We start from the raw sequence: 41,158 nt of genomic DNA on the forward strand, positions 1-41,158 counted from the left end.
GAGCCTTGCGCGGGTCGCTGCGATAGAGGCGGAACTCGATGAAGCTCGAACCGCGCTCGCTGTAGAGCGCCAGACAAGTACCGCACGGAGCGAGGAAGCATCGGCCCAGCTCAACGAATTGCGGCGCGTCACCCGGGAACTTGAGGAAGCGCGAATCACGCTCGAAGCAGAGCGTCGGACAAACGCAGAGCGCAGCGGGGAAGCGTCGAGTCAGCGCGACGAACTGCAAGGCATCACCCGAGAACTCGAGGCGGCGCGGCAGCAGGTCAGCGCCATGGCTCAGGCGAAAGCGTCCGCTAATGCTGAACTGACCCAGGTTTCGCAGGACGCATCTGCTGCGAGGGAGCGGGCAGAGATCGCAGAGCAGCGTGCGGCGATGCTGGCCCAGCGCCTCGCTGAAGTCGAGAAGGCTCGCGCGGAAGAAGCGCGACGCAGCCAGCAACTTGCCATTCAAGCGGGCGACTCTGCGAAGGCGGAAGAAGTCGCCGAGTTACAACGCCAGATCTCGGCGCAGGCCAAAGCGCATGAGAAGGCCTTTACCGAGCTTCGCGCGATTGCAGAACAATGGGTAGAGCATGCCAAGGACTTGAAGGAACGACTCGGTTCAGCTAACGAGAAGCTATTGTTTATCGACTCACGCAGCACGGGAGAAGTAGCGCTCATCCGGAAGCTCTCGTCTGAACTTGAGCGGCTGAAGCCAGATAGTGAGTTGGTATCCCGGGACACGCAGCAGAAGCTTATCAGCGCTTCGATGGCCGAGCGGCTTGCGCAGAAGGGCTATCGGTACGACCCGACGACGGCAGTTATGTCGAAAGTGGAGCGCTGATTTTCTGCAGGCTGTCGACACTGTCGGCCAGACCTCCGCAGAACGCCGGATGCTTCGATCCGGCGTTCTGCATCGTCGTGCTAGCCAGTCACACTGCTTACCACTTATGCCGAAGCCCGATCACCGCCGAAACTTGCGACTTGGTGGTAGACGGGGAAAGCGAATAGATCTGCGCGTACTGCGCGTCACCCGCCGCTTTCTGATAGATGCCGACGAGGAAGACATCGGTGCGCTTGCTGAGCAGGTAATCCACGCCGGTATTCACCTGATGCCATTTTGGACTGTTGTCCTGCGGGTGGTATTGCCCGGTAGTGAAGATATACGCGGCGCCCAGAATAAGCTGCGGCGTCACGTAGTCGGTCAGCGAAACCTCAAAATTCTGCAGCGTCAGGCGTGATGTGTCGACATAGTCGAATCGCGCATTGGTATAAAGCAGCGATAGGTTCGCAGGGCCGAACGCGTAGGCGCCGCCCGCTCCAAACATCCTCTGCTTGCTGACACCCGCATTGGTCGCCGGATTCGTGATGAACGGCGACGTGAAGCCATAGTCGTTCACCACCGCGCCGTTCGTGTTATTGGCGTCGTTCGGTGTATTGACCTGAAGGTACGCAAGACCGGCCGACAGCGGCCCGTTTCGATATTGCACGCCGGCGCTATAAGCGTTGTTGTCGGAGAAGCCGCCCGCCTTATTCGAAAAGCCGTAGAGCCCTTCAAACTGAAGACCTTTATAGTCGATGCTCTTGTACTGGACCGCGTTGTTGATCCGGAACGTGTCGAATACATTGTCACTGTCGCCAATGTGCGCGCCGTAGGCCGCGAACTGACAGGCCGACGAGAATGTACACAGGGTTACCGCCTCGTCGTATTGACGGCCTAGCGTCACCGTCCCGAAGGTATCCGACGACAAGCCGACAAACGCCTGCCGGCCAAACTCACGACCACCCTGCGACAGTGCGCCAGTCGCCACGCTGTAGCCGCCTTCCAGCGTGAAGATGGCCTTCAGGCCTCCACCCAGATCCTCTACGCCCTTCATCCCCCAGCGCGGCGTCTGCATCGGACCGCTCGCGAATTGCCACGTCGCGTGACCTTGCTTGTCGGCCCCTTTCTGGTTGTTCGCATAGACGATGCCGGTCGAGATCAGCCCGTACAGGGTCACGCTGCTTTGGGCGGATGCCGTCTGGCAGAACAAGGCCATTGAAGCGAGAACGAAGATGCGTCGATTCATGATTTCCTTTGAGTGCTTGTTTTGGGAAAGTGAAAGTAAATACTTGAATCCGAACTATTTTTAGGATGCCGAAGCAAAGCCATTGCGTCGCAGCGAAGGCTTTGTGTCTCCGATTACCGTCTCAGCTTTCCAGGGTGAGTGGACAGCTCAGCAAGGCGTTCCCGCGCCTCGGCGGTCTGTCGCTGCGACTGCCCTTCGGCAATCGCCCCGTACGGCGATGCGAATCTGATGCGATTGCTGGCGATTCTTGCGGAACAAAATTCGCGACAGCTAGAACTGAATTTGACTACCAGTGATCGAATTTTTAGCGCGCCAAGGGTTGGGAGGTGCGCGAATCGCGCACGCTCGCACTTAATTCGTCTGATATTTGGCGCAGATGGGGTGCTCTAATTTCGGCATCACTCATCTTCAAAATTGATGCTTGCGGGGACACTTTTGGCTCTTAATAATCGTTTGGACCGGCAGCACTGAGCGTTAAACGACCGGCCCCTTGTATCCAGGAAGGACCAACGGAGGAGATGATGTCAGTAATCGAAAATGCCGGACGTCGGCGTTTGCTGCGGATGACACTCGCGGCGGGCGGCATGGCTGCAACGGGCGCACTGCTTTCGGTGCGCGCCTTTGCGGGTGACAGGGCAACCGTCAACATGCAGCTGGGCTGGATTCCGGGCGGCAACCAGGTCGGCGAGGTGACGGCGAAACGGCTCGGCTATTACGATCAGGAAGGAATCGACTTTCACATCCAGCCGGGCGGCCCGAACATTGACGGCGTCGCGATTGTCGCCTCGGGCCGATCCGACGCCGGTGAGATTTCGTCGAGCCCGTCGATCATGCTTGCGGTCTCGGAAGGCTTGCCGATCAAGTGCATTGCGGTCGGATTGCAGCAGCATCCTTACAGTTTCTTTTCGCTCAAGAAGAATCCCGTGCGCACTGCGCACGACATGATTGGCAAGCGTATCGGTATTCAGTCGACGGGCATGGTGCTGCTCAAGGCGCTGCTCGCGAAGAACAAGATTCCGGAAAGCCATGTCAACATCGTGCCGATCGGCGCCGACATGATGCCGCTTCTGAGTGGCCAGGTCGATGCGGTGACGGGTTGGCAAACCAACACCACGGCGCTCAAGCCGCTCGGGGCCGATCGCGTCGACCTGCGCCTGTGGGACACCGGCGTGCGCCTTTACGCGCTGCCGTACTACGCGAACACCGCGACACTCAAGGACCATCCCGACACCGTTGCACGTTTCCTGCGCGCCACCGCGCGTGGCTGGCTCTATGCGAATGCGCATCGCGACCAGGCTGTCGATCTGCTCATCAAGGAATATCCGAACCTGAACCACGCCGATGAGCGTGTCGCGATTGATTCGCTGATGGGCTACGCGTTCGATCAAACCACGCAGACCCAGGGCTGGGGCACGATGGACGCGAAGGTCTGGGAAGAGCAGATCACGATGTACGGTCAGCTGGGCCAGTTCCAGAAAGCTCAGCCGAAGGTCGATGACGTGATGACGATGGACGTTCTCAACGCTACCCGTTCCTCTCGCCTCAAGGTGTAATCCATGCATGCTGCCACTATGAATCCGCCGCGCGCGGAAGGGTCCGGCTCGTCTGTCGGCGCGCTGCAAGACACCAATCTGTCTATCAGTTGCCGCAATATCAACGTGCGCTTTTTCACTGACCGGCGCAGCGTCACCGCGATCGAAGGTTTGAACCTTGACGTCGCGGCCGGCGAATTCCTCACGCTCCTCGGTCCCTCGGGTTGCGGGAAGTCGACGTTCCTGCGCGTCGTCGCGGACCTCATCAAACCGAGCCGCGGCGAGATCAGCGTGCTCGGCGCGGCGCCCCGTGTCGCGCGTGAGCATCGCGACATCGGCTTCGTGTTTCAGGACGCCGCGTTGCTGCCGTGGCGCACGGCGATCCAGAACGTGCAGTTGCCGCTTGAAGTTGCGGGCGGCAAGGCGCGTGCGGGCCGGGCGACACCGCGTGAACTGCTCGAACTCGTCGGCCTCAAGGGGCGCGAGGACGCTTTCCCGCACGAGATGTCCGGCGGCATGCGCCAGCGTGTCGCGATTGCACGAGCTCTGGTCAGCGACCCGAAAGTCCTGCTGATGGACGAGCCTTTTGGCGCACTCGATGAAATCACACGTGACCGGCTGAACGAAGAACTGCGTCGCGTCTGGAAAGAGATGGGCCTCACGACCCTTTTCGTCACCCACAGCATTTACGAAGCGGCGTTTCTCGGCCAGCGCGTGCTAATGCTGGCCGCCAACCCAGGGCGTGTGAAGGAGATCGTCCCGGTTGGACTGCCAGAAGACCGAACGCTCGATATCCGCGAGACCCGTGAATTCGTCGAACTCGCTGCGTATCTGCGGCGCGTACTGGAGACCTGCTGATGACCACGTCCGAAATGCAATTGAACCTGTCGTCTCAAGCGGCCGACCCTGAAGCGCAAGCGTGGCTTGCGCAACGCCGCCAGCGCCTGTGGCGCGCGCGCCTCTTGCCGGTACTCGGCGTCGCGGGCTTGTTGTTCGCCTGGTGGGCGGTGGTGGCGGGTTTTCATGTGAAGCCGTTTATCGCGCCGTCACCGCTGCTGGTTCTGGAGACGCTTTTCAGCAAGAGCGACGTGCTGCTGCAGAACATGGTGCCGACAGCGATCGAGGCAGTGGGAGGTTTTCTGCTCGGCAACCTGGCGGCGATCCTGATCGCCACCGTCTTCGTGCACAACAAGACGCTGCAGGACATCTTCTATCCGGTTGCGGTGATGATCAACTCGATTCCGGTGGTCGCGAAGGCGCCGATTCTTGTCCTCATTATGGGTAACGGTCTCGAGCCGAAGATCACCATCGCCGCGATTGTTTGCTTCTTCCCGACGCTGGTGAACATGGTTCGCGGGCTGCAAGCAGTGAACCCGCAGGCGATGGAACTGATGCAGATCCTGTCGGCCAGCAAGCGCGAAATCTTCTTCAAGCTGCGCCTCTACGCTTCGCTGCCCTATCTCTTCTCCGCCTTGCGCATTGCCGCGTCGATGTCGGTGATTGGCGCGGTGGTCGGCGAATGGATCGGCGCCACGCAAGGCATCGGCGCCATGATCATTCAGGCGACCTACAGCTTCGATTCGGCCTTGTTGTACACGGCAATCATCATGAGCGCTGTGCTGTCCGGCATGTTTTTCCTGGTGATCGCGATTGTCGAGCGCCTGGTGGTCAGATGGCAGCCCGAAAGCACGCATTGAACCGAACACGAAACACCCGAATTCTCAGAGGAGACAAGTGAACATGATCAGCGATTTGATTCAGGAAAGCGTGCGCGATGTGCGCGTTGCGGCCAAGGCAAACGTCGTGGTGGTGGGCGGCGGTCCCGCAGGACTGTCGGCAGCGATCGGGGCGGCGCGCAACGGCGCCGAGGTGATTCTGCTGGAGCGTTACAACCACCTGGGCGGCCTCGCATCCGGCGGCATGGTGCTGGTACTCGACGACATGTGGGACAACCACCTGCAGGAAATTTCGGTGCGCGGTGTCTGCATGACCTTCATCGAACGGATGGCGGCGCGCAAGCTGGCGATGTTCCCGCGCTCGGACGAGTGGGGCGAAGATCCCGCTGCGTATCGCAAGTGGGGGCGTTGGGGCACCTTCGATTTTCACAGCCAGAAGACGCCTCACCCGGTCTGTTTCGCCGCAGCGTTCGATCCGGATGCGATGAAGCGTGTCGCGCTGGAGATGGTGGAATCGCTCGGCATCAAGTTGCGTCTGCATTCATGGTTCTCGCGCACGCTGGTCGAAGACGGTCAGGTGAAGGGCGTGATCTGCGAGACGAAGAGCGGCCGTGAAGCGATCCTCGCCGACGTGGTGATCGACGCGACCGGGGACCTGGATGTTGCGGCGTCGGCGGGCGTGCCGCATGTCGGCGGCACCTATATCACGACGACGGTATTTCGACTCGGCGGCGTAGATACGGAAGCGGCCGAGCGTTTCGAAGCCGAAGAACCCGACGCGTTTGCGGCACTGGATCGTCAGATCAAGCGCATTCTCGGTGGCTCGTGGGGCTACTGGTGGTTGAAGACACCGCTGCCCGGTGTGGTGTGGTGCAACTGCCCGCACATGGCCGGTCTCGACGGCCTCAAGCCTGAAGACCTGACACGCGCGGAAGTGCAGGGCCGGCAGCACATTCACGCGGTGGTCGATTTCGTGCGCGAGAAGCTGCCCGGCTTCGAGCAGTGTTACGTGATCGACGTCGCGCCGCAAACCGGCGTGCGCCAGACGCGCCTGCTCGAAGGCGAGTATGTGATGACGAAGGATGACCTCGCGCAGCGTACCCGTTTCGACGACAGCATCGCGCGTGGCCGTGATTACTACATGCCGTATCGCGTGTTGCTGCCGAAGCAGATCGACAACCTGCTGGTTGCCGGCCGTCACTATTCGGCGACCTCGCAGGCGCAGAAGATGTCGCGTGAAATCCCGCCTTGCATGGCGATGGGCGAAGCCGCCGGTGTGGCTGCCGCGCTCTCCCTCAATGCAGGCGTGCGAGTGCGCGATGTCGACGTGCACGCACTGCAGACGACCTTGCGTGCGCAAGGCGCCGATCCGGGCGACCAGACCGGCCGCAATGCCGACGTCCCGTCGATTGCCGCACACATTCAGAAGCGGGAGGCCGCATGAGCGTCGCCGACAACGTTGCAAAGACCGCTGACCTGCCGCTTTCCGGCGTACGCGTCGTCGATCTCACGCAGGTCATGATGGGCCCGGTCTGCACGCAGATGCTCGCCGATTACGGCGCCGACGTGATCAAGGTCGAGCGAAAGGGCGCGGGCGACTTGAGCCGCTCGACGTTCGAGCCGGTGGCCGGCGCGGACAATCCGATCTTCTGCAGTCTGAATCGCAACAAGCGCAGCGTGGCACTCGACCTGCGCGACGCGCAGCAACTGGCTGATCTGAAGGCGCTGATCGCGGACGCGGATGTAGTTGTCAGCAATTTCCGCGCGGGCGTGATGGACCGCATGGGCGTCGGCTATGAAGACTGCCGCCGATTGAATCCGCGGGTCATCTACGCGGTGGGCACGGGATTCGGCGAAACCGGACCGTATGCGCACAAAGGTGGCCAGGACGTGCTCGCCCAGGCGATGAGCGGTGTGATGGCGCGTCGCGCGGATGAGTCGCTGCCGATTTCCGTGTACCCGACAGCGCTCGCCGACTATTCGGCTGGCATGCACATGGTGCAGGGCATCCTGCTCGCGCTGCTGCATCGTGAACGCACGGGCGAGGGGCAGAAGGTCAACGTGTCGCTGTACAACTCGATGCTTGCGATGCAGATGCAGGAAGCCGCCATGATCATGATGGCCGACTCGGAAGTGAACTGGGCCGCGATGCCGCTCTCGGGTGTCTTCGATACACAGGATGGTGCGCTGGTACTGGTGGGAGCGTTCAAGGCGAATCCGCTGCGCGACATCTGTACCGCGCTGCAGATCGAAGACCTTTCGGTTGATGCGCGCTTTTGCAATCTCAACCAGCAGTTCGCTCACAAGACGGAATTGCAACGCATCTTCCGGGAGCGCTTTGCGAGCAACACACGCGATTTCTGGCTCGCGCGACTCGAAGAGCAGGACCTGCTGTGCGCACCGGTGCGTGATCTGCGTGAAGCACTGGTCGATCCTCAGACGCTGCATAACCGACTGATTCTGGAAGGCGAGGGCGAAGGCCAGCCGGTGCGCTTCATCGGCAGTCCGATCGAGCTCTCGCTTGCGCCGGTCGGCTTGCGACGTGGGCCGCCGCGCCTCGGCCAGCATACCGAAGAGGTCCTGCAACAATTGCGCGGCAAGGTCGCCACGGAGGCTGTATGAGCGTACGTCTTGTCATCGACCAGCACGTTGCCACGGTGACGCTGGCGCGGCCGGAAGCACTCAACGCCGTGGACCTGACCACCGAAGCGGAACTGCAACGCGTGTGGACCGAGCTCGAGCATAGCCGCGACGTACGCGTCGTGGTCCTGACCGGCGAGGGCGAGCGCGCGTTCTGCGTCGGCGCGGACCTGAAGAATCCGTCGGTGAGCGGCCTGGAATACTGGGCGGCGCCACGCCCAGGCGGCTTTGGCGGCATTGCGCTGCGCGAGACGCTGAACGTGCCGGTGATTGCGCGGGTCAACGGTTATGCGCTGGGGGGCGGATTCGAAATGGTGTTGGGGTGCGATCTGGTGGTCGCTTGTGAAGAGGCGAGCTTCGGGCTGCCCGAAGCGCTCGTCGGGCGCATGCCGCTCGACGGCGGCATGACCCTGCTGCAACGCCAGATTCCGTACCGCCAGGCGATGGCGATGCTGATGACCGGCCGCCGCGTCTCGGCACGCGAAGCACTCGACATGGGCCTCGTCAACGAAGTCGTGCCGCGTGCCGAGCTGGACACCGCCGTCGACCGCTGGGTTCAGGCGCTGCTCGCGTGTGCCCCGCTATCGCTGCAGGCGATCAAGCAAGTGGTCAAGCGCACCTCCACACTCTCGCCGGCGGACGCTCAGGCACTGCGACTGCCCGCCTTGGTCGCCGCGCTGGAATCCGATGACGCGAATGAAGGCGTGCGCGCCTTCCAGGAAAAGCGCAAGCCGGTCTGGAGTGGACGCTGATGGCCTACGTCATCACGTCGCCCTGCATCGATGTCAAAGACGGTGCGTGTGTGCAATGCTGCCCCGTTGACTGCATCTACGAAGGCGGGCGCACGCTCTACATCCACCCCGGGGAATGCATCAACTGCGGGGTGTGTGTATCGGTGTGCCCGACCGAGGCGATCTTTCACGATGAAGAACTCCCGCAGTCGGAGGCCATGTTCGCCGCCGTGAACCGGGATTTCTTCGGGCCGGAAGCGAGTGCGCTCGGTTCCCCGGGTGGCGCATGCGACGTGGGCAAGGTAGCCTGCGATCATCCCGTGGTCGCAGCCTGGACGGTGCGGCCGATGAACTGAGAAAACACGATGCATGCGAATGTCCTGAAGTATTTTGTCGAAGTGGCTCGGTGCAGTTCGATCCGCAAGGCTGCGCAGAACCTCTATGTTGCGTCGAGCGCGGTCAACCGGCAGATCCTGAAGCTCGAAGCCGAGATGGGGACCGAACTGTTCGACCGGCTGCCGAACGGCATCCGCTTGAACGCGGCCGGTGAGCGCATGCTGCAACACATTCGCGCGACGCTGAACGACTTCCACTTGATGCGCAGCGAACTTGACGACCTGAAGGGCGAGCGCAAGGGACACGTGTCTGTGGTGGCGATGGATTCGCTTTTCGTCGATTTTCTGCCGGCGACCGTCGAGGAGTTTTCGGACGCCTATCCGGCTGTCACTTATTCGATCGCCGCGGTGCCGCCGCACGACGTACCGACGCGACTCGTGAGTGGCGAGTATGACGTCGGCATTACGTACATTACGAAGCTGCCCGCCGGGCTCGATGTGGTGACCGAGGTATCGTTGCCGCCGGGTGTGGTCATGGCATCGTCCCATCCGCTAGCGAAGGCGGAGCGCATCAGCTTCGACGAATGCCGCAATCACGCGTTTCTGCGGCTCGAAGGACGATCGCCGATCCAGGGCGTCGTCACGACCGACTTTCCCGAGTACTGGGAGTCGCTGCACCCGAGCGTCACGTGTAATTCGACGACGCTGCTCAAGCGGCTGATTGCGTCAGGGCGCGGCATTTCATTTTTCTCCAAACTGGCTTTCCTCGACGAACTGGCGCGCGGTGACGTGGTATGGAGGCCGCTCGACGACGTGAACGTCAATGCACTTACCGTCGGCATCATCACACCCAACCAGCGTGCGCTACCTCACGTGACGCTGGAGTTCGTCGAACGTATCGTGCGGCGCCTGAGGCACGTCGAATTGGCGTTGCGTGACGCCTGATCTTTAACTAACAGGAATACAACGTGGTCACATCAGGCTATACAGATACGCGCCTCTTGATTAACGGCGAATGGTGCGACGCTGCGAGCGGCAAAACCCTCGACGTCATCAATCCTGCCACCGGTAAAGCCATCGGCAAGGTGGCCCATGCTGGCATTGCCGATCTGGACCGGGCGCTGGCGGCCGCGCAGCGCGGCTTCGAAGCCTGGCGCAAGATTCCGGCCAACGAACGCGCGACGACCATGCGCAAGGCCGCAGCCTTGGTGCGCGAGCGCGCTTCGGACATCGCCCGCCTGATGGTGCAGGAACAGGGCAAGCCGTTCGCCGAGGCACGCGTCGAAGTGCTGTCCGCGGCGGACATCATCGAGTGGTTCGCCGACGAAGGCCGCCGCGTCTACGGCCGGATCGTGCCGCCGCGCAATCTGGCGGTTCAGCAAACCGTGCTCAAGGAACCGATCGGCCCGGTGGCCGCCTTCACGCCGTGGAATTTCCCGGTCAATCAGGTTGTGCGCAAGCTGAGCGCGGCGCTCGCGTGCGGCTGCTCGTTCCTCGTCAAGGCGCCGGAAGAAACCCCGGCGTCTCCGGCGGCGCTGTTACAGGCGTTCGTCGAAGCCGGCGTGCCGGCTGGGACGGTCGGCCTCGTGTTCGGCGATCCGGCGGAGATTTCCAGCTACCTGATTGCGCATCCGGTGATCCGCAAGGTCACGTTCACCGGTTCGACGCCGGTCGGCAAGCAACTGGCCGCACTGGCCGGCACGCACATGAAGCGCGCGACGATGGAGTTGGGCGGTCATGCGCCTGTCATCGTGGCTGAAGATGCCGACGTGGCGCTGGCCATCAAGGCCGCGGGCGCCGCAAAGTTCCGCAATGCGGGCCAGGTCTGCATCTCGCCGACACGCTTTCTGGTGCATAACAGCATCCGCGAAGAATTCGCCACCGCGCTCGTCAAGCACGCTGAAGGCCTCAAGCTCGGCGACGGCCTGACGGAAGGCACGACCCTGGGGCCGCTCGCCAACGCCCGCCGTCTCACCGCGATGAGCAAGGTGCTCGACGACGCGCGCAAGACCGGCGCGAAGGTCGAGACAGGCGGCGAACGCGTGGGCTCGGAAGGCAACTTCTTTGCACCGACCGTCCTGACCAACGTGTCGCTCGAGTCGGACGTATTCAACAACGAGCCGTTCGGCCCGATCGCCGCGATCCGCGGTTTCGACACGCTCGAAGAAGCGATCGCTGAGGCAAACCGCCTGCCGTTTGGTCTCGCCGGTTATGCGTTCACGAAGTCGTTCCGCAACGTGCATCTGCTGTCGCAACAGATGGAAGTCGGCATGCTGTGGATTAACCAGCCTGCTGCGCCCTGGCCGGAAATGCCGTTTGGCGGCGTGAAGGATTCGGGGTATGGGTCGGAAGGGGGGCCGGAAGCCATGGAAGGCTATCTGGTGACCAAGGCGGTTTCGGTGATGGCGGTGTAGCTTTTAGCAGTAGGCACTCGGTTTGACATGAGACGGGTCGAGGAAGGGGCTACTTGTCGGTAGTCCGCTGCCCGACTCGGGGTTGATCTTCGGTCGCATGAACGCATCGGGAGGCAGTACATGCTGACGCTCTACTCGTATCCGGATCTGTTCGGTGTAGCGGACAACAATCCATTCGGACTGAAAGTCTTCGCATTTCTTCGACTGTGCCGCCTGTCGTTCAAGCACCGGCACGTTCTCAATACCGCACAAGCGCCGCGCGGCCAGTTACCCTACATCGTCGATGGTGCCGACATGATTGGCGATAGTGATGCGATCATGGCGCACATCAAACGCAAGTACTCGCCGTCGATCGACAACGGACTCTCGCCCGGCCAATTTAACCTCGACCTGCTGGTTCGCCGCACGTTGGACGACTTGTACTGGCCGATGAGCTATTCCCGCTGGCGCGACGACCGCTTCTGGCCGACCTTCCGGGACGCGCTACTGACCACACATCCGCAGATCGCACCAGCCGAACTGGATGCCGCGAGGGCGTACAACAGCCAGCGGTACTACTATCAGGGCATCGGCCGCTACGAGTCCGAGCAGGTCTATGCGCGTGGCATCAGCGACCTTGGCGTAATCGCAGACCTGCTCGGCGACAGCGGCTTCGTGTTTGGCCCGCAGCCGGCGAGCCTCGATGCGGGCATCTACGGGTTTGTCGCGAATATCTACTTCTATGGGATCGACACGCCGCTGAAGCAGTACGTGCTGTCCCGGCCAAATCTGGTGCGCCATTGCCTCGCCGTGCATGACGCGGTGGAGGGTCGTGCGCAAAAGTCCGCTGTCTGAGTGAATGAAGCAGGCGAAGGGTTTTTGACGGCTGGCTATTGTCTGGTATCGATCGACCGCACGCGGACCCGAATCGGCCCCAAGCCGCCTGAATTTCAATGACCGTTACCAGGTGCCTAACTGCCCCCGGGCCGGGGACCGCTGGAATGGCGGTCTGTGGCGGGTCGACCGCATACGAGTGGGAAGAGGCCGCAGAAGACGGTCCCCGTTGCCCCTGCCACTGATCATGCCATCGCGGCGCGGCCTCTGAAAACACAATGCCCCGGCGTCGGCTTTATAGCTGGCCCGGGGGTGTTTTTAATTGGCTCCAGTTATTCTGCAATGCGTTTGAAGCTGGCGTAGTAATCGTCGGTGTAGTAGCAGTCGCCAGTTTGCCTGCGCGGTCCACCACATACGATGCGGCGCTGCCCTCGATCCGCCGAGCCAGGCGTGCGAACTGTGTATGCGTGGTAATAGCCGCGCGGATGCTGCGGGAGCAATGCCGCGCTGTTGCGGAACAGGACACCGTCCTCGCCAAAAGGGAACGGGCCGCCCGCTTTGATCAGGCGCAGTGTTTCGGCTGCTTCCCCCGGCAACTGAGCCTTGGTAACGGTGACCGGCGCGCTCTGCCCTTGCGCGCTCGATGCGGCGGGGGTGTTGCTCGCGGCCTGCCCAAGCTGACCCGGCGCTTGACTCGCGGATGCGCCCGGTTCCTGCGTCGCGTTTTGCGATCCGGTCTTGCCGCATCCGCCGAGGATCGCGCTCAAGGCGAGGATGCAGGAAAAAGCCCACGCTAGCTTCACGAAATGGTTGTCTCCGGGTTGACCAGCACTCGACGACCACGAACGATTTAAGGGTATCGCTAATGGCAGAGTGAATCAATGTCCGACCGGAAATAGAAATTTTTAACTCGATCACCAGGCCGATGCGCGGTTTTCGGCGTTCGAGAAGTATTCAAATCCCGTCACCAGGGCCCGTCAAGATGTCCCGAACGGAAAAGGGCGAATCAACAGCAGAAATCTCTGCCGAGATACGCAGTGACCGCCTTCGTCAACGCGATGCCCCCCAATTCCTCCGGCGATGCCAGATGCGCGGTGACAATCTCACGATTATCAAGCCGCGGCTCGGGCATGCAATCGAGGTGCAGTTCAAAGAAATGCACCCAGTCTCTTCGCCCGTCCCAAATGCCGCACGCGCTGCCCGCCGGGAGTAATGTGTAGGATGGCAAAGCAATATCCTTCTCCATTTCGCGCCGTGCCGCTGCATCAGGCGTCTCACCGGGCCGGATACTACCGCCGGGAAAATTCCACTCGGCTGAAGCAACAAGATAGGGCCGTCTGAGAGTTCGCCATTATTCACCCAGCTTATCGCCGGTCGAGGTAACGTTTGCGAACTTTCTGTTAGCGCCTCGTCACACTTGTACGCGCTGGATGGCGCCAGCGACCGCTCGCACGGCGAGCAGGTATCCATCAACACCAAGGCCGCATATCACGCCGCGTGCCGCCAATGAGATCAGCGAATGTCGATACTGTTCCTCCCGCTGATGGATGTTGGTGATGTGCACCTCGATCACCGGTTGGCGAATCAGCTTGACTGCATCAAGAACGGGTATCGACGCAAACGAAAACCCCGCTGGGTTGATGACGACGGCCGCATCCCTTTCGAAGGCTTCCTGCAACCAGTCGACCATCACGCCTTCGTGGTTCGTCTGGCGAAAATCGCATTCCAGGCCAAGCTCAGCCGCAAGGGCTTCAGTACGCTCTTTCACCTGGGCAAGGGTTGTCGTGCCATACAGGTGCGGTTCGCGCTTGCCAAGCATGTTCAGGTTCGAACCGTTCAGGACATAAACAAGTGGTTTCATCAGCATTGCCTGCGTTTCAGTGAGAATGGGATTGAGTGGGCGCGTGCCCTGATGAACCAATGACTTCTTCCGCGGAGTCGACCCGGTTCATGTCGATACCCAGCGTTTCAGGGGCGGTGAGGATCGCGATGAGCGAAATGACGTTGAACACGACGCACACTGCGATGACGCCCCACGGCGAGCCATTGCAAAGCGCGAAGAGCCAGACGGCAAGAACAGGCATCGGTCCTCCGGCGACCAGATTGGCGCCGGTATAGGCAAGCGCCGAGCCCGAGTAGCGCACGTTGGTTGGGAATGCCTCAGCGAATGCAACAGGTTGTATGCCGCTCTGGAATTGGGTGAATCCGAGAAAGAAGCCCATTGCAGCCAGCATGGGTACGAAACTCTTCGTATCGAGAATCTGAAAGTACACGAACAGCATGAGCAAAGTTGCGATCGACCCGATCGCGAGCGCTTTCTTGCGACCGATACGGTCGCTCAGCATGCCGCCGGCCAGCGCGCCGACGATGGCGCACACGTTCGCGCCCATCAACAGCAGGAAGCCCGTCTGTTTCGGCACGCCCAGCGTTTTCGTGACATAACTCAACGAGAACACAACGATCAGATAGAAGATCGCCGCAGGGCCGCAGAAGAACAACATCCATCGCAGCACCACTCGCCAGTGAAGGCGCAGTGCATCGCGCAACGGGCTGCCCACATGGGCTACTTCGGTTTTACGGAGCGCGACGAACGCGGGCGTCTCACTGACTCGAAGCCGGATGTAGATACCGACGATCACGAGAATGAAGCTCAGGACGAACGGAATGCGCCAGCCATACGCGTCGAACGCCTGCGCTGACATCGTCGATGAAAGTGCTAGCAATACGCCGTTGGCCATGATCTGACTGAGCGGCGAGCACAAGCCGAGCAGGCCGGAGTACTTGCCGCGACGATCGGGACTTGCGTGTTCGATCGCCATCAACTGCGCTCCCGTCGATTCCCCACCCAGCGCGAAACCCTGCAGGATGCGAAGCACAACCAGCAATAGCGGCGCCCATACGCCGATGCTCGCATAGGTCGGCAGCAAGCCCATCAGCATCGAGCAGAGACCCATCACGGTGACGGTGCCGAGCATCAGATTGCGCCGGCCCAGCTTGTCGCCAAGGTAGCCGCAAATGATGGCGCCAAGTGGCCGCGCCGCGAGTCCAACACCGAACGTGGCGAGCGATGCCAACAACGCGGAGGTCGAATCCATCGAGGGGAAAAACAGGTTGGGCAGCACGGTGGCGGCTAGCGCGCCATATAACGTGAAATCAAACCATTCGAGTGCGGTCCCGACCGCCGCCGCGGTCACTGCGCGCGTGCGCATCGCCTGCTGCGCGGGTAGGTGCGATTGCTGATCCATGTTGTCTCCTGTTCCAAACCTGTGTCGGTGTCACGTGCCGGCAAACCTTGTCATGTCGACCGCGAGTGGTCCGTCTTTTGATATGCGTCTCATGCGGTGTGCGCGATGAAGCGTTCGACGAGACGGCATGTTGCACAGATTAACAGCGGTAGTGGGACAGCGTTCCAGACTGGAATCTAGTTCCGCATTATGCAATCATGCATGTTCTACTGAATTGACGGGAGGTTCCATGCCGGGTGTCACCGAGAGAACACTGGCGGTGCTCGAATTTCTGGCGACACAGATGGAAGGAACGCCACTCGCGTTGATCTCGGATCAACTTGAGATCCCGCGTAGCGCCTGCCATCGTCTGCTCGCCGATCTTAAGCAGTGCGGCTATGTGCGTCAGTTACGCGAGCAGGGCGACTATGTGCTAACCACGAAGCTGGTCGGGCTGGGTCTCAGCTATCTCGCGACGTCCGGCATCATCGATATCGCGCAAACCATGCTCGACCGTCTTGCGGAAACATCCGGCGAACTCGTGCGGCTCGCGATCGTCGACGGAGACAGGCTGACGTGGGTTGCCAAGTCGCAGGGAGCGCTGAAGGGCTTGCGGTACGACCCGGACATGGGCATGGATACCATTCTGTCGTGCAGTGCGACCGGCCACGCGTGGATGATGACCATGACCGATGAGCGGGCGCTCGAATTGGTGACACGCCAGGGGTTTGGGCAGCCGAAGCAGTACGGCCCGAACGCACCGACCACCGTGAAGGCGCTGCTGGGGTTCGTCGATGCTGCTCGTTCCCGCGGCTACGCAACAATTTATGAGGTGTTTGCGCCGGGGATGACGGCGATGGCCGCTCCAGTCCAACGACGGGGTTACCCGGCGATAGGGGTCATCAGCATTGCAGGCCCGGCCGTCAGATTGACGGAAAAGCGCATGACGGCACTCGGACCTGCGCTTGTGACGGCTGCAAACGAACTCGCGGCCGCCAGCCTGGCATCTCCGCTCTTTGGTCGAGTGCGCTAGTGTCCGACGCGCGGTCGAAGCGCATACGATCGAATATTAGGTTTGCTTATGGATCATCAACGGACCTCCACGAATGCTCGTGATTGGCCGCAGGTGGCCCACTGCGGAAGTTGGATGGGCCGAGATAAAGTGTCCGGAGCCGGACATTCGAGCCGTCAGTGCGTTGAAGGCGCGCGCAACTTGCCAGCGGAAACGCTATCCACGGCCGTATGCATACGCTTAAAGCGATGCCTGTTCCAGAAACTTTCTAATCTCGAGAGAGTAGGCGCCAGGATGCGAGAACCTGAGCATGTGGCCGGTGCGCGGCATGATGACTTCCTGCGAACCCTTTATGCCTTTCAGGAGGATCCCCGCCGCTTCTTCGCCGATCAGCTTGTCTTCCTCGGGAGTCAGGATCAGCGTGGGTACCTCGATTTTCTTCAGCAGGGCCGTATAGTCCACCTTCTCGATCGAGCGCAGGCGGTTGACGTAGGCTTTGTGGGGCGTCTCCTTGACGAAGAGGGCGTGACTCTTTCCGGTTGACCAGGGGATCTCCCCCTTCTTATCAAACGACGAAGCCAACTGCGCTGCGTGGACTCGAAGGGTCGTCTGTCGGTAAAAGGGCCCAGGGAAGAACGGTGCAAGCGCTGCCAGCGTCTTGAGTAAGGGCGACGTGATCGGACTCCTGGCAAAGCCACCAGAGAGCACCAGACCCTTAAGGCCCTTCGGCTGCCGCGTCGCAACCGCGATCGAGGAGACCGCGCCGTACGAATCGCCAACTAATACATAGCTCTCGAGATCCTTCACCTGGTCAGCGATGAAGTCGGCCAACGTTTCCAGATTGCACACGTCGTCCGGCAAACGAAGGGTACGCATGGGGCGGCTCTGCAAGTAGGTCAACTGGTTAAGCTGCCACGGGGCCCCTGCGAAACAAGGGATCATGACCAAGGTGGGCTCTGTTTTCATGGGGTACGCCTGGCGGCTTGAATAAACGATCACCGAACTCTAGGAGGACCGAGGCATTCGATCCAATGGCATTTACACACCATGTCGATGCACGAGATTCATGACCCCGGGTCGCTCCGGCCGCGGCAAGCCCTGCCGATGTTTAGTCCGTGATCATCATGTTCGTAATCCACTCGACGGCGGGCTCGTTGGCGCGCCCTCGGGCTCGAATAACGAGCACCTCCCAGGTTGGTAGCGCCAAGGGCACCTCAAAAAGGCTCAGCTGCGCGGTCTCCTGCATCCGCAATGCGACCCGCTCGGCAACAACGGCAATCGATTCCGAAGCGCCGACCATGAACGGAACAGCCAGAAAGCTGGGGCAGGTGACGTTCACCTTGCGGGTACGACCGAGGTTCTCCAGCGCATCGTCGACAGGGCCCCGTGTATCGCCGCGCGGCGAGACCAGAATGTGGGGCAGGCGAGCGAAGTCATCCAATTCCATGTGCAGCTTTTTGCCTCGCTCGACCAGAGCTGGGTGGCCCTTGCGCGCGATGCCGACGAAACGCTCCTGATGGACAAGCTGGCAATCAAAGCGCTGCGGGATCTGGGCAAAGGAGCCCGACCCTAGCACGATGTCGAACTCGCCGGCGTCTAACATGCGCAGAGCGGATTCGGTATCGGCCGGCCTGAGCCTCAGCACGACGTCCGGCGCAGCGGCTTGGATCTTGGCCAGAACAGGGGCGATGACGGTCAATATGGCGTGATCGGTGGCCGCCACTGAGAGCATCGCTTGCAAACGACTTGGATCGAACGGGCCACGTGGACTGGCGACGAGCCTGATCGACTCGAGCACCGCCGCCACTCTCGGCATTAACTCGATGGCCAGCGGCGTCGGCGCGATCCCGCGGGGGTTACGAATGAAAAGCTGATCAGAAAAAGCCGTACGCAGCCTCGATAGGGCGTGGCTGGTTGCGGACTGGGACAAATGCAATCTTTCGGCCGCGCGGCCGACGTGCCTTTCGGCCCAAAGCGCCTCAAGTACAACCAGAAGGTTGAGATCGAAACGCGTCAGATCCAGGGGCTTCATGCTGTATTAGCCTTTTCGGTCATAACTCGAAGCACGGAACTTTCATACGGCCCTTTCGGGGCTGCTAGCTAACTTGCGCCGTTGCCACCCTGCCAGCTAACGTACGCGGCGGTACTCATCGCGTCGATGTTCGGCAGCTCGCCGATGCGAACGTGCTGAAAAAAACCCAAGCAATGGCCCCAAGGGCATTTTTCTGGTGTGGGTTCAATCCAGCACGAATATCCTAAGCGTTTCCAATCCAACGATCTGTCATCGTTGACGCGTCGAAGAAGCTCCTGTGCGATTACCTCGCACCAGCTTAAGGCGTCTTCCGCCGACTCCGCTTCGATCAATACGCCAGTTGACGATTCGTAGTCTTCGATCACTCCGCGCTCGAATAGCTCACGTGGCTCAGGCTCGTGATACTGGAAAATGACGAGATATTCGTGCGTCATGCCGTAAGGAAACGATTGAGGGTTTGTCCCGGACGCAGTTCGTGCCAACGTCGTCGAGACCTGCCATCGATTGTCGATGATCTGCGCACCGATGTCGAATGTCTGAAAGTGTTCAGGTTTATACGATGCCTGCCCGCATGTGCCTGTGGCGCGCGCCCATGCCCGTGGTTGAGGGCAGGCAGTCTATGGGAAAGATAACCCTTCGCCCGAGATCACAGCGTACCCTTCCGACACGAGGATCGGTGCGACATACCGCGAAATCTGCGTCCTCGAATGATTCCCGATCAGCCACTCGCCCAACGAGCCGGGTGGTGGCTTGTCGTGAGAGGAGCCGACAGGGACAGGAGCGCTCCGATGGCGAAAATGTGTTAGCAGCCTGGACAGCGTTTCCGCGTCAATGCGATGCCGCGTTCTTTTATCACCGAAGAACAACGTCAATCCCACCTCTACCGAACCCTCATACTCGAATTGTTTGCCCTTTCCCAGTGTATAAGCCGTTGGCATAGGCCCCTCCATAGCGTCGAATTGAATCGGCAGTCTAGTCGTGCATCAGGACACGACATGTCCTGATTCTCGCTACACTTGAAAGCCGAGAAACCATCACGCCCAGCGTCGGGCTTCCAACCATTTTTTTCGCGCTACCGAATGCCTTCCAATCCCAGACTCGTCGAAGCTCTGTTCCGCCTGTTGCCGTACGTCGAGGACGAAAATGACGAAGCTAAGGCCGCAAGCGCCGGAATTTCAATGTCCGATCTGCTGGCCCGTCTCGCGGCCGAGTTCGACCCGAAGCCCAATGAGCGAACGGTACGCCGCGCGCTAGGCGACATGAGCGAACTGGTCAGCCATGTCGGCCACACCCGCGGAGCGCGTTGGTTCAAGACCAGCGCAAACCCGTTGCTTCGGGATGAACGAACCATGAGCGCAAATCTGGCCATTGCGCTATGCGCACTCAATCGGGTTGCAGCCCGGCAGCTTCCGGCTGTGGTTTTAGCCGACTTGCAGCCTTATTTCGAGCGGGCAACAGCGACGCTCGCCCTTGAACGTAACAATGAACGAGCGAAGCGCGGGCGATCCTGGGCGAGCAAAACGCTCAGAATCGACAGCACTCAGCCTGTGCTTCCGCCGCCCGTCGACGCTGGCGTTTATCAGGCGGTGACTCAAGGTCTGCTTTACGACCTGAAGCTGTCGTTTCGCAACCGGCCGGCAGGTCAAACTGAACCGGGCGAACGGGTCTATCGGATGAGTCCACTCGCACTCGTCGATCGGGCCGGCGTGCTCTACCTGATTGCTTGGGGACCGGATTCCCCAGGCAATCAATTCATGTTCCGGATGGATCGACTGTCTGACGTACGCGTATTGAGCGAGCCCGCCGATCAGGACCCCGCATTCGACCTGACGAAGTACGTTGAGACAGAGAGCAAGTTCCACTTCATGCCGGAGCCTGAGGTCGAGTTGAGGCTGCGCGTATACGAAAGTGCGAACGGCGAGCAAGGCAGGCGCTCCTCCCACATGCTTCGGGAGTTCCGGCTGTCGAGCGATCAGGGACCCGTGGAAGAGGGCGAAAACCACTCGTTTGTCCTGACGGCGCGGGTGAAGCCATCCGTAATGCTTCGTCAGTTTCTGCATAGTCATAGCGACTCGATCGAGATCCTCGCGCCGCAGAGCTTGCGCGATGAGTTCGCCCAGCGAGCACGCAATCTCCTGAAACGCTACGACGACGCCAGCGTAGTTCGATAAGCCGAGCCGGTCTCTCCTCGCTCGCCGCGACGACATTCGGACACCGTGTGGCCCATTCGTTCCTTAAGGTAACGGTTCGGCCGCCAATGCTCGTGCGGCCGCCGAGCAAACGAAAGTCCGAAGGAGAAAAATTGCGACGCGAACACCTGAAAACTACGCATGGATTTCCCATGGGTTCCATCAGTTCTGACGACGAAGGTCGGCAGACAGCAAGCGATAACGCCGGGCGGATCCTCGGCCGATACGAACCCGCAACTGATGTCACGCATACGCCGTCGGGTCGTCCGATAGGGAGGGGCAACTTTCTTGCCGCACTGATCAGTCGGGCATGGAACGAGCGCAACTGAACTAGCGGGCGGCGCCGCAAACGCGGCTGGAATCACGGGGTAATCGACAATGTCAACGAACAGTGAAGTTCTACGCGCCGCGGAGTGGCTCAGAGTGGACATCCGCAGTTGCCGGCTGCTTTCGCCGCTGCCTCGATGTCCGTCGTGCGGCGGCGTGGCGCGGCCGAACATACTGATGTTCAACGATTCCGAATGGATCGAAGATCGCAGCCTTCGGCAGGAGCGCCAATTCTCCGCGTGGCTGGCGCGTGGTCCGCACCCGCCGACGGTGCTGGAGCTAGGCGCGGGGCGCGCCATTCGCACGGTCCGCCGTGTGGGCGAATATCACGCGGGTCGGCTGATCCGGATAAACCCGCGAGAATTTCAACTCGAACCTGCAATGGGCATCGGTATAGCCGGTGCCGCGCTGGAGGTGCTCGAGTTGTTGGACGAGCAATTGCGCAACTCAGCGGCCGGCGATCAGCCGACGTGAGCGTAACGCCTTGGGAAACCGCAATCGAAATGGAGATGCCTTCATGCCTCTTATGATCGAACACATCGACGCGATCGCCCGCAAAAAAGGACGTGACGTGCTGTACCTGGAGTTTTTCCCGTTGCCCGACGCCGCGTCGTCGCATTATGAGTCGTCGCTGAGCCGTAGGGAGATCATTCGCTGGCTGGACCAGAATTCGTTTTCGTGGGAGCCGTGTGGCGATTGCGCGTCGGAAACGACATTCCGCGCCTATGCCGGTCAGCTTTATATTGACGTTCTGTTCGACGAGGGCGATCCGCGGTACCGGCGACTCCAAACCTTCCTCGAATATCCGGACGGCACTATGCGATTCGGTGGCACCAGGTTCTTCGTGGTGTCGCTAGAGTACGCAATGCGCAACCGGCACCACGACGAACCCGGTTTCTGGGACAGCGTCGCGGACAGGCTCTAGTTGTGCTCCGCGCCAGGCGCCCAAGTGTGCACCTGGCGCCAGTGCTGGTGCGTTAAAGGTACCAGGTGGACAGTTTCAGTAGCCATCCATAAACAACACCATTTCTACCTGCCGAAGCGTCCATGGTTCAGGTTGGGCGCGCGGGGCCGCTGTTATTTCTTCGCGCGCATTCAGTTCATCGCGGATGGCGCGAACGAGGGCACTGCCGGCAAATACGCTAGCCCAACTTTTGTACCCGATTCCCCAGCCTTTTACGTGGTATTGGGGCGGCGGCGTCCGGCTACCCCCGCGGCCAGGCACCCGGCCAATCGCCTTGAGGTAGCCCGGGACAGTCTGAACGCTCTGCGCAACGAGAAGTCGATCGATGCGCCTGATCAACGAATGAGCGACGCGGCTGTCCCAGATCACTAGTGTGCCTTCCGGCTCCAGGTGCGCGGTGGCGAAGGCGGCGACCTTGGTCCAACCACTGTTCATCAATGCGCCTGGCAGCGCTTTGTGCTGGGTCGCCGACATGATCACCGCTTCGACCGTTTTATCGTCGAACTTGCGCTGCGGCACGCCGCCCCATGAGAAGACCTGGTCCGCGAAGCTGATCGCCTGTGCGCGCTGCGCGCTCGTCCAACTGCCAACCGTGGTCGCCAGCTCTTTTGCCAACGTTAATAGTAGCGCGAGGTCTCGCACGGTGGCGTGATAGCCGACCTCCGGCCGCGGCCAGAAGTAGTGGTCGAGACGTGTACGCCAGCCGCTTATCGGGGCGCCGAGCGGCCCTTTGCGAAAGACCGGTTGGAACGGATCTGTTTCGATGTCGGCAACCAACGCTTTGATTAGATCCGCCGGGATATCGCACGGCGGCACAGATAGCGCTGCTGGCTCCGTGGAGCAACCTTTTATAGGCTGAGCTTTGGCCTTGTCCTCGGGAATGTCGAAGTCGGATTGCTCGAAGATAGCGATTCGCGCTTCCAGATCGAGATCGCTGATGGCTCCGACGAGGCGCTCGCGGCCATACTCGGTCAGGCATACCCCATCGACCTGCCAGAGGGTGCGGGGATTAATCGTCGTGGTGGTTTGCAGAAGACGCGCGTTCGTTTGGAGCATAGGCCTTGTGGCCTGAGCGGTATTCCAACACGTGGTCTTTGTGAGCGCACGGCACAAAACCTCCAGCGAGAACTGCGCCCCCTTGTCCCACAACACTGCAAGCGGCTCTCTGGAACTTAGCCGCGGTATCGCGTCGATGGCTGGATCGCGCCCCTCTCCAAATCGCTTGAACCAGAAGTCCCATGCTGCGAGGAAACGTTGCTCTGGAATCTCGCAGTTTCCCGCGTGCGGAAGCAAAATCAAATCTTCTTCTCCTTATGAAATCTCGCCCCAAAACGTATTTGGCTAGCGCGAGTCATATACGTCCTTATGGACGATATCGGCAAATATCGGGGGCGACTTGAATCGGCGGCGAGCAACGCATCGCCTCTTACGGCGAAAGTGGCCTTAGAAAACGAGCCTTCAGCATGTAATTGCGTGTACCGGATGCGCGGGACCCGATCACCATAATCCGGAGGCCAAAACGGACACGAATTGGCCTGATTGATCTTTACGCTAACTCCCTGTTGAACGCTTAACAAGGAGGGTGTGAGATGAATACGACTCGGTCCGTGCAAGAAGCATCCCGGCTGCTCCGGGATGCAGATGCCCTGATCATCGCCGCGGGAGCTGGAATGAGTGTCGACTCGGGTTTGCCGGACTTTCGCGGCTCGCATGGCCTCTGGACCAGCATGCTTCCGGAGGGAATGAACGAGCGCGATATCGGCTCATTGACCCAAGGTGATATCTTCAGACGCGACCCGCTCGCCGCATGGCGTTTTTACAGTCGCGCGTTGCAGGTGTGCACCCAAACCGTTCCGCACCCGGGGTATCAGACGCTGCTTCGCTGGGCTCAAGACATTCGCCACGGCGCGTTTGTCTATACGAGCAATGTCGACGGTCATTTCCAGCGCGCAGGATTCGCCGAAGAGCGTGTGGTCGAGTGTCACGGATCGATCAACTTCATGCAGTGCAGTCGACCATGCTCGCCTGCGATCTGGTCGTCGAGCGATCTTGCGGCCTCACTGGGCGACGCCGACCGCCTGACCAGCGCCGGATTGCCGCGTTGCGGCTGCTGCGGCAGTTTCTCGCGGCCTAATTTCCTGATGTTCTCCGATAGTGCGTGGCTGGGCGCGCGCACCTTCGCACAGCAATTGCGGCAGGAAGTGTGGCGCGGTCAGATTCGAAACCCCGTCGTTGTGGAGATAGGCGCTGGCCTCGCGGTACCGAGTGTACGGATGTTCGCGGAGAGCCTCAGAATGCCGTTGATTCGGATCAACCCTCGTGACGCCGAGATCGGAGAAGGTGCGGGTGTTGCGATTCGCGGCTCAGCGCTGGAGATACTGAGCCGCATTGACGAGGCGCTGGTAGCTCAGCGGAAGTCATGATGATTTCGGGGCTTATCACTGGCCCTGAATGTCCGCTCTCGCACCAGCGACCCGCAACGGACCGTCGAATAAACCTTGCGAAGGTCCGCTAATGTTAAGGGTTATTCGATGCCTCCTCTCGACCGGACCGCGATCCCGCCCTGGGTGACTGGACCAGAGGTGGAGTCCTCGATGACCTGAGACGGCGCCACATTGCCCCTTGCCCCCGGCGCGAACGCGAGAATGCGCAGGTTCGGCTCGGCAACAAGGACCCGCCCGTCCGAGGAGATGGCGATCTTGTTTCCCGGCAGGCCAGAACCAGTGATTCCCGTGGCTGGACCGCTGATTGTCCGTACCGGCGGCACGTCGCCGTTCGCCTTGGCGGCGAAAACGCTCACCTGGATCTGCGTCAGGTCCGTGGTCTGGTTGTAGACGAATAACTCGTCCGTACGCGGGTCGACAGCGATCGTCATGTTGTTCCTTGCAAAAAGTCCGGCCCCCGGCAGCAGGCCGGTTTTGCTACCCGTGAGGCTGCGCAGAAGCGGGGGCGAGGTCATGCTCCGACGCGTGCCAAGCGTGTCGATGATCGCCGCTCCCCGTATGTCATAACCCGCAATCAGCAGATTGTCGTCGCTGTCGATCGCAATGCTCACGTACTGGACGATATTCGGATCGGTAATGTGAATCGGATTGGTTACAGGCCCAGAGCTGTTGGCGGGAGCGACCAGCACCCCCGCCTCCGCGGGGCGAACGGTCAAGACGAAGTCGTTGAGGTGGGAATCCACCGCGATACTGAGCAGGTCATTTGTTATCGTCAACATGAACGACCGACTGGGTGCCTCATTGCCCTCGGCCTTCCGCGGAAAGATGTCGACGGTGCTGTTGGTAAGAAACTGCGCGACGTGAAAGGAGTCCTTCTTGTCGATCACCGTCGCTCCAGCGGTCATGAGGGTGGTGAGCGGCCCTTGCAGCACCTGGCAGGGCTCGGTCGCTCCGTTGGCGCGCAAGGAGTAACCGCGAATCTGATCACTGAGAACGAGGAAGACGGCGTCGTTGGGGCAGGCGGCGTGCGCCAGTGGGACCCCGAACAGCATACTGACGACGGCGACACATAGCGCGGGTTTCATGACATGCCTCCTTGGTCATTTTGTGCGAATGCGCCAATCAAGCATAGACCCCGGGCGGAGGCCGAACGGAGTTCCGCGAGTTGGAACCTGTGTTTTGGCGGGCGATGCGAGGGAATACCCATCGATATCGAACGGTAGTCCGGTGTGCTAACGCGTTATGGCCCCATGTCGCAGTTGGATGGCCGGGTTTTTAACGCATGATTGGCTCGTTCAGGCCAGAAACGAACGGTCGGAACGCCTGTCTGAGCGGTTCAAATTGGCCGGCTGGTGCCTGGGCGCTCGGCGGGAGCCGACCCACAAGGGCCCTTCGATTCGCTTCGGCAAAGTGGTAACCGAGAGTTACACATGACGAAACTTTCGCTGGCATCCGCTGATTACTCGGTCAGGAACCACAGTATCGTGCGCACTCTTGCTCTGCACCACTGTTCCCACCACAATTGCGCTCGCGTTATTGCAATACCTGTCCGTAGTGGGTCTACCGAGATGATTCTTAATGCAGGCCTTCCGGAAGGACTATGCTTTGCGCTATGAACAAGAAATCGATTCGCGACAGTGTGTTTGGCACACTCGTATTCTTCGCCCTCGTATTTACGCCGGCGTGGACGTTCAATTATTGGCAGGGCTGGGCGTACCTCGCCACTTCTATTGCGGCATCTCTTCTCTATACGATCTATCTCATCAGATACGATCCGGCACTCCTGGCTCGGCGCCAGAAAGTGGGTCCGTCGCATGAAAGCGAACCGGCCCAGAAAATCATAGTACTGTTTATCATTATGGCGTTTGTCGCACTTGTCGTATTGCCACCGCTCGATTGGCGACATGCATGGTCGCTCGTGCCGTGGTATGTATCTATCATCGGCGATGCGCTCGTAGTGTTCTCATATTATGTGTTTTATCTTGTCTCCAGAGTCAATAGCTATGCAGCTGCCAATGTGCGCGTGGAAGAAGGACAGAAGGTTGTGGACACGGGCGTGTACGCATGGGTGCGTCATCCGATGTATTTTGGCACGCTATTTTTGATCGTCGGTACGCCGCTTGCGCTTGGCTCATGGTACACGCTCGCGCTGACACCCGTTCTTCTGGCTGTTCTCTATTTCCGCATAAAGAGCGAAGAAAAAGTGCTCGTTCGTGATCTCGTCGGTTATGTCGAATATCAGACCAAAGTGAAATATCGCTTGATTCCGTTCGTTTGGTAACAATGACCATGACAACACTTAAAAGCATTCGATAAGCGGGGCTCCCGCGACACGACAAGTATTGAATCTATTCGCGGTGACCGCTTTGGAGTAAATGGAGGGGTGTGTCGTATCGCTGCGTTTGGCCGGGTGGCGCCACATGCGATTCGCATATCAACTTCGGCATCGCATGACAGCGACCGGCAGCACGCGACCCGGTGCAGACAGTCATCAGCCTGCGAACTGTGCGGCGCGTCTCGGCGTGCAGCGGACATTCGAGGGATGAGATCGTTGGCGGGTCCTCGGCCGAAGCTCGATTGGGTCACCGAAGGACAGCGGGCGGTATTTCCGCTGCGGCTATCGACGCGGTGTTCGTCGGCATATGCCGCCCGAGGAAACTCGCGCAGTAAGCCGTTAGTGAAAGTTGGCGATGAAATTGCGCAGTAAAAGTTGTCAGTGAAAGTAAGCACCAAAAATGTGGCGCATCCAGTGGGCTATGCTAACTTCGATGCGACTAGCTCAAGTTTCTTACAAAGTGATGAATAGCTTCGATTCGTCTATCGAAACCTGTCTGTCCAACATACACTTCGGTCATTTCGCGACCCAATCCATAGCAGCCATCGCCGACCTTTACACCTTCAAAGGCCTCGTACTCATTCCCGTGCTGTGGTGGATGTGGTTCCAGCAGGACGAGCGCCGCGAATGGCGGCGAGAAATGGTTCTCGCGACGCTTCTCAGTGGCCTCGTGGCGCTCTTCGTCGGAAGACTGCTAACCCACTGGTTGCCGTTCAGAGTGCGCCCCGTCTATAGCGCTGAACTGCATCTGCACTTTGCAGGTAGCGATATCAAGGACCCACTGCTGACAAGTTGGAGTTCCTTCCCAAGCGATCACGCGATGCTGTGGATGGCGGTCGCCACCGGGATCTTCCTCGTATGGCGTGGCATCGGTGTGCTGGCGATTCTCTACACCGTGCTGTTCATTTGCGTTCCGCGCGCCTATCTCGGCTTTCACTACCCAACCGATTTGCTGGTGGGCGCCGCTGTGGGAATCGGAATTACCTATCTCATGACGCGAGATGCGATCCGCGTGCGCTACGCGACTCCGGCGCTGCGATGTATCGAACGCAGTCCGGGGCCTTCAGCGATGCTGGCCTTTATTCTGTGCCTCGAACTCGTTACGCAGTTCGACGAATTGCGCAAGCTGGCGAGCGGTGTGCTCAAACATCTATGAACCACGCGTTGCGTTGCGGCGCTGGGAGCGTGTCGGTGGTGGTGCCGCCCGAGCGCGTGATTTTATCGAAGCCAGGTTCATCAACGCGACACGCGTCATTGTGACCGAAACGGCCGATCGCAATGGGGAGAAGCTCGTTTTGCAATTCGACCCGACACCGGCGCAACAGATGCTGGTCGCCTGCCTGTGGTCACGCACGCCAATACCAGGCGAACCCGATCTATGGTCATTTTCTGCAATCACTGACGAGCCGCCGCCAGAAGTCGCAGCCGCCGGTCATGATCGCTGCATTGTTCCGATCAAACCGGAAAACGTCGATACACGGCTCAATCCGAATCTGTCCGATCTGGCTGCGCAATACGCCATCCTCGATGACCGCGAGCGGCCGTACTACGAACATTGGATGGCGGCCTGATGCGCGTGCAATGCCGCGCAGCGGGCGGCATCGCATCTGAAATGCAAAAGCCTGCTTGTACGGGCTTTCCTTGCATATCGATGATTTCACGCCTTAAGTTTTCGCTCAGTGCCCCTCTGTGCAATTTTCGAGCGCCGGTAAATACCGCGGTGTGTATACAGGCAGTCGCCGGCAGAAGTCGACCCGGAGCTGCCTTTCGACCCGGAGTGACCTTTACGGCAGCTCTCCAAGGTGAAACAGCCATTCGTCCCCTAGTGTCTGCCGGCAAGTCATCGGCCATTCAGGCCGGTTGCCGATTGCAGCCGCGTGCCGCCTTACATGATGCGCTGTCTGCCCGCTTTCGAGAACCACGAACGGATCCCGCGGACACGAAAAAGGGGGCGCGGGCCTTGCGGATGCGGGTGACGTTCGATCGGTTTCGGGCGAGACGTGCGCGGTCGAGTTGGTGGCGCTAGCCGGCAATCTCCAGCGCGAGTTCAGCGACATGTTTTGTCCCGGAAGCGCGCGATATCCAGCTCATTTTGTGAAGTCCCGATCTTCTTGCTCGGCCGCGCCTCCCCGATTGCACATACGTTGCTCAATGTGGCTCGCCGAGGCAAGCATCAGCGACATCGACGATCGGCTCGCTGTCGCCATAAGCTTCGTAGAAGCGGTCGACGCACCTTATCTGACCGAAGGTCCACCATGTCCCGGGTGGATCATGACCCAGCCACATCACCGTCGCCGCCGCCTTTGTCCGAAGTCCCCATTGTTGCCAGTCAGAGCCTGTTGGCAAAAAACGACCGTGCTTGTCCGTGTACAAGTTCAGGTCCAGCCCGTATAGCTTCAGGTATGGCGGGTTAAGGAGATCCTCTATAGCAGGCTTTTCGCCACGGGAAATTCGGGCGTTTTCGACTGCCTCGTCCAGCCGAAAATCGCTCATGGCACGGCTGATCACTGACAACTCGAACAGCAGCGGCGCGCCAATTGCCAGGCACGTAACACCTATGCAGAGTACGAGCACCGCAAGAACGCGCCTTCCGGTTAGCGATGTCCGCGACACTCGCGCCTCCCATCGTCTGCTTTTCCTGTATGCCTGCGCGCGCTCGGGCAGCGTGAAACCACGCACAGTCTCCTTGGGACGATGCACAGCCTTGACGCGTGTGCGAAGCCCGCGCCGAACTTGCCGACAGCGCCTGATGCATTAGGGTGTTTCACCTTCCTGCGGCTGTTCGTCAAGATTGCTCTTGAACTCGTACTTCTTGTGCGAACCGTCGCAGAATGGCTTGTTCTGCGAGTGGCCACATCGACACAGCCAGACCTCGTCCTTATCCACCTCAATATTTTTCCCGCCTTGAGTGGTAATCTTGAAGTCGCCCTTGATGTGGTACGGGCCGTCATTCCGGGGGGTAATAATTGCAGTCGCCATTTGCGCCTCCGCTGATTCTGAATCACGCGTTCCGCACACGTTTGGGACACTCGATGCGGCAACCTGAATACAGGTCAATTTCAGTCTATATCTGATACCGCGCGAAGGTCCGGCGAGCGTTGTGGCATCGCACAAAAGCTTGTGGAGAGGTTCGCCGCGAATGGTATGAGGACATCATGATCTGGCTCGCCGATGCGGTGCTCGTGATGCACGCGCTGATCGCGCTTTTTATCGTGTGCGAACTCGCGGCGATCTGGGTTGGCTCCGGCCTCGGTTGGGAAGGTTTTGTCGCGTCAAGGCGGAAGTGATGTTGCTATGCGTGCGGTGGTACGTCGCTTCGAGGGAAAACAGACGCGCAGGGCGAACAACAACCCGCTCTATCTGGTAAAGCGCGCTATGGTATCTAAAGAGACTTTTGGGCCTATTCGCTGTGTCAATGATGATGTTGCAGTCCACCATCGCAAAAGCCGCCGACCCGACTCTCGATCAAATTCAGGCGCAACTGCAAGGACACACCGTCACCATCCGGGGCACCACTTTTGGTGGCGGTAACTATCGGCCACAGTTTCGGGCGCTCGAACTCGACGCCCCGTAAGCGGACGGTCACCTGTGCGATTGCAGGGCGCGACGTGGCAGGGCCACGCTGACACCAGTCAAGACCGCCGCGTAGGCGCATTGGGCTCTGGGATGCCTTGGGGTTACTGATCGAGGCCGCCCGCATCGCTCCGGATCGATAAGGCCACATTACTCCCTCCCCCGCCGTTGATCCGGCTTCCACTTCGCCATACCCGCTTGCTCCGCTCGGAGAGTTCGCCGCAACAGCGGGATCTCATTCCGGCTTATCGAAGACGCCAGCTTCGAGATCCTGTCCGAAATGCTGCACCCAACCGGTTTCGAAGCCGATGGGGTATTCCCTCGCAATTTGTGTTGATAGTCTGGTTACGGTGACATATCCCTGCAGGCCGACGTTCTCGTCGCCCTTGGGGTCAGTCGTATCCGTTTCCAGCAGTTCGAATTCACCTTCTGCCAGTCCCTTGCGCTGCAAGGTCGCCAGGAAAGCCTGGCGTTCATCCGGTTCGATCAGTCGCATCTTCCGCCCTCCCGTCTGTCCGACACCGATATTTTTGGTCCCCTTCACGACGTTGTCATAACCCCAGAACGTTACGCAGTGCCCGAGTGCGTCATAGCTGCGGCTGAGGTTGTGAAAGCCGAATGCCATCCGCTCATCTGGGTCCGATCCTGTCGCAGTCGGGAATCACCAGCGTACAGCTTTTGTGCACGCGCTTGACGGAAAACTGTCCGGACAGTTTTGTCATAGTTCCTGCCATCCTTCATGACCCGTCGCAATTTGCATCGGTGCGCAAAGCGCCCGGGCTCGTATCTGTGCCGATTGCAACGTCCGCTCGCTGGATGAGCCGATGCGAATGGACGGATCAATCCATGCGCAGACCGATAGCAGAGGCTCGTTGGCCACAACAGGGCTACACTCAAAATGGGATAAATTCCGGAGCAATACCATGACCGACGCTACTCCCCAAAGCACATTTCGAGGTCTTCCCCTGACGCCGGAGCAGGACGCAGAAGTCAGGCACTACATAAAGAAAAGAGAGCAGCATGGCGCGCCGTGGGACACGCCGGAGTTGGAGGCCATGCTTCGAGACATGCTGCAGCCCCCGAGCGACGACGACGGAGGACTCGGTTCCACCGTCGACGAAACGAAGGCGGCCACAGAACGCGCGACAGCTTCCATCGACGAGACCATGGAACCCATTGAAGCCTGCGAAGAGCGGAATGCTGCGATGGAAACCGAGGGTATGAGGGGACCGAAGCGTTGAATCCCAGGCAGCGCTCGCGACTGGTGTTGAAATTCACCCTATGCGTTCGGATCGTGGCATGAGCCTGTTTGGGAACCCGGAATCACATCGATCGCGCGGACGTCGTACCCGCGGCGCCCTTTCGATGTCGGCGGTCCCGAATACCTTCGAAGACACCTGAAGGGTGACCTAAGCGCTGGAAACATCCCCCGGCTTTCGTGAAGACAACCCGATTGCCGGGGCATCGCACAGGAGGCGCCGAGCGCAATAGCGGCTTACCGAAGCGCGTTCGATTCCACGACTTGATGACGACCGCGCCCCAACGTCCGGCCAGCCGGTTTTGTACAGCCGCATGTGCGGATATTCCTGGTCTGAGGGGAACATGGACCGGTTAGAGCATGCGATGCTCGAATATCACGAGCGTAGCAAGCATCGCGTCAGTGGCTACGCCCCGGGCCCCGGGAATCTCGACTGGGCAACCCAACCGGATCCGTTCCGGGTGTTTCACGGCGCACCGCGCATTGGTCTGCCGTTAGCCGCGGATAGCCTGACTACACGCTACAACGAACTGCGCTGCGGCGCTTTGCCGCCCGCGCGCAGATTCGATCTTTCCAGTCTGGCAATCCTGTTCGAACTTTCGCTCGGCCTGTCGGCGTGGAAATCCTACGGCACCCAGCGGTGGGCACTGCGCTGCAACCCTTCGAGTGGAAATCTGCATCCAACCGAAGGCTATCTTCTGTGTCCGACTCTGCCCAGCTTGTCCGGTGGGGTCTACCATTACCTGAGCCGGGACCATTCCCTTGAATGTCGCGCTGCAGTGGATGACGAACGATGGAGCGAGGCGTTCCCGCCAAGTGGCGTCCTGGTCGGCATAAGCTCGATCCCCTGGCGCGAGGCGTGGAAATACGGCATGCGTGCCTGGCGCTACTGCCAGCACGATTGCGGCCATGTCATCGCCGCGGTGAGTTACGCAGCGGCAGCGCTTGGCTGGCAGACGCGGCTGGTGGAGGCGGCTGCGGACGACGCAGTCGCCGACCTGCTTGGATTGAACCGCGGAGAAGATTTCGGGAAGGCGGAAGCAGAGGCGCCGGATGCCTTGCTCTGGATCGGCAACCCTGAATTGCAGCCTGATCTTGAGCGCATGCTGATCGCCCTGGATAGCGCACAGTGGCACGGACGCGCGAATCAGCTGAGTCCGGGACACGTGAAGTGGCCGGATATCGATTCGATCCATCGCGCCACGCATAAGGCCCGTACTCGCGAACCAACCTTGCCGGATCCGGAAGAGCGCCCGTCGCCCGCGGCGCCCGCCCTTGATCTCAGCTTTGCCCGGATCGCGCGGCAGCGTCGCAGCGCGGTGAATTTCGACGGTACGACGTGCATCACCAAGGCGGTGTTTTTCAGCATGTTGGCGTGCCTCTCGCCACGTCATGACACGCCGCCGTGGAATGCGCTGGCGTCTCCTGCAGCAGTGCATGCAGCGCTAATGGTGCACCGCGTGGGCGACCTGGAGCCGGGCCTGTATATGTTGGTGAGAAATCCGGGCGCGCTGCCGGATCTCAAGCGGTCTCTACGTCCAGAATGGCTTTGGCAAAAGACCGGCCCCGATCATCTGCCGCTCTATCTTCTGCTGCCTTACGATTTGCGCGCCACGGCAAAGTTGATCTGCTGCCACCAGGATATCGGCGCCGATTCCTGCTTTGCGCTGGGGATGATCGCGGGATTCGGAATCGCGTTGAAGCAGCCATGGCGTTATCGCCATCTGTTCTGGGAGTGCGGCATTCTTGGCCAGGCGCTCTATCTCGAAGCCGAAGCCGCCGGCGTGCGCGCGACAGGGATTGGCTGCTTTTTCGATGATGAAATGCACGCACTGCTCGGCGTGAAGGATCACAGTTGGCAAAGCCTGTATCACTTCACCGTCGGCCGTGCGGTGGACGATCAGCGCCTGTCCACATGTCCACCGTATGAGGTTCAGCCTTGAAGCGAGAACCTCCTGTCCCGATCGTGGTAAGACGGTATTTTCTACGAGCGCCCGGCGATTGAACGTCACACATAGTCCTCGTTTTCCTTATCAATGCGCGGCGAACCAAACGTATTGGCGTGAGAATAAAACGGAAAGCGACTCGCCCCAATACGAAGAATAGAACCGTCGCCAGAAAGCTTGCTTTAAGGTCTGCTCTCCAAGGCAGCGATGGTTGAAAGCATCTATTCGAATTGCATCGAAGCGGACATTTTCGAGTGGTCGCAACTGGAAAGGCATAAGCGGCCGCTTCGACCGAACGTTGCCACGCTAATCTCTGCGAATGTCTCCTTTATGAAGGATTCCGGACAATCTGAAGTGTGCATTCCGTGATCGACAACCATTAAGGGTTATTCGATGCCTGCCATGGGCCACAGGAATGTGACGGTGCCTCTGCGCGTGTTGGCGGGGGGCGAATAACCCTTAACGTCTACCGCCTCAAATCATCAACCCCTGATATTCGTCGTCTGTCGCCGATCTGCCTCGCATCTTCACGCGCAACCTTACCTGCTCACCGCCCGCACAGATCTATACTTGTCGCCATCCACGAGCACGCGAGCGGCGTGGACTCGACCGGCAAGCCCGCGGTTGCCGCGATTGCGAATCTGTCGAGCGCGTCGTCGGTTTCTGACGCACTCAAATCTTCTGCGGCGCGCCGTGTCTAACCCTCATGCATCGCATCGCGCACGAGGTTCGGCATGACACCGCGCAAATCGAAGATCGGCTGTCCACTTGAACATTGCTTGGACGTGTGGCGCTTCACGCGTACTTATGCGTTGACACTTGCCTTGTGCGCCTGCGTTCAACCATGGGATCGCTTCAAGGCGGGCGAGCCGGAATCCGCCGTGACTGCCGCGCTAGGCCAGCCTAAAGAAACCTATGACCTTCCGAATGGCGGCAAGCGTCTGATGTGGCCGACGCAACCGATGGGCGAAACCACCGTCGCCGCGGATATCGACGCGGACGGCAAAGTCGTCGACGTCCGCCAGGTGCTGCAGCCGTTGGAGTTCTATCGCGCGGAGCCGGGAAAATGGACCCGCAGGGACGTGCTCGTCAATTTCGGTCGTCCCGAAGAAACGATGTATCTGCCGCTCGTCAAGCGCGAAGTCTGGAGCTACCGGTACCTGGAAGACAATACGTGGTACCAGCTCTTTCACTTCTATTTCGACGACGCAGGCGTGTTGCGCTCGACGCAAAAGAGCCCGGACCCGCTTCACGATCACGCCGACGATCATCCGTCGAATTGAGTTGCATGGGCGCCAGGCGCGTTGCCATGCGATCGCGAAGCGGTGGCGGGCGAAAAGCGTTCAATCGCTAATGGTTATCCGGCGGATGATTGTGGTCTTCATTGCCGCCGTGCGCCTCGCCGCCGTGCCCACCGGACGGACCGCCCGGATGCACGGCAGCCTGTCCCTGAGGACCGCCCTTCATTTGCCCAGGCGGCTGCGCCGGCCCGTGCCCGTTTCCCGGCTGCGGCTGCACCGGCCCATGAGCGTACCCCGGCTGGGGTTGCGGCTGCGGGCCGCCGTGCATGACCGGCCTCGGGTTCATAGCCGGTCCGCCCGCCGCCGGCGGACCACCATGCGGCGGGGGACCGCCCCGCATCGGCGGCGGATGATTCGCCCACCGGTCCCGGTCGTGATACCAAGGCTGGCCGCGGTAGTAGTGATCCCAGTAAGTTCCGAACGAGAAAGCTACGATCGGCAGCCCGATCTGCACGCCGTAAGTCATGATCGGCACCTCGGTACCCTGGTACGGATAGTCGAGATATTCGCCGTAGACCCAGCCGCGCAGTCCGGGCGCTTCGACGTCGCACCAGCTGTAATCGGAAACGCAACCGTACACCGTAAGCTGCGCGCTCGGCGGCACTTGCGCAACCACCGGATAATCCCCGGACGGACCCGCATAAACGTCCACAGGCTGATTCGTATACGCCAGCGATTGAGCGAACGCCGCGCCGGACAGCGCTATCAGGCAAACGCCCCCCGCGATGGCTCGAATGACGATTTTCTTTTGCACGATTCCTCCCTCGGAAAGAGCGGCCCATGCATGAGGTGCGCTATTGGTTTCGTCCCGGCCATAACCGCGCCTCGATAGCAGGGCCACATTGCTTGGACAATCCTGGTGGCGTTTGAATTGCACCCGACTGTCTGCGCAATTACGGTTTGTCAGCGTTCTTACCGTTCAGCAACTTTCATGCTTTGCCGGTCATGCGTCGAGCTGAGCAAAGAGCCAGTCCGGGAAGCTGCGCAGCTTGGGAAAATCCGCGCGGGATTTGGAGTGCTCTTTTGCCCGACGGTTAGCGGCGAACGCGTGCTATCGACCCTGAGCGGCCTTACGCGCTAGTGAGACGACGACGGCCGTTTCCAAGGTACAACGGTCGTACAACGCCGCATGGCAGCAGGCAGGTGATCGGCCACTGCGGTCGGTTGCGGGTTGCGACCAAGGGCCTTGGCAGTCATCCCGCTTAATGTGATCGTGGCCGCTCGCCGTCGCAGGCTGTTGGTAGCCGCCGCGCATTATCCGCCCAGCGCAATGATCGCCATGGTCAGCGCGACGCCAAGGGCCACCATCGCGAATCCTGCTTTCCATCCGCCGAATCCAGCATGGCGGCCCAGCGCGACGCCAGCACAGAACAACATTGCCAGCGTAAGCACACGCGAAACAATCAAGGCAGTTGAGGTGTCCTTGAACAGGACGAACGGCAACGCGACCGGGAAGGTAGACAAGACGACGATGACGAAAACCCCTGCGGCGCCGATATAGTCTTCGAGCAACAGCCGCGGGCGGTGAGGCAGAGTCGCCGTCGCAGCAATACGCGCCCGGATACGCTCTAGCTCGGTATCGGCAATCAGACTCTTCATCGACTTTGGCAATGCATTGCGGAGCAGGCGGACCGCGGTCGCAGCGTCCGCTTCGTTTGTCACGGCAAGCGCAAGCGTGAGCCGCCTGCCGCGATTTGCCAGGGTGCGTACCAGAAACATCACCGCATCGGCCAGTCCCCATGCGAGGTTGCAGCCAAGTGCCGTGTACAGCATTTTCCGGCCGGCATCTTCTCCGGCCGTGACAGCCGATACGGCGCCGACGAAGGTAAGCGCCATGAACAAGCCAAAGCACCCTTCCGAAACCCGATCTACGGTATCGAGGATCGGTTCGCGCGTTTCAACCTCTTCCTGATGCGTCAGACCGGTAGCGCGCATGAATTCCCCTTTCGCGCATAGCGCCTGGTCACGTTCGTTGCCGGCCAAACTGACAAGCGCGGCGCGTAACATCTCTGGCTAGAGAGCAGTTTCATCAGCGTACAGCGGTCGATTCGGTCACGCTATCAGACCAAGATCGTATTGCAGCTTTTCGTGCTGACGCCTACCCTTCATCTTGAAAGGATTTCCAGAACACCGTAAGTCAGCGTGCACATGGAGACATGGAATGGCGAAGACCCAGGCAAAGAACGACCGGTCCCTGGAAAACAAGCCCTTGTCGTATAAGGAGTACAGGAAAGAGTTGTTCCGGCTGCACGTTGAACTGGTCAAGCTCCAGGAGTGGGTCGTTCAAACGGGGAGCAAAGTCTGCATTGTCTTCGAAGGACGCGACGGCGCAGGCAAGGGTGGCACCATCAAGGCGATTACCGAGCGCGTGAGCCCACGCATATTCCGTGTGGTTGCGCTGCCTGCGCCGACCGAGCGCGAGAAGAGCCAGATGTACCTGCAACGCTATCTGCCGCACTTGCCGGCTGCAGGGGAAGTAGTGATCTTCGACCGCAGTTGGTACAACCGCGCGGGAGTCGAGCGGGTGTTGGGTTTCTGCTCTGACGAGGACGCAGTGAAGTTCTTGACGGCTGTGCAGCTAGTCGAGCAGGCGATCGTCGAATCCGGAATCATCCTGCTCAAATACTGGCTGGAGGTCAGTCAGGAAGAACAGACTCGCCGCCTCGAGGCGCGCATCCACGACGGGCGCAAGGTGTGGAAACTGTCCGACATGGATCTGAAGTCCTATGGCCGATGGTATGACTATTCGCGCGCGCGTGATGCGATGTTCAGCGCGTCCGATACTCAGATTGCTCCATGGTTCGTGGCTAATTCGAATGACAAAAGGCGTGCGCGACTTAATATCATCAGTGATCTACTTCACAAGATTCCCTATGAAGCGATGCCGCGCAAAAGCGTGACTTTGCCCAAGCGGCAAAAGCCGGACGACTATAAAGAGCCGGACCATCCGTTTAATTACATAGCGGAGAAATTCTGACTCTGATGGATCACTGCGGACCAGGGCCATTATGACCGTGCTGTCGCGGCACGCAGTCCGCAGAGGGACGGCAGCCGTGCGAGGCGGCCGCCCGAGACGATTCTGCTAGTCATCGCAAGGTTCGGAGGGCCGGAAATACCGGTCAGACTCGTTCGCACGACAGCGCTGCGCCGCGGGAGGCTTTCCAATGTAGTTCGAATGACGACCACCACCGGTCCTTTGACATCGCCTTCGGACGGCGCGATTCACAACTGCTGTGGTCACCGCTAATGTTCCGCTCACGTTCAGTAGCCAGATCACGCGAACCTGCGTCTGGCAACGCGCGCGAAAATAGTTGCCTTCACGCTCGGCCATGATCGATGAAGCCTGAACGTTCCATCCGCCAACGAAAACTCCACGGCCAGCCTGGTCGCCGGACATTGCGGCTTTCAGCGGGCGGCGTCCGCATACCTTTCCCGGATTGGCTTCGCGATTTCAAGAAGGAGTGGGCACGGCCCGATATCGTCGCCGGGCTGACCGTGTCCGCCGTCGTTATTCCGAAGGCGCTCGCATATGCGACTATCGCCGGCCTGCCGGTTCAGGTCGGGCTTTACACGGCGTTCATACCCATGCTGATCTACGCTTTGCTGGGAACTTCGTGTGTCCTCAGCGTGAGTACAACGACAACGATCGCAATCCTGGTCGCGACGGCGCTCAACGGCGTGGCGTCTGCGAACGATGCGGCCAGTCTGATGACGGCTTCGGCGACGCTGACATGCCTGGTGGGCGCGATCCTGGTCGTCGCAAGACTGCTGCGCCTGGGCTTTGTCGCGAATTTCATTTCCGAACCGGTGCTGATTGGCTTCAAGGCAGGCGTCGGGATCGTCATCGTCGTTGACCAGGTACCGAAACTGCTTGGCATCCATTTTCACAAAGGCTCGTTTTTCCACAACCTGCTCGCCATCGCGCAGGGGGTTCCGCAAGCGTCATTGGTCACTGCGGCAGTCGGCGTGGTCATGATCGGCCTTCTGGTCTCCATAGAACGCCTACTCCCGCGAGCGCCCGCGCCCTTGATCGCGGTGGCGGCGGGGATTGCCGCCGTGAGCCTGTTTGGCTTGCCGGCGCATGGGGTAGCGACGGTAGGCAACGTGCCGACCGGGCTGCCTGCGTTCACGCCACCGGATCCGCGGATGATGATGGCGCTTTGGCCACCAGCCCTCGGCGTCGCACTGATGAGCTTTACCGAAACAATCGCTGCTGGACGGGCGTTTGCGAGAAGTGGCGAGCCGACCCCACAGCCAAACCAGGAGTTGCTAGCGACGGGGCTGGCGAATCTTGGTGGCGCGTTTTTCGGCGCCATGGCCGCTGGAGGAGGGACGACGCAGACCGCCGTGAACCGCCTGTCGGGCGCGCGATCCCAACTGTCCGGACTGGTCACCTCATTTGCCGCGCTCGGCACGATGTTGTTGCTGGCGCCTCTCATTGGGCTGATGCCGGAAGCCACGCTGGCCGCAGTGGTTATCGTGTACTCGGTCGGGCTGATTAAGCCGGCGGAGTTCCGGGAAATCCTGAGCGTCCGGCGCACCGAGTTCATCTGGGCTCTTGTCGCGCTGATCGGCGTGGTGCTGGCCGGCACCCTTGAGGGGATTGTCGTCGCCATCATTGTGTCGCTGGTGGCGCTCGCGCACCAAGTGTCAGATCCGCCGGTTTATGTCCTGGGCAGGAAGCCCGGTACGAATGTGTTCCGGGCGCAGTCGAGCGAGCACCCTGAGGATGAAACCTTTCCCGGCATGCTGATGCTGAGGCCGGAGGGGCGGATCTTCTTCGCCAATGCGCAGCGCATTGGCCAGAAGATGAGGCTGCAAATTACCGCAGTGAAGCCGAAAGTAGTGGCGATCGATCTCGCGGGAATATTCGATTTCGAGTTTACCGCATTGAAAATGCTGACAGAAGCTGAGAAGAAGTTGCGCGAGGAAGAGCGGGTCACGGTCTGGCTCGTCGGATTGAATCCCGGCGTACTTGCGATGGTCCGGCGCTCTCCCTTGGGAGAGACACTTGGGCACGACAGGATGTTCTTCAACATGGACCATGCGGTTGCCAGGTATCACTCCAGCGAGACAGGTGGCTGACGCGACAAATGCATATTCAACGGAGCGATGTGCGCAGGTAGGGGCCAAATTTGGAGAAACGGCGCGCGTTCGTAAATGACAGGAGCGCAAAATGGTATGTCTGATGTTGGGAAACATTGAACCTGGTACCTCCGACGACGAGATCCAGGAATTTTTGGTGAAGTATGGATTCCCGCCGTACGATGAGATCGTTCACGTCCATGGAGAAGGATCACGACCCGCGGTCAAGCTGACCTTCAATTCGCTGGATCCGGAGGCCTTGCGCAAATTACAGCCGCGCATCCATGACCTCTTCTGGAAGAACCGGACAGTCACCGCGAGGGTTTTGAGGGACCACTACAAGTGAGTCGAACCCGTGGGTGACCGCCCGGAATGACAGAAAAACTTCGCGAATCGAATGGCCGTTTGCTGGGTATATCCGACACCTGAGCGTCCGCCAGATAGGGCCGACGAGTGACGCGTCCTGGCCGAACCCGGCCGACCTGTTTGCGCTCTAGAATTGCGGTGGTAGGAATCTATGCGATCAGCAGAAACCGTCGAACTACTTCGGCCGCTCGGCCCGAGATTGCGGCAAAGGCCGCTTTCAAGCTGCAAGGGCCGGTGGGGCTGGCCTTCGAGCGCAGCCTTGACTTCACGGTCTTCCCATCGCATCGGCTTGCAGCGGACACTCATTGGTGACGAATGGCTGAGGTCCGTCGCTACCTGTTCGGAGCCGGCTGGACGCTTTGTTCTGATGGCGGTTCGAGACTGTTTTCCGGGGCCGGCTGGACTTCCTCTTCCGGAAGCGGCTCGATGCTCTGCGCCGCGGGTGGCTGAATGCTCTTGACCACGACGGGCGGCTCAACGCCTGGCACCGGCGCGCTGTGCAGGTCGGTGCTCAGGCCCGTGCCGACATTCGAGGTCGTGGTGCTTGCACTCTTGAGCACGCCGTGCGTATCGAACAGGAACACCGCCGCCGACGAGCGCGTGTCGGCACCGCCAACCAGCGCCCCGATGAACGGAAGAAAGCTCTCAGGATGCGGCCTCGACGTCACGAACATGTAGACGAGCAACGTCGAACCGTCGTCCAGCGCGGTCTGCACCGACGCCGGGCCGAGCGTGGCTGTCACGTCTTGCAGGGTCGTCACGCCACGCCTGAAGCTCGACATCTGTTCCGGCCTCACTTTGACCTTGCCCCTGTTTGACGAATCCCTTAGCCAAGCGAATTATGCGGCTTCACCTTGCTGAGCCGCGAACCAGTTCTTCTCGAATGTCATGGGGCTGACGTAGTCGAGTG

The 41,158-nt window shown here is 60.0% G+C and carries 41 protein-coding genes and 2 pseudogenes (1 of these 43 running past the window's edge); 27 read left to right on the forward strand and 16 right to left on the reverse strand.

Translation table 11 applies throughout. The features are described 5' to 3' along the window. Positions 1-826: the final stretch of a DNA-binding protein gene (locus KHO31_RS11765; RefSeq protein WP_201085575.1), read on the forward strand. It extends 1,964 nt beyond the left edge of the window; only the last 826 of its 2,790 coding nucleotides appear in the window; the start codon falls outside the window, past its left edge; its stop codon occupies positions 824-826. 97 nt (positions 827-923) lie between these two features. Here the strand turns inward: KHO31_RS11765 and KHO31_RS11770 are convergent, their stop codons facing one another. Then, positions 924-2,051, reverse strand: coding sequence for a porin (locus KHO31_RS11770; protein ID WP_201074777.1), 1,128 nt, complete (start codon positions 2,049-2,051; stop codon positions 924-926). A gap of 521 nt (positions 2,052-2,572) precedes the next feature. On the opposite strand from KHO31_RS11770, the gene KHO31_RS11775 reads away from it, so the two are divergent. From KHO31_RS11775 to KHO31_RS11820, 10 genes are all read left to right on the forward strand, one after another. Continuing rightward, positions 2,573-3,604, forward strand: coding sequence for an ABC transporter substrate-binding protein (locus KHO31_RS11775; protein ID WP_211623357.1), 1,032 nt, complete (start codon positions 2,573-2,575; stop codon positions 3,602-3,604). Between the two features lie 3 nt (positions 3,605-3,607). Continuing rightward, entirely contained in the window at positions 3,608-4,441 is an 834-nt protein-coding gene (locus KHO31_RS11780) for an ABC transporter ATP-binding protein (RefSeq protein WP_201074780.1), read from the forward strand. Then, the gene (locus KHO31_RS11785; protein ID WP_201074782.1) at positions 4,441-5,280 is read left to right on the forward strand and encodes an ABC transporter permease; all 840 of its coding nucleotides are present in this window, start codon (positions 4,441-4,443) and stop codon (positions 5,278-5,280) included. Before KHO31_RS11780 ends, KHO31_RS11785 begins: the two co-directional genes overlap by 1 nt. A gap of 37 nt (positions 5,281-5,317) precedes the next feature. Then, on the forward strand, positions 5,318-6,703 hold the full coding sequence (locus tag KHO31_RS11790) for an FAD-dependent oxidoreductase (RefSeq protein ID WP_211623359.1): 1,386 nt from the start codon (positions 5,318-5,320) through the stop codon (positions 6,701-6,703). Further along, positions 6,700-7,881 carry a CaiB/BaiF CoA transferase family protein gene (locus KHO31_RS11795; RefSeq protein ID WP_201123078.1) on the forward strand — a complete coding sequence of 394 codons (1,182 nt, stop codon included), beginning with the start codon at positions 6,700-6,702 and terminating at the stop codon, positions 7,879-7,881. The genes KHO31_RS11790 and KHO31_RS11795 overlap by 4 nt, the downstream gene beginning before the upstream one ends. Then, positions 7,878-8,651: an enoyl-CoA hydratase-related protein gene (locus KHO31_RS11800; RefSeq protein ID WP_201074788.1), complete on the forward strand. Its 774-nt coding sequence runs from the start codon at positions 7,878-7,880 to the stop codon at positions 8,649-8,651. Before KHO31_RS11795 ends, KHO31_RS11800 begins: the two co-directional genes overlap by 4 nt. Then, positions 8,651-8,986, forward strand: coding sequence for a ferredoxin (gene fdxA, locus KHO31_RS11805; RefSeq protein WP_201074790.1), 336 nt, complete (start codon positions 8,651-8,653; stop codon positions 8,984-8,986). The genes KHO31_RS11800 and fdxA overlap by 1 nt, the downstream gene beginning before the upstream one ends. A gap of 9 nt (positions 8,987-8,995) precedes the next feature. After that, the gene (locus tag KHO31_RS11810; protein WP_201074792.1) at positions 8,996-9,910 is read left to right on the forward strand and encodes a LysR family transcriptional regulator; all 915 of its coding nucleotides are present in this window, start codon (positions 8,996-8,998) and stop codon (positions 9,908-9,910) included. A gap of 23 nt (positions 9,911-9,933) precedes the next feature. Next, the gene (locus KHO31_RS11815) at positions 9,934-11,379 is read left to right on the forward strand and encodes an NAD-dependent succinate-semialdehyde dehydrogenase (RefSeq protein ID WP_211623361.1); all 1,446 of its coding nucleotides are present in this window, start codon (positions 9,934-9,936) and stop codon (positions 11,377-11,379) included. A gap of 120 nt (positions 11,380-11,499) precedes the next feature. Then, on the forward strand, positions 11,500-12,213 hold the full coding sequence (locus KHO31_RS11820) for a glutathione S-transferase family protein (RefSeq protein WP_211623362.1): 714 nt from the start codon (positions 11,500-11,502) through the stop codon (positions 12,211-12,213). A gap of 311 nt (positions 12,214-12,524) precedes the next feature. Here KHO31_RS11820 and KHO31_RS11825 read toward each other — a convergent pair whose 3' ends face one another. The 4 genes and pseudogenes from KHO31_RS11825 to KHO31_RS11840 form a co-directional block, all read right to left on the reverse strand. Then, on the reverse strand, positions 12,525-12,995 hold the full coding sequence (locus KHO31_RS11825; RefSeq protein ID WP_201087158.1) for a ribonuclease: 471 nt from the start codon (positions 12,993-12,995) through the stop codon (positions 12,525-12,527). Positions 12,996-13,198: 203 nt separating this feature from the next. Then, positions 13,199-13,507, reverse strand: a pseudogene (locus KHO31_RS11830) (NUDIX domain-containing protein); the annotation flags it as partial. Positions 13,508-13,603: 96 nt separating this feature from the next. After that, complete coding sequence (locus KHO31_RS11835) at positions 13,604-14,053, reverse strand: type II 3-dehydroquinate dehydratase (protein ID WP_201084033.1); 450 nt, start codon at positions 14,051-14,053, stop codon at positions 13,604-13,606. A 16-nt stretch (positions 14,054-14,069) separates the two neighbouring features. Continuing rightward, positions 14,070-15,437, reverse strand: coding sequence for an MFS transporter (locus KHO31_RS11840; protein WP_211623364.1), 1,368 nt, complete (start codon positions 15,435-15,437; stop codon positions 14,070-14,072). 229 nt (positions 15,438-15,666) lie between these two features. Between KHO31_RS11840 and KHO31_RS11845 the strand changes: the two genes are divergently transcribed. Continuing rightward, on the forward strand, positions 15,667-16,449 hold the full coding sequence (locus tag KHO31_RS11845) for an IclR family transcriptional regulator (RefSeq protein ID WP_201084032.1): 783 nt from the start codon (positions 15,667-15,669) through the stop codon (positions 16,447-16,449). Positions 16,450-16,668: 219 nt separating this feature from the next. Here the strand turns inward: KHO31_RS11845 and KHO31_RS11850 are convergent, their stop codons facing one another. The 3 genes from KHO31_RS11850 to KHO31_RS11860 all read right to left on the reverse strand — a co-directional run bounded on the left by KHO31_RS11850 (position 16,669) and on the right by KHO31_RS11860 (position 18,825). After that, the gene (locus KHO31_RS11850; RefSeq protein ID WP_201108458.1) at positions 16,669-17,394 is read right to left on the reverse strand and encodes an alpha/beta fold hydrolase; all 726 of its coding nucleotides are present in this window, start codon (positions 17,392-17,394) and stop codon (positions 16,669-16,671) included. A 142-nt stretch (positions 17,395-17,536) separates the two neighbouring features. Beyond that, complete coding sequence (locus tag KHO31_RS11855; RefSeq protein ID WP_211623366.1) at positions 17,537-18,460, reverse strand: LysR family transcriptional regulator; 924 nt, start codon at positions 18,458-18,460, stop codon at positions 17,537-17,539. A 68-nt stretch (positions 18,461-18,528) separates the two neighbouring features. After that, the gene (locus tag KHO31_RS11860) at positions 18,529-18,825 is read right to left on the reverse strand and encodes a hypothetical protein (RefSeq protein ID WP_236061683.1); all 297 of its coding nucleotides are present in this window, start codon (positions 18,823-18,825) and stop codon (positions 18,529-18,531) included. Positions 18,826-19,476: 651 nt separating this feature from the next. Between KHO31_RS11860 and KHO31_RS11865 the strand changes: the two genes are divergently transcribed. The 3 genes from KHO31_RS11865 (at position 19,477) to KHO31_RS11875 (ending at position 21,901) form a co-directional block, all read left to right on the forward strand. After that, entirely contained in the window at positions 19,477-20,631 is a 1,155-nt protein-coding gene (locus KHO31_RS11865; protein WP_236071198.1) for a helix-turn-helix transcriptional regulator, read from the forward strand. 522 nt (positions 20,632-21,153) lie between these two features. Beyond that, positions 21,154-21,450 (forward strand): SIR2 family NAD-dependent protein deacylase, encoded by a 297-nt coding sequence (locus tag KHO31_RS11870; protein WP_201084027.1) that lies wholly within the window; start codon positions 21,154-21,156, stop codon positions 21,448-21,450. A 43-nt stretch (positions 21,451-21,493) separates the two neighbouring features. After that, on the forward strand, positions 21,494-21,901 hold the full coding sequence (locus KHO31_RS11875) for a hypothetical protein (RefSeq protein ID WP_201084026.1): 408 nt from the start codon (positions 21,494-21,496) through the stop codon (positions 21,899-21,901). Between the two features lie 75 nt (positions 21,902-21,976). Here KHO31_RS11875 and KHO31_RS11880 read toward each other — a convergent pair whose 3' ends face one another. Then, the gene (locus KHO31_RS11880; protein WP_201084025.1) at positions 21,977-23,239 is read right to left on the reverse strand and encodes a hypothetical protein; all 1,263 of its coding nucleotides are present in this window, start codon (positions 23,237-23,239) and stop codon (positions 21,977-21,979) included. Between the two features lie 290 nt (positions 23,240-23,529). On the opposite strand from KHO31_RS11880, the gene KHO31_RS11885 reads away from it, so the two are divergent. Next, positions 23,530-24,363: an SIR2 family NAD-dependent protein deacylase gene (locus KHO31_RS11885; RefSeq protein WP_201084024.1), complete on the forward strand. Its 834-nt coding sequence runs from the start codon at positions 23,530-23,532 to the stop codon at positions 24,361-24,363. Positions 24,364-24,464: 101 nt separating this feature from the next. On the opposite strand, the gene KHO31_RS11890 is transcribed toward KHO31_RS11885, so the two are convergent. Beyond that, positions 24,465-25,469: an NHL repeat-containing protein gene (locus KHO31_RS11890; protein WP_201108457.1), complete on the reverse strand. Its 1,005-nt coding sequence runs from the start codon at positions 25,467-25,469 to the stop codon at positions 24,465-24,467. A 527-nt stretch (positions 25,470-25,996) separates the two neighbouring features. On the opposite strand from KHO31_RS11890, the gene KHO31_RS11895 reads away from it, so the two are divergent. From KHO31_RS11895 to KHO31_RS11905, 3 genes and pseudogenes are all read left to right on the forward strand, one after another. Next, entirely contained in the window at positions 25,997-26,665 is a 669-nt protein-coding gene (locus tag KHO31_RS11895) for a methyltransferase family protein (RefSeq protein ID WP_211623368.1), read from the forward strand. A gap of 517 nt (positions 26,666-27,182) precedes the next feature. Continuing rightward, the gene (locus KHO31_RS11900; RefSeq protein WP_201084042.1) at positions 27,183-27,875 is read left to right on the forward strand and encodes a phosphatase PAP2 family protein; all 693 of its coding nucleotides are present in this window, start codon (positions 27,183-27,185) and stop codon (positions 27,873-27,875) included. A 106-nt stretch (positions 27,876-27,981) separates the two neighbouring features. Next, positions 27,982-28,290 (forward strand): annotated as a pseudogene (locus KHO31_RS11905) (SOS response-associated peptidase family protein); the annotation flags it as partial. Between the two features lie 577 nt (positions 28,291-28,867). Here KHO31_RS11905 and KHO31_RS11910 read toward each other — a convergent pair. Continuing rightward, positions 28,868-29,227 (reverse strand): hypothetical protein, encoded by a 360-nt coding sequence (locus tag KHO31_RS11910; RefSeq protein WP_236061679.1) that lies wholly within the window; start codon positions 29,225-29,227, stop codon positions 28,868-28,870. A gap of 246 nt (positions 29,228-29,473) precedes the next feature. Beyond that, entirely contained in the window at positions 29,474-29,698 is a 225-nt protein-coding gene (locus tag KHO31_RS11915) for a CDGSH iron-sulfur domain-containing protein (protein WP_063496116.1), read from the reverse strand. 176 nt (positions 29,699-29,874) lie between these two features. On the opposite strand from KHO31_RS11915, the gene KHO31_RS39695 reads away from it, so the two are divergent. Then, on the forward strand, positions 29,875-30,006 hold the full coding sequence (locus tag KHO31_RS39695; protein WP_268961908.1) for a hypothetical protein: 132 nt from the start codon (positions 29,875-29,877) through the stop codon (positions 30,004-30,006). A gap of 128 nt (positions 30,007-30,134) precedes the next feature. Next, the gene (locus KHO31_RS11925; RefSeq protein ID WP_211623370.1) at positions 30,135-30,293 is read left to right on the forward strand and encodes a hypothetical protein; all 159 of its coding nucleotides are present in this window, start codon (positions 30,135-30,137) and stop codon (positions 30,291-30,293) included. A gap of 234 nt (positions 30,294-30,527) precedes the next feature. On the opposite strand, the gene KHO31_RS11930 is transcribed toward KHO31_RS11925, so the two are convergent. Continuing rightward, positions 30,528-30,788 carry a transcriptional regulator gene (locus KHO31_RS11930; protein WP_211623393.1) on the reverse strand — a complete coding sequence of 87 codons (261 nt, stop codon included), beginning with the start codon at positions 30,786-30,788 and terminating at the stop codon, positions 30,528-30,530. A 427-nt stretch (positions 30,789-31,215) separates the two neighbouring features. Between KHO31_RS11930 and KHO31_RS11935 the strand changes: the two genes are divergently transcribed. The 3 genes from KHO31_RS11935 (at position 31,216) to KHO31_RS11945 (ending at position 34,779) form a co-directional block, all read left to right on the forward strand. Next, positions 31,216-31,533, forward strand: coding sequence for a hypothetical protein (locus KHO31_RS11935; protein ID WP_201086489.1), 318 nt, complete (start codon positions 31,216-31,218; stop codon positions 31,531-31,533). Between the two features lie 361 nt (positions 31,534-31,894). Then, the gene (locus KHO31_RS11940; RefSeq protein WP_211623372.1) at positions 31,895-33,493 is read left to right on the forward strand and encodes a SagB/ThcOx family dehydrogenase; all 1,599 of its coding nucleotides are present in this window, start codon (positions 31,895-31,897) and stop codon (positions 33,491-33,493) included. A gap of 737 nt (positions 33,494-34,230) precedes the next feature. Further along, complete coding sequence (locus KHO31_RS11945; protein ID WP_236061676.1) at positions 34,231-34,779, forward strand: hypothetical protein; 549 nt, start codon at positions 34,231-34,233, stop codon at positions 34,777-34,779. A 67-nt stretch (positions 34,780-34,846) separates the two neighbouring features. On the opposite strand, the gene KHO31_RS11950 is transcribed toward KHO31_RS11945, so the two are convergent. Both KHO31_RS11950 and KHO31_RS11955 read right to left on the reverse strand, forming a co-directional pair. Then, complete coding sequence (locus KHO31_RS11950; RefSeq protein WP_236071201.1) at positions 34,847-35,551, reverse strand: SH3 domain-containing protein; 705 nt, start codon at positions 35,549-35,551, stop codon at positions 34,847-34,849. Between the two features lie 500 nt (positions 35,552-36,051). Beyond that, positions 36,052-36,732, reverse strand: a complete 681-nt coding sequence (locus tag KHO31_RS11955) for a hypothetical protein (RefSeq protein WP_201084018.1) — start codon at positions 36,730-36,732, stop codon at positions 36,052-36,054. Between the two features lie 226 nt (positions 36,733-36,958). Here KHO31_RS11955 and ppk2 point away from each other — a divergent pair, with 226 nt between their 5' ends. The 3 genes from ppk2 (at position 36,959) to KHO31_RS11970 (ending at position 40,228) form a co-directional block, all read left to right on the forward strand. After that, complete coding sequence (ppk2, locus tag KHO31_RS11960; protein WP_211623374.1) at positions 36,959-37,774, forward strand: polyphosphate kinase 2; 816 nt, start codon at positions 36,959-36,961, stop codon at positions 37,772-37,774. A gap of 359 nt (positions 37,775-38,133) precedes the next feature. After that, entirely contained in the window at positions 38,134-39,882 is a 1,749-nt protein-coding gene (locus KHO31_RS11965; protein WP_201086487.1) for a SulP family inorganic anion transporter, read from the forward strand. A 91-nt stretch (positions 39,883-39,973) separates the two neighbouring features. Next, positions 39,974-40,228: an RNA-binding protein gene (locus KHO31_RS11970; protein ID WP_201084015.1), complete on the forward strand. Its 255-nt coding sequence runs from the start codon at positions 39,974-39,976 to the stop codon at positions 40,226-40,228. Positions 40,229-40,580: 352 nt separating this feature from the next. Here KHO31_RS11970 and KHO31_RS11975 read toward each other — a convergent pair whose 3' ends face one another. Then, positions 40,581-41,030: a hypothetical protein gene (locus KHO31_RS11975; RefSeq protein WP_236071204.1), complete on the reverse strand. Its 450-nt coding sequence runs from the start codon at positions 41,028-41,030 to the stop codon at positions 40,581-40,583. Positions 41,031-41,158 lie beyond the last annotated feature (128 nt).

Source organism: Paraburkholderia domus, assembly GCF_905220705.1.
Lineage (GTDB): Bacteria > Pseudomonadota > Gammaproteobacteria > Burkholderiales > Burkholderiaceae > Paraburkholderia > Paraburkholderia domus.

Coding starts and splice junctions, on each gene's coding strand:
- KHO31_RS11925 (WP_211623370.1), top strand. CDS start 30,135: ATGATGATGTTGCAGTCCACCATCGCAAAAGCCGCCGACCCGACTCTC.
- ppk2 (WP_211623374.1), top strand. CDS start 36,959: ATGGCGAAGACCCAGGCAAAGAACGACCGGTCCCTGGAAAACAAGCCC.
- KHO31_RS11945 (WP_236061676.1), top strand. CDS start 34,231: ATGACACCGCGCAAATCGAAGATCGGCTGTCCACTTGAACATTGCTTG.
- KHO31_RS11975 (WP_236071204.1), bottom strand. CDS start 41,030: ATGTCGAGCTTCAGGCGTGGCGTGACGACCCTGCAAGACGTGACAGCC.
- KHO31_RS11840 (WP_211623364.1), bottom strand. CDS start 15,437: ATGGATCAGCAATCGCACCTACCCGCGCAGCAGGCGATGCGCACGCGC.
- KHO31_RS11875 (WP_201084026.1), top strand. CDS start 21,494: ATGCCTCTTATGATCGAACACATCGACGCGATCGCCCGCAAAAAAGGA.
- KHO31_RS11795 (WP_201123078.1), top strand. CDS start 6,700: ATGAGCGTCGCCGACAACGTTGCAAAGACCGCTGACCTGCCGCTTTCC.
- KHO31_RS11800 (WP_201074788.1), top strand. CDS start 7,878: ATGAGCGTACGTCTTGTCATCGACCAGCACGTTGCCACGGTGACGCTG.
- KHO31_RS11970 (WP_201084015.1), top strand. CDS start 39,974: ATGGTATGTCTGATGTTGGGAAACATTGAACCTGGTACCTCCGACGAC.
- KHO31_RS11850 (WP_201108458.1), bottom strand. CDS start 17,394: ATGAAAACAGAGCCCACCTTGGTCATGATCCCTTGTTTCGCAGGGGCC.
- KHO31_RS11955 (WP_201084018.1), bottom strand. CDS start 36,732: ATGCGCGCTACCGGTCTGACGCATCAGGAAGAGGTTGAAACGCGCGAA.
- KHO31_RS11965 (WP_201086487.1), top strand. CDS start 38,134: ATGAAGCCTGAACGTTCCATCCGCCAACGAAAACTCCACGGCCAGCCT.
- KHO31_RS11775 (WP_211623357.1), top strand. CDS start 2,573: ATGTCAGTAATCGAAAATGCCGGACGTCGGCGTTTGCTGCGGATGACA.
- KHO31_RS11935 (WP_201086489.1), top strand. CDS start 31,216: ATGACCGACGCTACTCCCCAAAGCACATTTCGAGGTCTTCCCCTGACG.
- KHO31_RS11930 (WP_211623393.1), bottom strand. CDS start 30,788: ATGCGACTGATCGAACCGGATGAACGCCAGGCTTTCCTGGCGACCTTG.
- KHO31_RS11770 (WP_201074777.1), bottom strand. CDS start 2,051: ATGAATCGACGCATCTTCGTTCTCGCTTCAATGGCCTTGTTCTGCCAG.
- KHO31_RS11785 (WP_201074782.1), top strand. CDS start 4,441: ATGACCACGTCCGAAATGCAATTGAACCTGTCGTCTCAAGCGGCCGAC.
- KHO31_RS39695 (WP_268961908.1), top strand. CDS start 29,875: ATGATCTGGCTCGCCGATGCGGTGCTCGTGATGCACGCGCTGATCGCG.
- KHO31_RS11885 (WP_201084024.1), top strand. CDS start 23,530: ATGAATACGACTCGGTCCGTGCAAGAAGCATCCCGGCTGCTCCGGGAT.
- KHO31_RS11845 (WP_201084032.1), top strand. CDS start 15,667: ATGCCGGGTGTCACCGAGAGAACACTGGCGGTGCTCGAATTTCTGGCG.
- KHO31_RS11820 (WP_211623362.1), top strand. CDS start 11,500: ATGCTGACGCTCTACTCGTATCCGGATCTGTTCGGTGTAGCGGACAAC.
- KHO31_RS11835 (WP_201084033.1), bottom strand. CDS start 14,053: ATGAAACCACTTGTTTATGTCCTGAACGGTTCGAACCTGAACATGCTT.
- KHO31_RS11855 (WP_211623366.1), bottom strand. CDS start 18,460: ATGAAGCCCCTGGATCTGACGCGTTTCGATCTCAACCTTCTGGTTGTA.
- KHO31_RS11915 (WP_063496116.1), bottom strand. CDS start 29,698: ATGGCGACTGCAATTATTACCCCCCGGAATGACGGCCCGTACCACATC.
- KHO31_RS11900 (WP_201084042.1), top strand. CDS start 27,183: ATGAATAGCTTCGATTCGTCTATCGAAACCTGTCTGTCCAACATACAC.
- KHO31_RS11870 (WP_201084027.1), top strand. CDS start 21,154: ATGTTCAACGATTCCGAATGGATCGAAGATCGCAGCCTTCGGCAGGAG.
- KHO31_RS11895 (WP_211623368.1), top strand. CDS start 25,997: ATGAACAAGAAATCGATTCGCGACAGTGTGTTTGGCACACTCGTATTC.
- KHO31_RS11810 (WP_201074792.1), top strand. CDS start 8,996: ATGCATGCGAATGTCCTGAAGTATTTTGTCGAAGTGGCTCGGTGCAGT.
- fdxA (WP_201074790.1), top strand. CDS start 8,651: ATGGCCTACGTCATCACGTCGCCCTGCATCGATGTCAAAGACGGTGCG.
- KHO31_RS11940 (WP_211623372.1), top strand. CDS start 31,895: ATGGACCGGTTAGAGCATGCGATGCTCGAATATCACGAGCGTAGCAAG.
- KHO31_RS11780 (WP_201074780.1), top strand. CDS start 3,608: ATGCATGCTGCCACTATGAATCCGCCGCGCGCGGAAGGGTCCGGCTCG.
- KHO31_RS11890 (WP_201108457.1), bottom strand. CDS start 25,469: ATGAAACCCGCGCTATGTGTCGCCGTCGTCAGTATGCTGTTCGGGGTC.